A 56,973-nucleotide genomic window follows, 5' to 3' on the forward strand; every position below is an offset into this window, starting at 1 on the left:
GCGCATGTAGGCATCACCATAGATTAATTCTTGATCGATCGACAACGTGGCGCCTGCCGCTGTCCCAATGTCAGGCAAATCAATTGAATTGGCCCAAGCAGGTGTTGGCAAAGCTAAAGTCAAAGCGACAGATAAACTAATAATGGTACGCGCGCGTTTTAACATAGTAATGATTAACTCTCCATATAGCTGCAATATTAAGACCCATTGCTGGCTAATTGGTTTCGTAAAGTGTTACAAAAGAAAATGCCAGTCCCTTACTTAAACTGCAAATCAAACTTTGATAAATGCTGGCACCTGTAAAAAAACACTTTACAATATCACCCCTATCATCAGTTTTAGGCGAGAAGATGGAACGTAAGCGACTCGATCTTAGACAACAACGCTGCCCAATGTCATTACTTTTGGCTAAGCGCCACAGTGCAGAGTTATCGGAAGGAAGTCAATTAGTTATTCAACTATCCGACCAAAGCTCTATGCGCGATATCGTCAAGTATCTTCAATCACGTCAGTTTCTCGTCGAGACAACCATGGAACAGGAAGATTACCTCCTGACTATCACTTTTAATAAGGAAATGTCACAAGATGTTTGAAATGATCAACCGCTGGTATAAGCGCCGTTTTTCAGACCCCCATGCCGTCAGCTTAGTGGCTATCCTGCTATTTGGTTTTGTGACGATCTATTTCTTTGGCCACTTGCTGGCTCCTTTGTTAGTTGCCATTGTTTTGGCCTATTTGTTGGAATGGCCCGTTGCACAACTTCGTCGCTTTGGCGTACCGAGAACCGTTGGCGTGATCGCCGTGATTCTTCTGTTTATCGGATTGATGTTGATTGCGCTGTTTGGATTGATTCCAACCATTTGGACTCAGGTGGGTAACTTAATCAATGACGTTCCTAACATGTACAACGGGCTGCAGCAGTTTATTGCATCGCTGCCTGAACGTTATCCTGAGTTGGCCAATTTACAAATCGTAGAAGCGATTGTCACCAACGCGAAAAACAAAGTGTTGGGAATGGGAGAGAGTGTCGTTAAAGGTTCATTAGCTTCTTTGATCAGCATTGCAACCTTAGCGGTATACCTCATTCTAGTGCCTTTGCTGGTGTTCTTCTTACTCAAAGACAAAGAAGAAATGATGCGCATGGCCAGCGGCTTGCTGCCAAAGAATCGCAACTTAGCCAATAAAGTGTGGCATGAGATGAACGAGCAAATCTCCAACTACATCCGCGGCAAAGTGCTGGAGATCTTGATTGTTGGTGGGGTGAGTTATGTTACTTTCGCCATTTTGGACCTGAGGTATTCGGCGTTGCTCGCAGTGGCGGTGGGCCTTTCCGTGCTCATTCCATACATTGGTGCAGCGGCGGTAACGGTTCCCGTCGCGATTGTCGCGTTGTTCCAGTGGGGGATCTCAACCGAATTTTATACGTTGCTTATTGCTTATGGCATCATTCAAGCACTCGACGGTAACGTGCTTGTTCCGGTCCTCTTTTCTGAAGCGGTGAACCTGCATCCAGTGGCCATCATTGTTGCGGTCTTGGTGTTTGGTGGTCTGTGGGGATTTTGGGGCGTGTTCTTCGCTATCCCGTTGGCGACCTTAGTGAAAGCGGTTTGGAAAGCACTGCCAAGTCAAGATGAGCACGAAGCGCAACCGTCCTAAGATGGTATTGACTCAATTCATTCATTTATTACTCATAAAAGAAAGCCCAGCGAACACGCTGGGCTTATTATTGTCTGCTGGATAAGTAAAAATGCTTTAACTCGTCCTATTTGCTCTGCTCAAGATAATTAAGAACCACTTCATGGTGGTCTTTGGTTTTGAACTTATCAAAGACGTGTTCAATGACACCTTCCTCGTTGATGAGGAAACTAATACGGTGTAGGCCATCGTACACTTTGCCCATGAACTTTTTCTCGCCCCAAACACCAAATTGTTCAGCAACGGCGTGATCTTCATCTGACAACAAAGTGAAGTTGAGCGAATCTCGTTCAATAAACTTACCTAGGCGTTTGACTGGATCGATACTTACGCCCAGCACAACCACATTATGCTTTGCGAGCTCGCTATGGACGTCACGTAGACCTTGAGCCTGAACGGTACAACCGGGAGTCATTGCTTTTGGGTAGAAGTAAAAGAGAACTTTTTTTCCTTTGAGGTCTTTGAGCGAGACAAGATTTCCATTTTGATCAGGCAAAGAAAATTCTGGAGCAGGGGAGCCTGCTTGCAGCATATTCATGTCATTATTCCTTTTAAAGGGTGTTTTTTATAAAGTTCAGCGTGCCTTGTACGTTCAGCGAACGGCAAAGATCATTAAAATCTTCCTGAATCTGCATTAAATTGGATTCGTTTTGTACGTGTGCCGTAATCGCGATGTGGAACTGGTCTTGCTCCATTTGTACCGCGGCTTTATCGATGGTTTGGGCACTGAGTGCGCTCAGGCCGATTTGCTTTTCTGCAAAGAATTGTGTGAATTTTTCGGTGAGGCCGACGCGGTCATCCGATTCAACAAACACCTCAATGGTGTAGCAATTTGTCGTTGGATGATGAGCCGACGTTCGCTTCATTATGGTGATGAGATCATGTTCTTGGCCGAGCAGTGGTAAAGTGGTCTCGACTCGAGTGACGCCATTAGTGTTGCCAGACAGCAGCATGATGAGGGTAAACTCATTGCCAAAAATGGCGATTCGACTGTCAATAATGTTACAACCCGCACGCGTCACCAGTTGGACAACCTGGTTACAGATGCCTGGCCGATCCGTGCCCATTGCGGTAATTACCAGATGTTGAGTCATAGATTCGCTCTTATTGTGCATTTTGTTTTTTCCGGATGGTAACACAGAAGTTTATGGAAAATGTCGAGTCGCTTCCGTTTTTTATGTTAGGGAACGCTGTGTTGATGGTCTTGGAATTCACCAGACGCTGACAAGCCTACATCCTAGTCTCATTATAGTTGAGCAAAACTCGCTTTTCCGAGCGAATCGCTTATTGTCAAATATCCCCTAAGAAGCCGGGTTGAAGGCTCTGAACCTTCGATTGAGGGGCGGTTTGGCTACATAAATCACCAATCAACTCAAATATTCATCCACTAGTATTCAGGAAGCGAGTTTGCGCTCTTGTTTTTTTGAATCGCCTTACAGTACCATGCAGGAAGGATTAAATGAGGGAGAAAGACATGTTATCAGGAAGTATCGTTGCGTTACTTACGCCGTTCAAAGCCGATGGAGAAGTAGACTTTGATGGTCTGCAAAAATTAGTTGAATATCACATCGCTGCTGGTACGAACGGTATCGTGGCTGTGGGTACCACAGGAGAGTCTTCAACACTGACGGTTGAAGAGCACGTAAAAGTAGTCAACAAAACGGTTGAATTTGTTAATGGTCGAATCCCAGTGATCGCTGGCACGGGAGCCAATGCTACCCATGAGTCGGTGACCTTCAGCCGTCTGCTGAATGATTCAGGTATCGATGCGTGCCTGAGTGTTACTCCATACTACAATAAGCCAACGCAAGAAGGCCTATTCCAGCATTACAAAGCGATTGCTGAAGTGAGTAACGTTCCCCAAATTCTATACAATGTGCCTGGGCGTACTGCGGTTGACCTTTTGCCAGAGCCCGTTGCTCGTTTGGCTGAGCTCGAAAACATCGTTGCACTAAAAGATGCGACTGGTGATTTAAATCGAGTTGCAATTCATCGTGAACTTTGTGGCGAAGATTTTATCTTACTAAGTGGTGATGATGCGACAGGCCTAGATTTCGTCAAACTTGGCGGTCAAGGCGTGATTTCGGTTACCAACAATATTGCTGCAAAAGATATGGCGGATATGTTCCGTTTGGCCCTTGAAGGCCGTTTTGAAGAAGCGGAAGTGATCAATCAACGTTTGATGCCACTGCATAAAAACTTGTTTATCGAATCTAGCCCAATTCCAGTGAAATGGGCAGCGACACAACTTGGTTTGATTGAATGCGGGCATTTACGTCTACCGTTGACTGAGTTATCGGAAAAATGTCATCCGATCGTTGCACAAGCAATGACCGACGCAGGGATTTACTAAGAGAATGTAGTCACGCCGGAGAACATCCGGCGCTTTAGGAGTTTCAATGAAGTTTTCTCGTCAGTTAGTGCTTAGCTCGCTGGCTGTTTTTGTTTTGTCTGCCTGTTCTGGTAGCGCCACACAACGCCGTCAGGCAAAGGATGACTTTGCTTACCTAGAAACACCACCACTTGAGCAGTGGCAATTACCTGAAGGGGCAACCCCTCAATTTTATCCAAATTACAATATCCCTCAGGGTGAGTTTGCGGGTGGCATTGGTAAGCAAGTGGATATCCGTCCACCTCAGCAAATTTTAGAATTGATCCCGGGTGCACGTTATGAGCGCAGTCAGGGAGAAGTCACGCTTTGGCTGATCAAGCAAGAAGAAGCGGATGAAGTGTGGCAAACGGTGAAAGATATGCTGGCTGAGCGTCAAATTCCGATCGACATGCAATCCGATACTCACATCGAGACGGGTTGGGTTACGTGGCGCTCTGAAGATGAAGAGATGGAAATCGGTAGCCGATATGCAATTGATCGCTTCGAAGCAAACAATCGTCATGGTTTTAAAATCAATTTGGTTGATTGGCGAGAAGGCACTGAGCTTAAGCCGGTAACGCTTACCAATAAAGAGCGCTACAATGTGTTTATGACCAATTTGGTGACGTCTCAGTACGACCAAGTCAAACGCGATGAAGCGCAGCGTCGAGCTCAGGAATTGGTGAAGCAAATCCCTATCACGATGGGTACCGATAGAAGTGGTTTCCCGGTCATCATTGCACGTACTCCGTACAATGTGCTCTGGCAGCGTCTTCCTACGATTCTTCCGCAAATGGGTTTCACGATTGACGAGCGCAACCAATCTCAAGGCACCATCAAAGCGAAATACGCCTCGCCGGATGATGAATTCTGGAATGAAATCGGTGTGAAGCCGATGGAGCTCAAGTCAGGCACTTACACATTCTTGTTTGGTGATTTGGGTAACCGTACATCCATTAACGTGACCGATTCTTCGGGTAAACCGGTTGAGGAAGCGTTTTTGAAATCGATGGCACCCGTCTTAGCCGCGGTGGTTAAGAAAGAGTAAAAGAGAAAAAGTAAAAGGGGCATGATGCCCCTTTTTGCTATTTGCTATTTGTGTGCGCACCTGTATTTGGCGTTAGCCAAGATCTCAATCAGACCTATCTTGAAAGCTCATCATCGTTGTGGGCAGATTGCTGCTTTTTTTGATCAAGCTCGTTGAGCTTATCAAGATCGCTTTTGTCTTTCAGTTTATCCACTTGGCCTATTTTCATTTTGGCGGTGTATTTTAGTGCCGCGATGTTACCAACGATGACACTGAGTACCACAAAGCTGATGACCCAAGGATTGGTTAAGATTTCTTGCATACAGCCTCCGGTGTACAAATGTTGGCGATAAATTGATTGTAGATCAGAGTAAGATTAGAGAGCACTTGTTCCTGCCCGTCAATGGGATGAAGTTCCAATTGTTGGCGGAGTTTCTCTGGTGTTAACAGGGTTAGGCATTGCTGAGATGTTGCTAGATGGCTGATATGCCAAGGCTCTGCAGCCACGCCTCCTAAGTCTTCCGCATAGGGAAAGAAAAACCCAAAGCGGGACAAGTTCTCTTTTAGCCAGATATGGAATGCTTGCTGGTGTCCAGAGAGGTATTCCCAAGGTTCCAGTTTGAGCGATTCGTTTTCGGGCAATAGATTGCGCGCAAAGACATCAAAATCGCACCCCCAGTGATGGCGGCTAGCGCCAGGCAAAGCGGACCAACGGAGGATGGCCCACATTTTTTCGCTGTCACTGAGCGAGCTTTTATCCATGGGCTGCGAATGATGATCGAGGATCGGAGTTGCAGCGGAAAACTTACCATTCCAAATGGCCTTTTGGCGTTGAAAATCACGAAAACCGCTGGCAATTTCCATTTTAAAACCAGCGGTTTGAGCCGCTTCTAGCAGAGTGAAAAGATCATTTTTCACCTCAGGGTGGAGCCAAAACCACTTGTCCCCCACTAAAACGTGTTCTAAATGAGACGTTTCGCTGCCAGTCAGCTGCTCAATGGTGTTCATGCCAATAAGTTTTCCAATGTTTTCTGGTACATATCGGTGAGCTTTTCTAAGTCATCGATCTTCACGCACTCGTTCACTTTATGGATGGTGGCGTTCACCGGTCCTAGCTCAACTACTTGTCCACCCATTCGTGCGATAAAGCGTCCGTCTGAAGTACCGCCAGTGGTCAGTAACGCGGGTTTGGTTTGGTTGACGCTATCGACAGCATCCACCACCGCGTCCAGAAGTGCTCCCGTATCAGTTAGGAATGGGTCGCCGTTGTATGTCCATTTGAGATCGTAATTGAGGTCATGTTGGTCGAGTGTTTGAGTCACTCGTTCCACAATTCGCTCGTTGCAAAGCTCGGTACTAAAGCGCAAATTGAACTGAACGTGGAACTCACCTGGGATAACATTGGACGCACCCGTACCCGCTTGTACGTTCGGGATCTGGAAGCTGGTTGGCGGGAAGTATTCATTACCCTTGTCCCACTCAGTGGTCGCTAGGGCGTGAATTGCCAAAAGCGATTTGTGCACTGGGTTGTCCGCAAGATGAGGGTAAGCCACATGGCCTTGAGTCCCTTTGACGGTCAAGTCGCCAGTGATCGAACCACGACGACCATTTTTTACTACATCACCAACGACTTCGGTGCTTGATGGCTCGCCGACAATACACATGTCGATGTTTTCATCACGCGCCATCAACGTTTCCACAACGCGAACCGTGCCATTGATAAACGGGCCTTCCTCATCTGAGGTGATCAGGAAACCGATAGAACCCTGATGATCGGGATGTTCTGCGATAAAACGCTCCGTCGCGACGATCATTGCTGCCAATGAGCCTTTCATATCCGCAGCCCCACGGCCATACAAATAGCCTTCTTTTTCGGTCGGTTCAAAAGGCGGTGTGTGCCAATGCTCTAATTTTCCAGCGGGCACCACGTCAGTGTGGCCTGCAAAGGCGAAGAGTGGCGCTTGTGTGCCACGGCGAGCCCAAAAGTTGGTGGTATCTTCAAACACCATGCGCTCAATGGTAAAACCAAGAGCCTCTAGGCGCGCTATCATGACATCTTGGCAACCGGCGTCTTCGGGGGTTACCGACTGGCGACTGATGAGATCTTTGGTTAGAGCCAGTACTGGGCTGTCTGTCATCCTTGATAATCCTTCATTAATTGAAAATTTTTGAATACTGTTCTGCTTTAAAGCCAACGTGTAGCTGGTCATTGACTCGCAAAATTGGGCGTTTGATCATCGCAGGGTGTGCGACTAGCAAATCAACGGCGGTTGTCTCATTGAGCGACTCTTTTTGCTCGTCAGTCAACTGACGGAAGGTGGTGCCGCGCTTATTAAGCACTTGCTCCCAAGTCAATTGCTGACAAAACTCACTCACAAGTTCCGCGTTAATACCTTGCTTACGATAATCATGAAATTCGTAAGCAACGCCTGCGTCTTCTAGCCATTTTTTGGCTTTCTTAATGGTGTCGCAGTTAGGAATGCCATACATGGTAATGGTCACGTGTTTTTCCTTTTGGGCTAATTCTTTTTGTTGTGTTTTGCATCCTATCAAGAAGCGACAGAACACACAAAATATCGTCAGGAATATTTTGAAGTTCAAAAAAACTCACACTTTCGCTAAGGGGATTGGAGAGTTATTGATCAACCTCAACAAAAGACTGAGAAAAAAAGAAATAATGAGTTAGCACAAGTTTAGGAGGTGTCAATGGAATTGAGTCCTGTTTTCGCAAGGCGGCTGTATTTGGCCTTATTGGTGGAGAACCTTGAAAGGCCAAATGTGCCTAAGTTAATCGAAAAAACGGGGTGGCCTCGTCGTACTATTCAAGATGTACTGAAGGCGCTGCCGGGGATTGGAATCGAACTTATGTTTGTTCAAGATGGCCGACGTCATAATGATGGTTATTACCAACTGTCAGACTGGGGACCATTTGATAGCCAATGGGTTATGGAACGTGAGAAAGATATCGCCAGCAGCCTTGGATTTCGTGCGTAAGCCAGCATTCGCTGGCTTTTTTTATTGGCAGCGATAAGCGGTGCCAAGCAAGCTAAAAGAGGTGACAAACGCCTGCGGTGCAATGACGAAGATGGTGTCTGCATCTAATTCTTTGGCATTGTTTTTCAAATCATTGACCGCTCCCTGCATCATGGTGTCATTGCTGAAGAAGAGATAGCTATACCAATGACCTTCATTTCCTGTCACCGTGCCAAGATACTGACAATGTTTAGGATTAAACTGGTCATCAATGCGGATTTCGATTGCTTGTGAGCCGGAAAGTGGCAGATGGGTTGGGGTGGTACACCCTGCTAAAAACAGGCTAGCAAGTAACAATAAGCCGATGTTTTTCATATTATTTCCTCATCATGGCGTAAACAATAAAACCCAACCAGCTAACAATCAGCAGCCCCCAAGGAAGTATACGTACAAATTGGCTTGGTGTTGGGGGCGTTGCTTGAGTGTCGAATATTTCGTCTTCAGTCGAGCTCTGTTGCTCTTTGCTTTTATCGCGTAATTGCTTCTTACGCATTTTGTCCGCTTGACGATGCTTCTCTTTTTGCTGCTTTTTATAAAGCGCGATGCCTTTCTCAATGCCTTGTGCGATCAGTTTGGTTTGTTCTTTGGTTTGCCCAGGCTTTTGTGTCGCTCTAGCGATTTTGAGTGCTTCTTGCTGAGATTCTGGTGACGGTGTGATTGTGTGGTGTTTCATCATCATAAGTCTGCTGTAAAAGAGATGGCATTAGTCTAACCTTTGCGGGTTACTAATTGAATCATTTGCGTTAAAGTGTCGCGAGTCCCATTGATTAAGATTTAGATTTTGCGATATTCGATAGATCATTATGACAACCAAGGTTATCTCAAAGCGCCTTTGTTGCTTTGGTTTGGTTGGTTTTTTTTAGCCCGAGCTTGGGTGGTCTTTGCTGGTGCAGGGGCAAGCCGCGAGAGTGGCGGCAAGATCTTGCAAATTGTTTACCCTGATAACCATACCCTCTATTTAGGTCTTCTGATTGGCATTCCAAGTGTTTTGCTGATGTGGATTATGGGATTGAGAAAGCCCGGCCGCCAATGGATTGATAAACTGACCAACTATGGACGGGGTTTCACCTTATGTTTGGTGTTAGGGCAAATTGTGCAGACGACCTACCATGTTTATCTGGAACATGGCGAGTTTAGCTGGACCAATGGGTTAACCCTATTAATACTACTTTGGTTTGGTATTTACGTATTCAATAGTCAGTGGGTAAAAGATTGTTTTCATGTCCCTAATTTACCCACAGACGACAACCTTAACTGACGATCATCAATAATTATCCGTCAGTTTCGCCCTACACTGGGGGCAAAAAAGAGGAGTTTATTATGTCACTTGCTCAAACGGCGATTCTGCCAGAAGCGGGCCCATTCGCGTTATACACTTTGCTTAAAATCAACCACAATCCAGCAAAGGTATTGGCTCAATTACAATCACTGCCAGCATTGGTTGAAGAGCTCAATCAATCTCAGCCTGATGCAGAGTTGACGCTTTCTATTGCGTTTAGCAAGTCGTTTTGGCAGCAATTGGATATGGCGATGCCAGCGGAGCTGATCGATTTCCCTGTATTGGGTGAAGGGGAGATTGTTGCGCCTTCAACGGATGTGGATGTGTTACTGCATTGTCATTCCAAACGTCATGACCTGCATTTCTACTTGCTGCGTAAACTGCTGTCAGAGGTTGCAGAAGATATTACTGTCGTCGATGAAACCTACGGGTATCGTTATCTTGATTCGCGCGATATGACCATGTTTGTTGATGGCACTGAAAATCCGAAAGCAGAAAAACGCGCGGAAGTGGCGTTGATCCCAGACGGTGAATTTGCTGGTGGCAGCTATGTTATGGTTCAGCGATTTGAGCACAACCTACCTGCTTGGAATCGATTGAATGTGTCTGCTCAGGAGAAAGTGATTGGCCGCACCAAACCGGATTCTATTGAGCTGGACGATGTCCCTGCTGCCTCGCATGTTGGCCGAGTGGACATTAAAGAAGAAGGCAAAGGGCTTAAGATTGTTCGTCACAGCTTACCGTATGGCAGTGTGACTGGTTCGCATGGCTTGCTGTTTATCGCCTACTGCCACACATTGCACAATTTCAAAGCGATGCTTGAGAGCATGTATGGTGTCACTGACGGTAAAACAGACCAATTGTTGCGTTTCACCAAAGCGGTCACCGGTGCGTATTTCTTCGCGCCATCGAAAGAGATGCTGAGCGCATTAGCCGTAAAATAATCTGGCCGCTATTTTTGAAAGCCCTTCCTAATATGTGAAGGGCTTTTTTATTTGCCCTTGTTAAAAATAGCGCTAAACCTTTGACTGTTTTGGTCGATAAGTATCCAAAGCCTTAATTTCAGGACCAATATTTGTGGCGATCACCGTTAATACCAATGTGGCAGCACTTGTCGCACAGCGTCATTTGACCAGTGCAACCGACATGCTGAATCAATCCTTGGAGCGTTTGTCTTCAGGGAAGCGTATTAATAGTGCAAAAGACGATGCGGCAGGGCTGCAAATTTCGAATCGTCTTCAGTCGCAAATGCGTGGTTTAGATATCGCGGTGCGAAATGCCAATGATGGCATCTCCATTATGCAGACTGCGGAAGGGGCAATGAATGAAACCACTAATATTCTCCAAAGGATGCGTGATCTTTCATTGCAATCCGCCAATGGTTCCAATAGCTATGCTGAAAGAATAGCCTTACAAGAAGAAATGACCGCGTTAAATGACGAGTTGAACCGTATCGCAGAAACCACCTCGTTCGGTGGGCGTAAATTGCTCAATGGTTCCTTTGGCTCGGCTGCCTTTCAGATAGGGGCAGCGTCAGGTGAAGCGGTGCAAGTGCAACTGAAGTCGATGCGCAGTGATGGTATTGATATGGGTGGCTTCAGTTACATTGCAAACGGACGTGCCCGTTCTGATTGGCAAGTAAAAGAGGGGGCGAATGCGCTTAGCATGTCATTCACGAATCGTTTTGGTGAAACAGAAACGATCCAAATTAATGCGAAAGCCGGCGATGATATCGAAGAGCTTGCGACCTACATTAATGGTCAGACTGACAAAGTCACGGCATCGGTGAATGAAGAAGGTCAGCTACAGTTGTTTATGGCCGGCGAAGAAACCTCAGGAACGTTATCGTTTTCAGGAGACTTAGCCAGTGAACTCGGTTTGCAACTAAAAGGTTACGATGCGGTGGATAATATCGACATTACTTCTGTCGGTGGCGCTCAACAAGCAGTGGCTGTCCTTGATACCGCGATGAAATACGTCGATAGTCATCGTGCTGAGCTAGGGGCATATCAAAACCGCTTCAGCCATGCGATTAATAACCTCGACAACATCCACGAAAACTTGGCGACATCAAACAGTCGCATTCAAGATACAGACTATGCGAAGGAAACCACGCGCATGGTCAAACAACAGATCCTACAGCAAGTCAGTACTTCTATTTTGGCGCAGGCGAAAAAAGGGCCGAATCTCGCGTTGACCTTGCTGGGATAAGCGCCGGAGTGACTGGCACAGAGCTTGCGATACAAAAGAGAGCAAGTAAGTAGGAGTGGGCTGGAAAAAAGTGAACAGCTCTTATCGACAGGACCATTCAAATCTTTAGTCCTATTTTTGATGTTTTTATACTTTTTACCGCTTTAATCACGAAAACCCCTTCAAACAAACTTTTTTCAAAAAAATCGCATTTTTTTCCTAAAGGATTTCCAAACCGAGCCGTTAATAGAAATAACTTTGAGAGAACTACTTGGTTTTCCGAGACGTCGGAAACCGTAATATCGGAAAATCAATTGGAGAATTCATCATGGCAGTGAATGTAAATACAAACGTAGCAGCAATGACAGCACAGCGTTACCTGAATAACGCAAACAGCGCACAACAAACTTCGATGGAGCGTCTGTCTTCAGGTTTCAAAATCAACAGTGCAAAAGATGACGCAGCCGGTCTGCAAATCTCTAACCGCTTGAACGTACAAAGTCGCGGTCTAGACGTTGCGGTACGTAACGCCAACGACGGTATCTCAATCGCACAAACCGCAGAAGGTGCGATGAACGAGACCACCAACATCCTACAACGTATGCGTGACCTATCTCTACAATCCGCGAACGGCTCAAACTCAAAATCAGAGCGCGTGGCGATTCAAGAAGAAGTGACAGCATTGAATGACGAGCTAAACCGTATTGCAGAAACCACGTCTTTTGGTGGTAACAAGCTGCTAAACGGTACTTACGGCACGAAAGCAATGCAAATTGGTGCGGATAACGGTGAAGCGGTCATGCTTTCACTGAAAGACATGCGCTCTGACAACGTGATGATGGGCGGCGTGAGCTACCAAGCTGAAGAAGGCAAAGACAAGAACTGGAATGTGGCCGCAGGCGACAACGACTTGACGATTGCACTGACAGACAGCTTTGGTAACGAGCAAGAGATCGAAATCAACGCGAAAGCGGGTGATGACATCGAAGAGCTAGCGACGTACATCAACGGTCAAACTGACCTTGTAAAAGCGTCAGTGGGTGAAGGCGGCAAGCTACAGATCTTTGCTGGTAACAACAAAGTTCAAGGTGAAATTGCTTTCTCAGGTAGCCTAGCTGGTGAACTTGGCCTAGGCGAAGGCAAAAACGTCACGGTAGACACGATTGACGTGACAACCGTACAAGGTGCGCAAGAGTCGGTAGCGATTGTGGATGCGGCACTGAAATACGTAGACAGCCACCGTGCAGAGCTGGGTGCATTCCAGAACCGTTTCAACCATGCAATCAGCAACTTGGACAACATCAACGAAAACGTGAACGCGTCGAAGAGCCGAATCAAAGATACCGACTTCGCGAAAGAAACGACTCAGTTGACCAAGACACAAATTCTATCGCAAGCATCAAGTTCCATTCTTGCGCAAGCGAAACAAGCGCCAAACTCAGCGCTAAGTCTACTAGGCTAATCGCCTTAACTAGACAGAAATCTCATTGGCTCGTGGTGAGAGATGAGCGAGTAAAGCCTGACTTCGGTCAGGCTTTTTTTATGCGCTATTATTTAGGGAGAAGTCACACTTTTTAACCCAACCAAAGAAATATTAAAAAAAACGAAAAATTCTCCTAAAGGTATTCTTTTGGTGGCCGTTAAAGGACTGAGAGAAATGAGATGTACCAAAGTGAGGTGAGAGACACGATGGTGCATCAGCAAAAAGCCTAAGGAGATCATTTATGGCTATCAATGTAAACACTAACGTGTCAGCAATGACCGCACAGCGTTACCTAAACCAGGCCGCTGAAGGTCAACAAAAATCAATGGAGCGTTTGTCTTCGGGCTATAAAATCAATAGCGCGAAAGATGATGCTGCAGGTCTACAAATTTCTAACCGTTTGAACTCGCAAAGCCGTGGTCTCGACATGGCGGTTAAAAATGCCAACGATGGTATCTCTATTGCACAGACTGCTGAAGGTGCAATGACAGAGACCACCAACATCCTACAACGTATGCGTGACCTTGCCTTGCAATCGTCTAACGGTTCGAACTCTCGTTCTGAACGCGTGGCGATTCAAGAAGAAGTGTCAGCGTTGAACCAAGAACTTAACCGTATCGCAGAGACAACCTCTTTTGGTGGTAACAAACTCCTTAACGGTACGTACGGTTCTCAATCTTTCCAAATCGGTGCTGACTCTGGTGAAGCTGTGATGCTTTCTATGGGTAACCTTCGTTCAGATACAGACGCGATGGGCGGCTTGAGCTACAAATCTGAAGAAGGCGTAGGCGCAGATTGGCGTGTAAGCGACAACACTGACTTCACGATGTCTTATGTGAATAAGCAAGGTGAAGAAAAAGAGATCACAGTCAACGCCAAAGCGGGTGACGATCTTGAAGAACTGGCGACTTACATCAACGGTCAAAACGATGATGTGAAAGCGTCGGTCGGTGAAGGCGGCAAACTGCAGCTATTCGCTTCTAACCAACGTGTAGAAGGTGAAGTGGAATTCGGTGGTGGTCTAGCGTCTGAGTTGAACATTGGTGATGGCACCAAAACCAATGTGAGCAACATTGATGTCACGACGGTTGCTGGCTCTCAAGAAGCAGTAGCGATCATTGATGGCGCATTGAAATCGGTAGACAGTGAGCGTGCCTCTCTAGGTGCATTCCAAAACCGTTTCAACCATGCAATCAGCAACCTAAGCAACATCAATGAGAACGTAAACGCTTCGAGCAGCCGTATCAAGGATACCGACTACGCGAAAGAAACGACTCAGATGACTAAGACGCAAATTCTGCAGCAGGCGAGTACTTCTATCCTGGCGCAGGCGAAGCAGTCACCATCTGCAGCTCTTAGCTTGTTGGGCTAATACAGCGGCGTGAGCTTAGCTGTACGGTAGTTTACTACTCATAGCTCATAGAGGTGGAAGGGAGATTGTTATGGAAATACCATCCTACACATCGAACATCCAGCCTTACGGCTTGCAAAGTGGCACAAAAGTTGCTTATGAAAAAAGCGGTGGCGTGCCTAGTGTATCGGTCGAAAAAGGCAACCCTTCATCGGAAACGGTGAAAAAGAACGACGTGAATCTAACGGTTGAAGCGGCAGTAAAAATGGCGCAAGCTCGTCAGGAGCTCAACAGAGAAGAGAAACTGAGAATGGTGGAAAAGATGAATGAATTTATCTCTTCCATCAATAAAGGGTTATCTTTTAGAGTAGACGAAGAGTCTGGGAGAGACGTAGTGACGATTTATGAAGCCAAAACAGGCGACATCATACGTCAAATCCCAGATGAAGATATGCTGGACGTATTTAGACGCTTAGCCGCGCAAGCTACCAGCTCTGGTTTGCTGGTAGACAAAGTGTAAGTCGTTATTGAGGTGATTTGATGAGTTTAGGCCCTTTGGGGATGTCTGGTGGCATGGATATCAACTCCATGGTCAGCAAAGTTGTCGATGCGGAGCGCGTACCAAAGCAGCAACGCATAGACAATGAGCGGGCTAGGATTGATAGCAGCATCAGCGCCTATGGTCGGCTCAGAGAATCGCTGGATACGATGAAAAATCTGATGGCGAACTTTCGTCAGGAGAAGGCTTTCGCGGTGCGAAAAGTCGATACGACTGACGATAGTGTCGTCTCAGCCACTGCAACTACCGATGCCATTGCAGGTAAGTATGCCATCGATGTGTTGCAGCTTGCACAGAGCCATAAGGTTGCTTCGGATGTATTAGCCGAAGATGACAAGTTTGGCCCGGGCAAGCTGCAGATTTCGCTTGGCGACAAATCGTTCGATGTCAACGTCAGCGCAGATTCAAAACTGGTTGACGTCGTGAGAGGCATAAACGGGGCAAGCAAAAACCTCGGAGTACGTGCCTCCATCATCAATGATGTCGAAGGCCCCCGCCTTATCGTCGCCTCGACGGTTTCAGGCAAAGAAAATCAAATCCGAATTCATGTGGATGCCGAACGAGGCAATCCGCTCAAAAAACTCGAATACAAAACCCTCGAAGACCGCGTTAAAGCACTCGAACAAGCCCGTCTTGCTGCCGAAGAAGTGATCAGCGAAAGCAAACCGGAAGAAGCTGCCGCCACTGACGGTGACATGGTGTCAGAAGAAGCAGAGCCGCAGGTCGACGAACAGGGCAATCCAATTGAAGCGGCACCTCAAAGTGAGGGTGACGAGCCTCAATTAACCAGTGATACCAAGCTATCCGATGAAAGTGAACAATCCCCACTTTCCGAGGACGAGCCTATTTCTAGTTTTGGTGCGTCGGCTGCTCAAGCTGGCCAGCAAGCGATTGATGAAGCGCGTCAAACCGCAGGTTTAATGCCGCAAGACAGCATTGGCGGATGGACGGAAACCGCGTCCGGTACTTTGCTGGATTCTTATCACCGCCCTGAGCTTGAACTTGATGAAGCGGCCATTGAAAAAGCACCAGACGTACCTGGATGGACGAATACAGCATCCGGCACCTTGACTGACTCCTATGAAACCGTCAAAGAAGCGCAAGCCAAATTTGAAGCTGAGCAAGCGCGAATTGAGCAAGAACTCGCGCAAGAAAAGGCCAAGATAGAAGAAGAACTGGCACAAGAAAAAGCGGCGTTGGATGAAAAAGTGGCTAAAGGTGAGTTGACCGAAGAGCAAGCGAAGCAAATTCAGCGCGCGAAGTTGGAGCCGCAAGAGCGTGAACGCTTAGAGCGCATTGATCAAGCGAATGAGCAACTGAAACAAGCTCAGGAATCGTTTGATACCTACAGCGGTATGACGGAAGTTCAGCAAGGGCAAGATGCGATGGTGGTGTTGGATGGTGTTGCTCAGCTATCGAGTAACAATAACATTATCGAAGACGCCATTGAAGGGGTTGATCTCGCTCTCAAAGGAGTGACACCTAAAAACAAAGCCCCAGCAGAAATCGGTGTGGAGTATGATAGACAGAGTGTCCGTGATGACATCGAAACGTTTGTAGCGGCCTATAATCAGTTTTATCAGACGTCGAAAGCGTTGTCGGGTGTCGATCCTACGACCGGTCAAAAAGGGCCGCTAGCCGGGGACAGCACGGTAAGAAATGCCGACTCTCGTTTAAAGAGTGTTTTCTCGACTCGAATAGAGAAAGCGCCAGAAAACCTCAAGTCGCTAACAGAATTTGGTATCACCACCACTCGTCAAGGTACGTTGGAAATCAACTACGACATGCTTGATCGTCAGTTGAATAACAATTTCAATCGTTTGGAAGAGTTCTTTGGTGGAAACACAGGGTTCGCTAAACGTGTCGAAGATGCCATTCACGGTATCACCGGCGTGACCGGTTCTATTCGTACTCGTGAGAAAAGTTTATCGGAGCAAAATTACCGGTTGGTTGATGAGCAAGCGGCATTGGATCGCCGCATGGGCAGTTTAGAACAGCGCACCCACTCGAAATTTACTGCAATGCAAGACGCAACCAGTAAAATGCAGGGGCAATTAGGCGCATTGATGAACGCTCTGGGATAGTAACGCATGACTCAACTTTCTGAATTGCGTGATCTCGATCAGCTAATTTCTCAGGAATTAGAAAAAAACGAAATAAATGCTGAAGAATTGGTGCGTTTGGTCGATAACAGGGAACAGTTATTGCAAAACCTTCTGCAACTGCTGGTGGATAACCCACAGTTAAAGCATGAGGAAGAGTGGCAATTGATGCTCACTCGGACAAAAGCATTATTTGAACGAATGCAATCTCAGACCAGTTTAGTTGGCCTTCAACTACAAAAATTGAGGCATGGTCAGCGTTCGCTCCAACAATATAAGAAGTTTACGTAAAAGAGGAATACTATGCGCGGTTCATTACAGGCTTATAAAAAAGTGTCAGTGGATAGCCAACTCAGTGCTGCGTCGCCGCATAAAGTCATTCAAATGCTGATGGCAGGGGCGATCGAGCGTCTGATTCAAGGCAAAGCAGCGATGCAAGCGGGTAACATTCCAGTGAAAGGTGAGCGTCTTGGCAAAGCGTTGGACATCATCATTGCACTGCGTAGCTGTCTCTCAATGGATGACGGTGGTGATATTGCACGTAACCTCGATCAGCTTTACGAATTCATGATCACGCAGATCTCAGGGGCAAATCACAAAAATGACCCACAAATGATCGACGATGTGATCGACATCATCCGTGAGATCAAATCGGCTTGGGACCAAATTCCAAACGAGTACCACAATCTCACGGCTGCGGATATTGGAATGTAATTCGATATCCATTCTTTCTACCGAGCTCACACCTCCTAATTGCTTGGTTGCCTTATTTTTTTATTCAAATAAAATAGAAGCCATTAGTAGCCCTGATGGCTTTTTTTGTTGCTGATTTTCCTGTTTTGTCTATCGTTAATTGAGTGATCTTTAAACAAATTGATCATTTTGATTTCGCATATCAAGGTTTGGCCGCAACACATCATAAAACAAAGGCAATAATCGGTACTTATGCAAGGTTTGGCAAAGCTGCTTGTAATAGAAGACGATGAAGCGAATCGTCTTAACTTACGCAATATACTGGAATTCGTTGGAGAGAGTTGCGAAGCCCTACGTTCTGATCAGATAGAAAATGCAGATTGGTCAAAGATCTGGTCAGGGGTTATCGTTGGTTTCGTCGACAATAAGTCCATCACAACTGTGATGGCAAAACTGAACTCCGCCCACCATATCCCTTTACTCGTGTTGGGGGATTTTTCTCATCCTGTAGAACACCTGCCTAACCTGATTGGTGAGTTGGAATTCCCACTTAACTATCCTCAGCTCAGCGAAGCACTAAGACACTGTAAAGAGTTTTTGGGTCGTAAAGGCGTCAATGTTGTTGCCTCGGCACGTAAGAATACCCTCTTCCGCAGTCTTGTCGGTCAAAGCTTAGGTATTCAAGAAGTTCGTCATCTAATCGAACAAGTGGCAGCGACCGAAGCGAATGTTTTGATCTTGGGTGAATCGGGGACGGGTAAAGAAGTGGTCGCGCGTAATATCCACTATCATTCCTCACGTCGCAATGGTCCTTTTGTGCCAATCAATTGCGGCGCGATTCCACCAGATTTACTTGAAAGTGAACTGTTTGGTCACGAAAAAGGGGCTTTTACTGGTGCGTTAACCACGCGCAAAGGGCGTTTTGAATTAGCTGAAGGTGGCACACTTTTCTTGGATGAAATTGGCGATATGCCAATGGCAATGCAGGTTAAGTTGCTTCGTGTGCTGCAAGAGCGTTGTTTTGAACGCGTAGGTGGCAACACCACCATTAAAGCCAATGTGCGCATTATTGCGGCAACACATCGCAATTTAGAAACCATGATCGACGATGAAAAGTTCCGCGAAGATCTTTTCTACCGTCTCAACGTGTTCCCCATTGAGATGCCTGCGCTTAAAGAGCGCAAAGAAGACATTCCTTTGTTACTGCAAGAGCTCATGACACGTCTGCAAGCCGAAGGGGGATTACCAATTTGTTTTACCCCTCGTGCGATCAACTCCTTAATGGAGCATGATTGGCCAGGTAATGTGCGTGAATTGGCGAACTTGGTTGAGCGTATGGTGATCCTCTATCCAAATAGTTTGGTAGACGTGAATCACTTGCCAACCAAATATCGTTACAGTGACATTCCTGAATTCCAACCAGAGACGTCATCGTTCAATTCGATTGAAGATCAAGAGCGCGACGTGTTGGAAGATATTTTCTCAGAAAGCTTCGATCTAGCGGCGAGAAATAACTTTGATGACCACTTCGATGCTCCTCAATCTTTGCCGCCTGAAGGGGTCAACTTGAAAGAACTTCTTGCGGATTTGGAAGTGAACATGATCAACCAAGCGTTAGAAGCACAAGGCGGTGTCGTGGCTCGTGCTGCTGATATGTTGGGAATGCGTCGCACCACATTGGTTGAGAAAATGCGTAAATACAATATGCAACGTTAGAAAACCATTTCAGCGTCAACTTATTGTCAATCACCTAACGCATTGATAATAAACGAAAATAGCCTGGCATGCATTTTGCGTGTTAGGCTATTCTAGTATTTGAGGCGAGATTTCGACAGCGCATGGATAATTTAACCAATCAATCCCACTTAGACTCGGTAGAAAGTCAGGTAGAACGTTACAAGCAAGTGCTTGATGTGATGCCAGCGGGAGTGATTTTGCTTGATACTCAAGGGGTGGTGCGAGAAGCCAATCCAGAAGCGCATCGAATTCTAGAAGTGCCCTTGGTGAACGAGCGCTGGTTTTCGGTGATCCAAGCAGCGTTCGATCCGCGCGAAGATGATGGTCATGAAGTGTCCCTGCGTAATGGTCGAAAAGTCCGCCTAGCCATTTCGGCTTCTGCGACAGGTCAACTCATTTTGATCACTGACCTAACCGAAACACGCTTGTTGCAATCTCGTGTGAGTGATTTACAGCGGTTATCTTCGTTAGGACGCATGGTCGCGTCTTTGGCGCATCAAGTTCGAACCCCGCTCTCTAGTGCGATGCTTTACGCCTCAAACCTTTCTGCTCCTAACCTGCCTAATACAACGCGAGAGCGTTTTCAATCAAAGCTGATGGATCGCTTGCAGGATTTGGAAAAACAGGTCAACGATATGTTGTTGTTTGCCAAAGGCGGCGACAACAAAGTCATTAAACCTTTCACCATCGCTCAACTGGTCAGTGAGTTTCAGCCCATGGTTGAGACCGCATTGAAAAGCAATCACATTGATTACGGCCAAGAGGTGGAAGAGGAGCAAACAGTCATTTTAGGTAATGCCAATGCCATCGCTTCTGCATTGAGTAACTTAGTGATGAACGCCATTCAAATTGCGGGGAAAGAAGCTCAGATCGATGTGTTTTTCCGCCCAGTCAATGGTGAGTTGCGTATTTCAGTGCAAGACAGTGGCCCTGGAGTGCCGAAAGAGCTGCAAAACAAAATCATGGAACCTTTTTTTACCACTCGTTCTCAAGGAACGGGTTTAGGTTTGGCCGTGGTACAAATGGTCTGTCGTGCTCATGAGGGCCGACTAGAATTATTATCAGAAGAAGGGGATGGTGCTTGCTTCACCATGTGTATCCCTTTGGAAAGAACTCAATCTGCAGATGCAGAATGAGCGCGTAACAACACTGGAGAATCAAGATGGCTCAAAGCAAAGTGTTAATCGTAGAAGACGATGAAGGTCTGCGCGAAGCGCTAGTCGACACATTGGCATTAGCAGGTTATGAATGGCTAGAAGCGGATTGCGCAGAAGATGCTTTGGTCAAGCTGAAAGCCAATCCGGTCGATATTGTCGTTTCTGATGTACAAATGGCGGGCATGGGTGGCTTAGCACTGCTGCGTAGCATCAAACAAAATTGGCCAAATTTACCCGTGTTGCTGATGACAGCGTACGCCAACATCGAAGACGCCGTGTCGGCGATGAAGGAAGGAGCGATTGACTACATGGCTAAGCCTTTTGCGCCAGAAGTCTTGCTCAATATGGTCAGCCGCTACGCACCTGTCAAATCTGAAGACAATGGCGATGCCGTTGTTGCGGACGAAAAAAGCTTACGCTTATTGGCATTGGCGGACAAAGTCGCTCGTACCGATGCCAACGTTATGGTTCTTGGGCCTAGTGGCTCGGGCAAAGAAGTGCTATCACGCTACATTCACAATGCCTCGCCGCGCAAAGATGGCCCTTTCATTGCCATTAACTGTGCTGCTATTCCCGACAATATGTTGGAAGCAACCCTATTTGGCTACGAGAAAGGTGCGTTTACCGGGGCGGTTCAAGCTTGTCCGGGGAAATTTGAACAAGCCCAAGGTGGCACCATTTTGCTCGATGAAATCAGCGAAATGGATTTGAACCTTCAAGCCAAACTGCTGCGTGTTTTGCAAGAGCGTGAAGTGGAACGCTTAGGTAGTCGCAAAAGCATTAAGCTTGATGTTCGTGTACTGGCCACCAGTAACCGCGATCTCAAACAGTATGTCTCAGCGGGCAACTTCCGGGAAGATTTGTACTACCGCCTGAACGTTTTCCCAATCACTTGGCCTGCGTTGTGTGACCGTCAAGGAGACATAACACCGCTGGCGAAGCATTTAGCAGAGCGCCATTGTACCAAGCAAGGCATCCCAGTGCCGCGTTTCTCACCAAGTGCGTTGGAGAAGCTGTTGCAATACCCATGGCCGGGTAATGTGCGTGAGCTGGATAACGTAGTGCAGCGTGCGCTGATCCTCAGTGAAAATGGCGACATCTCCCACGAGCATATCTTGCTTGAAGGGGTGGATTGGCAAGATGCCGACAGCTTGCAGCATGTGGTGCAGCAACAAGAGCACATTGCGCCAGAAATCAAACCGATCGCTCAGGCTGAGCCTGAAGGCATGATTCGCGGTCTGTCTGTGGGTGACAGCTTAGGCAGTGAGCTGCGCGATCAAGAGTATGCCATTATCTTGGAAACACTGATTGAATGTCAGGGGCGCCGCAAAGAAATGGCGGATAAGCTGGGGATTAGCCCCAGAACTTTACGCTATAAGCTAGCCAAAATGCGCGATGCTGGTATCGAGATCCCGGGATAGGATTTGAAATCTTGGTCAGATTGCCTGACTCAGGTAAACTGGCCAGCCATAACGGGCAATATGGCATGCTAATTGCTGTGTCAATATTACAGCAAAATAGTTAGTCAAACTTTTGGCTTAGAGGTAACGATGAGAATTGATGGATTTAACGGTGAAATGCGCGCCATGATGCTTGAAGCAAGCAACACGACCGCACCGGCGACGGGCGCGAAAGTCAGTGCCGATTTTAGCACTTTGCTAAATCAGGCCATCAATAACGTTAACTCACTGCAAAAGAGCTCAAGCGATTTGCAAACCCGCTTTGATCGCGGTGACGCGGATGTTTCTCTTTCCGATGTCATGATTGCGAGAAACAAATCCAGCGTCGCATTTGAAGCCACGGTACAGGTTAGAAATAAACTGGTCGAGGCATACAAAGACCTTATGAACATGCCAGTCTAATGTGGGTAGTAAACTGTGGCTGAAGAAAATAAATCAACCGATCTAGCACTGACTGATGATGGTTCCAGTAAAGCGTTAACCATGCATTCTGATATGGATATGGACAGTCAGAATCCAGATTTAGACGAGCGTAGCTCTTCTAAGTTTGATATGGCCGTGGGTGATTTAGATTTATTACGTCAGGTCGTGTTAGTCCTCTCGATTTCCATCTGTGTCGCTTTGATTGTGATGTTGTTTTTCTGGGTTAAAGAGCCAGAAATGCGACCATTGGGTGTGTTTGAAACCGAAGAACTGATTCCCGTACTGGATCATTTAGACCAGCAAAAAATCAACTACAAGTTAGATGGCAACACCATTCTGGTCGAGACCAGCGAGTTCAATTCCATCAAATTGGACATGGTACGCTCTGGCCTGAATCAAAGTACCCAAGCAGGAGATGATATCTTGCTGCAAGATATGGGATTTGGGGTTTCACAGCGTCTTGAACAAGAGCGTCTGAAACTGAGTCGAGAGCGCCAACTGGGTAAGGCGATCGAAGAGATGAAGCAAGTGCGCAAAGCCAAAGTGCTTCTCGCGTTGCCAAAACAGAGTGTGTTTGTGCGCCACAACCAAGAAGCGTCCGCCTCTGTGTTCTTGACCTTAAATACCGGCTCCAACCTCAAGCAGCAAGAAGTCGATTCGATTGTCGACATGGTAGCCAGTGCCGTGCCAGGGATGAAAACCTCGCGTGTGACCGTCACGGATCAACATGGCCGTTTGCTCAATTCTGGCTCTCAAGATCCCGTTTCAGCCGCTCGCCGTAAAGAGCAAGAGTTGGAGCGTAATCAAGAACAAGCGCTGCGTGAAAAAATCGACTCCGTTTTGATCCCTATCTTAGGCTTCGGTAACTATACCGCCCAAGTGGATATCGAAATGGACTTCAGTGCGGTCGAGCAAACGCGTAAGCAGTTTGATCCGAATACGCCTGCGACACGAAGCGAATACGCACTTGAAGATTACAACAATGGCAACATGGTGGCCGGAGTGCCCGGTGCCCTGAGTAATCAGCCACCTGCCGATGCGTCGATTCCTCAAGATGTTGCACAAATGAAAGATGGCTCGGTGCTCGGTCAAGGATCGGTACGTAAAGAATCGACACGTAACTTTGAATTGGACACCACCATCAGTCATGAGCGTAAGCAAATGGGTGTGATTAACCGTCAAACCGTCGCGGTCGCCATTAAAGATCGCGCCACCATCAATCCTGATACAGGTGATGTGACGTATACACCTCGCAGCGAGGCGGAAATTAACGCGATTCGCCAAGTGCTTGTCGGTACCGTCGGCTTTAGTGAAAATCGCGGTGACTTGCTCAACGTATTAAGTATGCCATTTGCCGAGCCAGAGCAGGAGCAATTGGCGGATGTGCCTATTTGGGAACATCCTAACTTCAACGATTGGATTCGTTGGTTTGCCAGTGCCTTAGTCATTATTGTGGTGATCTTAGTTTTGATCCGCCCTGCTATGAAGAAACTGCTCAACCCAGCGGGTGATGACGATGACGAAATGTATGGACCAGATGGCTTACCGATTGGTGCCGATGGTGAAACCAGCCTAATCGGTAGCGATATTGATGCAGGTGAGCTGTTTGAGTTTGGCTCTAGTATCGATCTCCCTAACCTACACAAGGACGAAGATGTGCTGAAAGCGGTTCGTGCCCTCGTGGCAAATGAACCTGAACTGGCAGCACAAGTGGTCAAGAATTGGATGATAAATGGCTAACGAAATTGTAAACGGGAACGAAGACGGCTCGATGGATACACCAGAAGTTGATATCAGTTCGATATCAGGTGAAGAAAAAGCAGCAATTTTGCTGCTGAGTTTAAACGAACAAGACGCCGCCGGCATTATCCGCCACTTAGAGCCAAAACAGGTTCAGCGTGTGGGTAGTGCGATGGCGCGCGCCAAAGACCTCAGCCAAGACAAAGTTTCGGCAGTGCACCGTGCTTTCTTGGAAGACATTCAGAAGTACACCAACATCGGTATGGGCAGTGAAGACTTCATGCGTAATACCTTGATCGCGGCACTGGGTGCTGATAAAGCCAATAACTTGGTGGATCAGATTCTGTTGGGTACGGGTTCGAAAGGTCTCGATTCGTTGAAATGGATGGACCCACGACAAGTGGCGAGCATCATTGTTAACGAACACCCACAAATTCAGACGATCGTACTGTCCTACTTGGAAGCCGATCAGTCAGCCGAGATCATCGCGCAATTCCCAGAGCGTGTACGTCTTGACTTGATGATGCGTATTGCCAACCTTGAGGAAGTTCAACCTTCAGCACTGGCTGAGTTGAACGAAATCATGGAGAAACAGTTTGCCGGCCAAGCGGGCGCGCAAGCAGCGAAAATTGGCGGCCTGAAGGCCGCTGCAGAGATCATGAACTACCTCGACAACAACGTCGAAGGTTTGTTGATGGAGCAGATTCGCGACCAAGACGAAGATCTGGCGACGCAAATCCAAGATCTCATGTTCGTATTCGAGAACCTTATCGAAGTGGACGATCAAGGTATCCAGAAATTGCTGCGTGACGTCCCACAAGACGTACTACAGAAAGCCCTTAAAGGTGCCGATGATGGTCTTCGTGAGAAGATCTTCAAGAACATGTCGAAACGTGCGGCTGAGATGATGAAAGACGACATCGAAGCAATGCCACCAGTGCGTGTTGCCGATGTGGAAGCGGCGCAGAAAGAAATTCTCGCCATTGCTCGTCGTTTGGCCGACAGCGGAGAAATCATGCTGTCCGGTGGCGCAGACGAATTCTTGTAATTACAGACAAGCCCCGAGTTGGGGCTTTGTTTCCTTAAGAACAATGAAAACTCAATCACTGAGTTTTACATGTGACCATTCAGAGGTAACCGATCCATGGCTAACGAGAGAAAACGTGGTTTTATCCGCCCTGGTGAAGATGATGCCGTTCCACAACCTCAGCGTTGGGGATTGCCTGATTACGGCTCTGAGGTAAACAAGCAAGCCAAAGAAACGGCGTTTAACTACGATCCTGGCTGGATGCCTGACTTCGAACAGCCGGAAGAAGAAGCTGTCCTTGAGTTAACCGAAGAGCAAATCGAACTGATTAAGCAAGGCGCTTATCAGGAAGGTTTGTTCCAAGGTCAAGAAGCGGGCTTTAAACAAGGTTTTGATAAAGGCAAAGAAGAAGGTTTTCAAGCCGGTCATGAAGAAGGCCTTGAACAGGGTAAAAATGAAGGCATTGAAGCGGGTCAAGAACACATTAAGCAGCAGGTCGATACCTTTATTAATCTCGCTAACCAGTTTGCCCAGCCATTAGAGCTGATGAACAACCAAGTGGAAAAACAACTGGTGGATATGGTGTTGTGCTTGGTTAAAGAAGTGGTGCATGTCGAGGTGCAAACCAACCCGCAAGTGATCTTAGACACCGTGAAAGCCTCGGTTGAAAGTCTACCTATTGCCGGGCATCCCATTACGCTGCGCCTCAATCCCGAAGACGTCGACATTATCCGCTCTGCGTATGGCGAGGATGATCTCAACTTCCGCAACTGGACCTTACTCAGTGAACCAGCCCTGAACCGTGGCGATGTACAAATCGAAGCGGGCGAATCCAGCGTTAGCTACCGGATGGAAGAGCGCATCAAGCAAGTGATACAGAATTTCTGTGGTAAGAATCGTCACCACGGAGGTGAATGATGATTGCGCTAGCAGAGAGACTCAAAAGCTACAGAGTACAAGGCTTGGGCAGCCGTCCGGTCGCCTCAGGTAAACTGGTGCGTGTTGTCGGTCTAACGCTGGAAGCGACAGGGTGTCGAGCTCCCATCGGTAGTTTGTGTTTGGTGGAAACCATGACAGGCCAGATGGAAGCCGAAGTTGTCGGCTTTTCGGGTGACAATCTATTTCTGATGCCGAGCGAGCAAATCGGTGGCATTTTGCCCGGCGCTAAAGTGACGCCGTTAACCAGCGAAAGTGGTTTGCCTGTGGGCATGGAACTGCTAGGTCGTGTGATTGACGGTGTGGGCAACCCCTTGGATGGTTTAGGCCCAATTTACACCGAACATCGCGCTTCTTTTAATGCAGAACCCATTAACCCCCTTGCGCGCAAACCCATTACCGAACCGCTCGATGTCGGCTTGAAAGCCATTAACGGCTTACTTACGGTGGGAAAAGGCCAACGTATCGGCCTGTTTGCGGGCTCTGGTGTGGGTAAATCGGTCACGCTAGGTATGATGACCCGTGGTACCACCGCCCAAGTGGTTGTGGTGGGATTAATCGGTGAACGTGGACGAGAAGTTAAAGAGTTCATCGAAGAAATTCTCGGTGAAGATGGACGCAAGCGTTCCGTCGTTGTCGCCGCGCCCGCGGATGCATCGCCGCTTATGCGCTTGAAAGGTTGTCAGACGGCCCTCACCATTGCGGAATATTTCCGTGATCAAGGGTTGGATGTGTTGCTCCTGATGGATTCATTGACACGCTTTGCTCAAGCGCAGCGTGAAATTGCACTGTCGGTCGGTGAACCGCCTGCCACCAAAGGTTATCCACCTTCGGTGTTTGCCAAATTGCCTGCGCTGGTGGAGCGCGCGGGTAATGGTGGTCCGCAACAAGGCTCGATCACCGCATTCTTTACCGTTTTAACGGAAGGCGATGACCTTCAAGACCCGATCGCAGACGCATCGCGCGCCATCTTGGATGGCCATATCGTCCTTTCACGTGAAATGGCCGATGCGGGTCATTATCCGGCGATTGACGTTGAGAAGTCCGTGAGCCGAGTCATGCCACAAATCACTACCGAAGAGCATGTGTTGATGTCGAAAGCGGTGCGCCAAGTGTTGTCTATTTGTCGTAAAAACCAAGATTTGGTGTCGATTGGCGCTTATAAACCGGGTACCGATCCGGCTATAGACAGTGCTTTCACATTGAAGCCGAAGTTGGACGAATACTTGCAACAACGGATGAAAGAAACCGTGCCTTACGCCATGTGTGTCAACATGTTGAAGAACGTGCTTGGAGTGCAGTAATCGATGGAAAACGCAATGGACTTTCTGCTTGAGCAGACCAAAGAGAAAGAAAACCAAGCGGTGATGGCGCTGAATAAGGCGAAATCGGAGCTGGAAGGTTACTATACTCAATTGGCTCAAATTGAAAAGTATCGCCTGGATTATTGCCAACAGCTCGTCGAGCGAGGGCAAAATGGTTTAACGGCCAGCCAGTTTGTTCATTTGCATCGATTTCTCGGTAAACTGGATGAAACGCTCTCTAAGCAAAAGCAAGCAGAAACACAATTTAAACAACAAGTTGAAAACTGTGAACATTATTGGCTAGAAGTGCGCAAGCAACGAAAATCCTACGAGTGGATGATTGAGAAAAAACAGCAAGAGAAACTCAAAGCAGAAGCAAAGCGAGAGCAGAAACAGATGGATGAGTTTTCAACCTTGCTCTATTCACGCGGCGCTAAATGAGAGAAGTGGCTTGCTTTTTGCAGGCTATTTTTTTAGCTCAATACCAAGGCTGGAAAGCATTGGATTTTAACCCATTTTAGCGCGGCTAAGAGACTCGAATTATGAATGTGAATCTGCAACCCGTTTCCACGACAGCAAAGACCGCCAGTCAAAGTGGCGAAAGTTTGGCTGCAACCACCACGGCCGACTCGACGGACTCCAAAGGTTTTTTGCAGACCCTTTCTGAAGTCTTCTCCTCTGGAAAAACGGAAGCGGACGGCAATATCGCAGCAAAAGCATCGCAAGGCGTTCAATCGGAAGGCGTTAAAGGGAGCAGTGCTCTTGATGACACTGCTGAGACCAGTGAGGCAAAGGTTGGCCCATCAGATAGTTCGGTTGATGAGGTGTTAGAGCTTGAGTCAGAAGCAGACCTCTCTTCGTCCCAGCGCGTGGCCGAATCGAAATTAGACCAAGACTCTTCAGCAGTACTTAGCAGTGAAGATGACAAATCGAATCAATCGCTTAGTCGCGTAAATACAGACAGTGATGTATTGAAAGGCGCTCCTGCCGCAGCAAAAGACACCGTGGCACAAGATGACAACGCTAAGCAAGCGGTGATGCAGGAAGGCTCCAAAATTCTAGGTCAGTTAGAACAGTCGAATGCGGCGCTGAAAGAGACAAGTGGCAAAGGCTTGCCACAAAACGCATCGCCAGACATTGAATCGAGCGCAGCCATTGCAGCGGCATCGACTTCTGTGCAGCCACAACGTGATGCACTCGATGACGAACAAGCGTTGATTGCGGCCCAACAAGGGCAAAGCTTGTCCCACTATTCCGCGCATCTTGATCAACAGGCAGTTAGTCAAGCACAACCTATTGATGCTGCTCATCAAGCTCAGATCATCAACGCGCAAGTGGCCGAGAATGAATTGCCACAAGATTGGCGCGAGGTGATGCCGCAGCCTCAAGCGGGAAACCTTGCTAATAGTGCGGCACTCGACAAGGATGTTCAGCCAAGTGCTGATATGGATCCACAAGCGTTGCTTGTTAGCAGCGCCATGGGCGTCAACTCGGTGAAAAATAGTGCAACGTCATCAAGTGAAACACCACAAGTGGTGTCACTTGAGTTGTTAGTGGTCATTGAGCAAAAATTAGCGGCGGCGCAACCTTTAAGTGCGCCTGAGCAAAAAATTCTCGATGGTTTGAAATCGGGTCAAATGGTGGCGGATTTCCCCCCATCAGAATGGACGACAAGATTACCTGTTATCGCGGCCACCACTCAGCCGCAACTTACTCCTTCGGAAGGGGGGAGTGAACGACATGCCATTGATTGGACGTCGCCTCAATCCGCTCAGCCAAAGCATCAAGATAGCGCCGCTGCCAAAACGGCAGGCAGCGCAGCATTAGCGCAAGCGGTGCATACGGCACTTGCTCAGCCCAATACGGCCACAACTGTCCCATTGAGCGCAGACAAAGCCGCTATGGTTCTGCCTGATGGCATGACGGCGAATACGATACCAACCGCGTTTAATCCTGCCGCGTCTCCGGATGTGGCTAAATCTCAAGTGCAATCGATGCAGGCGGCATTAGCGGCGGCTGGCCTTGCTAGCGTAAAAGGCTCATCGAAGCAAACAAGTACTGAGGCTCAGGGCGCTCAACCCACGGCCTCTCTCTACAGTGCGCAGACAGTGACAGGACAAACGAGAGCAGAGAACGTCGCAGCTCAACAACCGTCAATGCCATTAACGCGAGAGTTAGCGAATGAGCAGGTGGCAGAAAAAGTGCAAATGATGATGTCAAAGAACCTCAAACAACTTGATATTCGTCTGGACCCACCGGAGCTTGGCCGCATGCAAATCCGCATGACGATGAACAATGACATCGCCAACGTGCATTTCACTGTCACCAACCCGCAAGCGCGTGACATCATTGAACAAACATTGCCAAGACTGCGGGAAATGCTCGCCCAACAAGGGATGCAATTGGCCGATTCGTCGGTTCAACAGCAAGCCTCTGGTCAGCAGCAGAGACAATACAGTGCTGATGGACAAGGGAATGGACAACAAAGCAGCAGATTTGCCTCTTCAAATGAGGAAAACCTTGAGGCTGACGTTAAACTTGACTTAAATGTCACATCAAAGCGTGATGGAATCAGTTTTTACGCATAAAATACAAATTGTTAAGTTTGATAGGTAGAGCAGCTCATGGCAGAAGAATTGCAAAACGGTGAAGAAGCACCAAAAGGGAAAAGTAAACTTCTAATCATCATCATTGCTGTGGTGGTATTACTCGCCGGTGGCGGTGGTGCTGCGTTCTTTTTGATGGGATCGGATCCTGCAGAAGAGGAAGCCGCTGCACAAGTCCAAGCTCAGCCTGTTGAAGCGCCCATCGCATACGTTAATATCGCTCAGCCATTCGTGTTTAACGTCACGGGTGACAACCGCAATCGAATGGTACAGATCAAAGTGCAGTTGATGGTTCGTGGTACAGAAAATGAAAACCTTGCCCGTTACCATTCGCCGTTGATTGAAAGTTCATTGCTATCAACGTTTGCTTCGGCAACGGTTGAGCAGTTGCGTTCACCTACTGGTCGAACGGAGCTACGTGATAAAGCCACAGATGACATTAAAGCAGCGCTGACGAAATCGGTAGGTCAGCCTGTGATTGAGAAAGTATTGTTTACCGACTTTGTGATTCAGTAGGTATAGCGTGACCGATCTATTAAGCCAAGACGAGATTGATGCGCTCCTTCATGGGGTGGATGATGTCGATGAGATAGACGAGCCGATAGAGGATGATCTAGGCAGCGCCGTCAATTTCGATTTCTCCTCGCAAGATAGGATTGTTCGTGGTCGCATGCCGACCTTGGAACTGATCAATGAACGTTTTGCTCGTCATATGCGCATCAGTTTGTTCAACATGTTGAGAAAAACCGCCGAAGTCTCGATCAACGGCGTGCAAATGATGAAGTTTGGTGAATACCAAAACACGCTATACGTACCCACCAGTTTGAACATGGTTCGCTTCAGGCCGTTAAAAGGCACCGCTTTGATCACCATGGAAGCGCGTTTGGTGTTTATTCTGGTAGAGAACTTTTTTGGTGGCGATGGTCGCTTCCACGCCAAAATTGAAGGTCGCGAATTTACCCCAACAGAGCGACGTATCATACAGCTTCTACTGAAAATCGTATTTGAAGACTACAAAGAAGCTTGGTCGCCTGTGATGGGGGTAGAATTTGAGTATCTCGACTCGGAAGTGAACCCGAGTATGGCGAACATTGTTAGCCCAACCGAAGTGATTGTCGTGAGTTCGTTCCATATCGAAGTGGACGGCGGCGGCGGTGACTTCCATGTGGTCATGCCGTATTCCATGGTCGAGCCGATCCGGGAATTGCTTGATGCGGGTGTGCAATCGGACAAAATGGAAACGGACGTACGTTGGAGCTCTGCTCTGCGTGAAGAAATCATGGATTGTCCGGTGAATTTCCGTGTCAATTTGTTGGAGAAAGATATCTCGCTGCGCGATTTGATGGAACTTCGACCTGGGGACGTCATTCCGATTGAAATGCCTAAGCACGCCGTGATGTTTGTAGAAGAACTACCCACTTACCGCGTGAAAATGGGGCAGTCTAACGAGAAGCTGGCGGTGCAAATTTCCGAAGAAATTGAACGCCCTCATGTGGTGAAAACCGATTTAACTTTCTTAGGTAAAGACATCATGTCTGAACTAGAAAGTGACGACGATGATGATTAATGCTCGCGACTGAGAGCAAAATGTTCGTCTAGTATTGAGTTAAATAGTAAGTAAAAACAGGATAGTAAAATGGCATCAAGTGAAGATGAAAGGCTAGCGGCAGAATGGGCAGCAGCTTTGGGTGAAGATCCCGCAGCGCCTGAAATTGATGTTGACGAAGTATTGGCAGCGCCATTAGAAGAGTTGAAAGATACCTCTGCGCCGATCACCGCCGATGAGCGCCGCAAACTGGATACCATTATGGATATTCCAGTGACGATTTCGATGGAAGTGGGCCGCTCACAAATCAGCATTCGTAACTTACTTCAGCTTAACCAAGGTTCGGTAGTCGAACTGGATCGTCTGGCTGGTGAGTCGCTCGACGTATTGGTCAACGGTACGTTGATCGCCCACGGAGAGGTTGTTGTGGTCAACGATAAGTTTGGTATCCGTCTCACCGATGTGATCAGCCAAACTGAACGTATCAAAAAACTGCGTTAATGCTTATGAGACCAAGCCGTTATCGCCATCGCTTATTTGGTCTTACAGGAGCACTGGTCGCCATGACGAGTGCTCCTCGTGTTTGGGCCGCGCCCCAAGCGCCGGAGCTTGACCTTGCCACCACGTTTGCTTCTCTTCTCCTCGTTATCGCTTTTATTCTCTTTTTAGCTTGGCTGATGAAGCGCATCCAAACGCCAGCATTCGGCCAGAAACACGGCCTAAAAGTGGTGAGCCAAATTGCGGTGGGGACACGAGAGCGCATCGCCGTTGTTCAGGCGGGGGAAGAACAATTTTTAGTGGGCATCACCAGTCAGTCTATCCAGCTGATTGCAAAATTAGAGCATCCGTTAAAACAGGAGGAGTTGGCTAAAACGGCATTTGCACAACAATTTAGCCAGCTACTGAAAAAGAATGAACAATAAGCAACTTCTGACCACGTTTTGGCTATCACTCAGCTTACTGATGGCATCCCTATTTTCCTTTTCGGCTTGGGCACAAGCGGAAGAGACCGCGTTGCCAGCCAATCTTGCACCGGGCGGTAGTGTGACGGTTTCACAAATGCAGAGTGACACCAGTAAGAGTGAATTTATGAGTGTGGGTAGCGGAGGCGGTATCCCAGCTTTCACCATGACCACTAACCCTGACGGCAGTGAAGACTACTCGGTCACGTTGCAGATTTTAGCGTTAATGACCATGCTTGGCTTCTTGCCAGCGATGGTGATTTTGATGACCTCATTCACCCGGATTGTGGTGGTGATGTCGATTTTGCGGCAGGCTATGGGTCTGCAACAAACGCCGTCAAACCAGGTCATTATTGGTATCGCACTTTTCTTAACCTTTTTTATTATGTCGCCCGTGATTAACGAAGTGAATGAACAAGCGGTTCAACCGTACCTGAATGAGCAGCTCACCGCACGCGAAGCGTTTGATGCCGCACAAGGGCCAATGAAAGCGTTCATGCTCAAGCAAACACGCGTGAAAGATCTCGAGACATTCGTCAATATGTCAGGAGAGCAGGCAACCAATCCCGAAGACGTTTCTATGGCGGTGTTGATCCCCGCGTTTATCACCTCTGAGCTGAAAACCGCATTCCAAATCGGATTCATGCTGTTTTTGCCGTTCCTTATCATTGACCTTGTGGTGGCTTCGGTATTGATGGCGATGGGTATGATGATGTTGTCACCGATGATCGTCTCGCTGCCGTTTAAGCTGATGTTGTTCGTGTTAGTCGATGGCTGGAACCTGATCCTTTCCACTCTCGCAGGCAGTTTTGCCTTATAGCGGTAAGGAGACGCAATGACACCTGAAGTTTTTGTTGAGCTGTTTCGTGAAGCACTGTGGATGGTTCTCATCATGGTGTGTGCCATCATTATTCCCAGTTTGTTGGTGGGTTTGATTGTGGCAATTTTTCAGGCGGCGACCTCGATCAACGAACAAACCCTGAGCTTTTTGCCACGTCTGATTGTGACTTTATTAGCGCTAATGCTCTTTGGCCATTGGATGACACAGATGTTGATGGAGTACTTTTTCGCGCTAGTGGAACGTTTTCCGCAAGTTCTGTACTAGGCGGGAGGAGCGATGGAATATCCAACCACCATTATTCTGGACTGGATAGCCAACTATTTTTGGCCTTTCACTCGTATCTCATCCATGCTGATGGTGATGACGGTGACGGGTGCGCGTTTTGTTTCTCCTCGAATTCGTCTCTACCTTAGCCTTGCCATCACCTTGGCCTTAATGCCAGCGATTCCGGCGGTGCCAGAAGAGCTCCAACTGCTCTCATTTCAAGGCTTTTTGACCACCTTTGAGCAAATTGTTATTGGTGTAGCAATGGGGATGGTGACGCAATTTATCATCCAAACCTTTGTCCTGCTGGGTCAGATTTTGGGTATGCAATCGAGTTTGGGTTTCGCATCCATGGTGGACCCGGCCAATGGTCAAAACACGCCGTTGCTTGGTCAGTTGTTTATGTTCCTGTCGACCATGTTTTTCCTCGCCACCGATGGTCACTTGAAAATGCTGCAATTGGTGCTGTTTAGCTTCAAAACCTTGCCCATAGGCAGTGGTTCATTGAATGCGGTTGATTTTCGTGAACTGGCGTTGTGGCTGGGCATCATGTTCAAAACGGCGCTGAGTATGTCACTCTCGGGTATCATTGCGCTGCTGACCATCAACCTCTCCTTCGGGGTGATGACCCGAGCCGCACCGCAGCTGAACATTTTCTCTCTCGGTTTTGCTTTCGCCTTGTTGGTGGGGTTACTGATTTGTTGGTACATCTTGGCTGGCTTATACAGCCATTATGAGCTGTACTGGTTGCAAGGCGAACAGCAGGTTTGCCGATTTATTCGCTTGAATTGCTAGGAGGCTGGTTTGGCAGAGTCAGACGGTCAAGAACGTACCGAAGAAGCCACGCCCCGACGGTTACAACAAGCGCGGGAAAAAGGCCAAGTTGCACGCTCAAAAGAGCTGGCTTCTGTGTCTGTATTGGTGATTGGTGCCGTTTCCCTGATGTGGTTCGGTGAAAGCCTCGCAAGGGCGTTGTTCAAAGCGATGGGACGTTTGTTTAGCCTCTCTCGTGAAGAAATTTTTGACCCCAGTAAGCTGTTTGATATTGCCAGTGGCGCATTAAGCGCTTTGCTCCTTCCTCTGCTGCTTATTTTGTTTGCGCTCTTTGTCGCTGCTGCAATTGGTTCCGCCGGCGTTGGTGGCATCAGTTTTTCAGTGGAAGCGGCGACGCCAAAATTATCGAAAATGAACCCACTGAGCGGTATCAAGCGTATGTTTGGCTTGCAAAGTTGGGTTGAGCTCATCAAATCAATTTTGAAAGTCGCGTTGGTAACGGGCGTAGCGATCTACCTAATTCAAGCTTCACAGGAAGACTTAATCCAACTCAGTTTGGATGTCTATCCGCAGAATATTTTCCACGCTTTGGACATTTTGTTGAACTTCGTTTTGCTGATCAGTTGCTCGTTGTTGATTGTGGTGGCGATCGACATTCCTTTTCAGATTTGGCAACACGCTGACCAACTGAAAATGACCAAGCAAGAAGTGAAAGATGAATACAAAGACACCGAAGGTAAGCCTGAGGTCAAAGGCCGTATCCGTATGTTGCAACGCGAAGCTGCTCAGCGACGTATGATGGCGGACGTTCCAACTGCGGATGTGATTGTGACCAACCCGGAGCACTTTTCTGTTGCACTGCGTTATAAGCAGAACAGCGACAGAGCGCCAGTGGTAGTGGCGAAAGGGACGGATCACATGGCGATGAAAATACGTGAAGTGGCGCGCGAGCACGACATTTCTATTGTGCCAGCGCCACCATTGGCGCGTGCGCTCTATTATTCAACCGAGCTTGAACAGCAGATCCCTGATGGTCTATTTACCGCGGTTGCACAAATACTGGCTTACGTGTTCCAGTTGAAACAGTACCGGAAACGGGGCGGCCATCGGCCGAAACTGCAAGACTATGATCTGCCGATTCCACCCGATCTCAGACATTGATAGTCGGCGATTCTTTTGTTCTTAAGTCTCTTGTCATTATTTTGGCGCATGAGCTGGTATAGAGATTGCTAGCTAGCACCTAATTCGGATGATAAATACAGATGACGACAGTCGTTGTCTTCCATATCAATAACTTAAAGCTATCCATTGAGACGAAGTAATGGCTAAGAAATTTACTCTGCCGTTTGCAGATAAGTTGCCTAAAATCCCCCAACGTTCAGTACCAGCCATTGGCGCACCGATTATGGTGTTGGCCACCTTGGCCATGGTGGTATTGCCAATTCCTCCGTTTCTACTGGATATGTTCTTTACCTTTAACATCGCCTTAGCCATGGTGGTGCTATTGGTCACGGTTTATACCCGAAGACCACTCGACTTCGCTGCCTTTCCCACCGTTCTACTGATTGCGACCTTGCTGAGATTGGCCTTGAACGTTGCCTCAACGCGTGTGGTTCTCCTGAAGGGTCACGAAGGGGGAGACGCAGCGGGTAACGTTATCGAAGCGTTCGGTAACGTGGTGATCGGCGGTAACTACGCCGTTGGTCTTGTGGTGTTCCTGATCTTAATGATCATTAACTTTATGGTTGTCACCAAGGGTGCGGGCCGTATTTCCGAGGTAAGTGCTCGCTTCACCTTGGACGCTTTGCCTGGTAAGCAGATGGCGATCGATGCCGATTTGAACGCGGGTTTGATAGACCAAGAACAAGCGCGCTTACGCCGTTTTGAAGTGACCAAAGAAGCCGATTTCTACGGCTCGATGGATGGTGCATCGAAGTTCGTTAAAGGTGACGCCATCGCCGGTATTTTGATCTTGTTCATCAACATCATTGGTGGTTTGAGCATTGGTATGGCGCAGTATGATCTCGGTTTCTCCGACGCCATCAAAATCTATACATTGCTGACCATTGGTGATGGTCTGGTGGCGCAGATCCCATCGCTGTTGCTTTCTATCGCAGCGGCGATGATGGTGACTCGTCAGAATACCGATGAAGACATGGGCGAGCAGATGCTCTTCCAAATGTTTGATAATCCAAAAGCACTGACGATCACCGCGGCGATTCTAGGCATCATGGGGATTGTACCCGGTATGCCTCATTTTGCTTTCCTGACGCTAGCGGCGATCGCCGGAGCGGGCGCTTACTTTATTGATAAGAAGCAGAAGCAAAAGGCCAAAGAACCGAAAGTACCCGTGGTGGCAGACAGCAGCAATGCTCCCTCGGTACGTGAACTCTCATGGGATGACGTACAGCCGGTCGACATCATTGGCTTGGAAGTGGGTTATCGCTTGATCCCATTGGTAGATAGAGACCAAGGTGGCGAACTGCTTGAACGCGTGAAAGGGGTTCGTAAGAAGCTCTCGCAAGATTTTGGCTTTCTGATCCCGCCAGTGCACATTCGTGACAACTTAGAACTCACTCCGAACAGTTATCGAATCACCTTGATGGGCGTGGCAGTGGGTGAAGCTGAAATTCGCCCTGATCAAGAACTGGCCATTAACCCAGGTCAAGTGTATGGCATGATCGATGGTGAACCGACTATCGACCCAGCCTTTGGACTGGAAGCGGTTTGGATTCGACCAGACCAAAGAGAACACGCTCAAGCACTGGGCTACACCGTGGTGGACTCTTCTACCGTACTGGCTACGCACATGAGCCAGCTTCTAACCAACAATGCCTCTCAGCTCTTAGGCCATGAAGAAGTACAGAACTTACTGGAAATGTTGGGCCGAAGTGCACCGAAACTGGTCGAGAATTTTGTCCCTGATCAGCTCTCGTTGGGCTCTGTGGTGAAAGTGTTGCAAAACCTACTTAATGAAGCGATTCCAATTCGTGACATTCGTACGATTGTACAAACCTTGGCTGAATATTCCTCAAAGAGTCAAGAACCCGACATCCTGACGGCGGCGGTACGTATTTCATTGAAGAGACTAATCGTTCAGGAAATCAATGGAATAGAGCCTGAGTTGCCAGTTATTACCCTGATTCCAGAGCTGGAACAAATATTGCATCAGACCATGCAAGCGTCAGGTGGTGAGTCTGCGGGCATCGAACCCGGTTTGGCTGAAAGATTGCAATCATCGTTGATGATGGCGACTCAGGAGCAAGAGCTCAAAGGCGAACCAGCAGTCTTACTCACCTCCGGCGTGCTGCGGTCCACTCTGGCGAAATTTGTTAAGAACACGATTCCTAACCTCAGAGTGCTTTCGTATCAGGAAATTCCTGACGAAAAACAAATTCGAATTGTACAGGCTGTGGGTAACTGATCTATTAATTAATAACTGATGGTTAAGCCCTGTTTAATGGACGAATGGTTTGAAAATAAAACGATTTTTTGCCAAAGACATGCGAACTGCATTACTCCAAGTAAAAGAAGAACTTGGCGTTGATGCTGTCATCATGTCGAATAAAAAAGTGGCTGGTGGCGTTGAAATCGTCGCTGCGATTGATGGTGACAATCAATCCTCCACTTTTGGCAGCATGCCTAATTTAAGTCGCCGACAAGCGACAGCAACCCCGTCGACAGCAGGGCAATACACTGCGCCTCCCGCACGTAAAGCGACTCGCGATCTTCAAGACGATCGCGTCAGTTTGCAGAGCGAGAAGACCAATGGCGGATCCATGACCAAACGCTTTGCCAACATGCTTAAGCAGTACAGCAATACAAGCGAAGAGAGCAGCTACCGAGATGAATCGGCCGACTCTCTGAACTCATTGCTGGAAAGACAAAATAAGCATCGTGAAGAGCAAAATGGCAATGTCCGTATTCGCGAAAACTCGCCTTTGGCAAAGCTGATTGCGGAAGACCGTCGTATTCCACGCCCTGAGCCTCGTCTTGACCCAACGCGTTACGACCGCCGTAAGCCTCAAACTGAGCAGGAAGAAGGTTCTAACGAGCTAGAGAACATGCGCGAAGAGATGACATCGATTCGTCGTTTGCTTGAGCATCAGGTATCGGGTTTATTGTGGCAGGAAGTGGAAAGAAGAGAACCGCTGCGCGCCATGCTTATCAAACGTCTCGAGCGTATGGGTGTGTCGCCTGAATTGGCGGATCAGATGGCGTGTTACATTCCAGAAGATACCAAGCCTGCCCGTGCATGGAAGGCTTTGCTCGCTTTGGTCTCAGACCAAATTAATGTCACCAAGCAAGATATTTTAAAGCGTGGTGGGGTTGTGGCGTTGTTAGGGCCAACGGGTGTTGGCAAAACCACCACCATCGCAAAATTGGCAGCAAGAGCGGCTATGGAGTATGGCGCGAACAATGTCGCGCTTGTCACCACAGACACCTACCGTATTGGCGCTCACGAACAGCTTTCGATCTACGGCAGAATAATGGGATGTCCTGTAAAAGTTGCTAAAGATTCTAGTGAGTTAGCCGATGTAATCTATCAGCTTAGAAACAGAAAACTGATTTTAGTTGATACAGCAGGTATGGGGCAGCGCGATGTACGTTTATCAGAGCAGCTCGATACGCTCATGCAAGAGAGTGGGGAAGTAATACACAGCTATCTGGTACTTCCCGCTACAGCTCAAAGACGAGTGCTGCAAGAGACCATTGATCATTTTCGAAGAATTCCACTTTCAGGTTGTATCCTGACCAAACTGGATGAGTCACTCAGTTTGGGCGAATTTGTCAGTGTTGTGATTCAAAACGCGTTACCTGTGGCGTATATCGCCAATGGGCAGCGAGTTCCCGAAGATATCGTGATAGCACAACCAAAATATTTGATCGCGAAAGCGAATGAACTGCTTGAGAAGTCGACAGAGAATGAACCTCACTACTGGAACAGTGACAACGAAGGATTCTAGGCGGCGGACTACTATGACTGAGAATATGATACACGATCAAGCTAGCGGCCTCCGTCGCTTAACACAACCATCATTGACCAAAGTGATTGCAGTTACTGGCGGTAAAGGTGGCGTGGGTAAATCAAATGTGACCCTAGGTTTGGCCATTGCGATGGCTCGCCAAGGTAAGAAAGTAATGGTACTGGATGCTGACCTAGGTCTGGCTAATGTCGACGTTATGCTCGGAATTCGTTCAAAACGTAACTTAGGACATGTATTAGCAGGTGAATGTGAGCTAAAAGATGCTATTGTTGAAGGACCATATGGTATTAAAATAATACCAGCCACTTCTGGAACACAGAGTATGACAGAGCTTTCACATGCACAACATGTGGGTCTGATTCGTGCTTTTGGTAGCCTAGAAGACGATATGGATGTGTTGCTGATAGATACAGCAGCCGGCATTTCTGATATGGTAATCAGTTTTTCACGTGCAGCTCAGGATGTGATTGTCGTAGTGTGTGATGAACCTACCTCAATTACCGATGCATATGCTTTAATTAAGCTATTGAGTAAAGAGCATCAGGTTCAACGCTTCAAGATTGTTGCAAATATGGTCAGAAGCTACCGAGAAGGTCGAGAATTGTTTGCAAAATTGACGTTGGTCACAGAGCGATTCTTGAATGTGAGCCTCGAACTCGTAGCATGTATTCCGTTAGATGATAAAGTTCGACAAGCGGTTAAAAAACAAAAAATTGTTGTGGACGCTTTCCCGCGTTCACCAGCCGCCTTGGCCATCAGTTCGTTAGCAAATAAAGCGCTGACCTGGCCAATTCCAAAGAGCCCAAGTGGTCATTTGGAATTCTTTGTCGAACGATTGCTGACGCGTAATGCATTTATAGAGGAACCTTTTGGTGAATAAAGCGCTCACTTATGACCAGCATGCAAATGTGAACAGTCAAAAACTGTTCATAGAAAGGTATTCTGTGCTGGTCAAACGCATTGCTCACCATTTGTTAGGGCGATTGCCTCCTAGTGTTCAGGTCGAGGATCTGATCCAAGCGGGTATGATTGGCCTGATAGAAGCTCAACAAAATTATGACGCCTCAAAAGGCGCAAGTTTTGAAACTTATGCTGGCATTCGTATCCGTGGTGCTATGCTTGATGATATCAGGCGTGGTGATTGGGTGCCTCGTTCGGTACACAAAAGCAATCGAGAGATTAGCCAAGCGATAGCCGAACTCGAGGGATTGCTAAACCGAGATCCTACTGATGCCGAAGTAGCAAAGCACATGGGATTGTCTTTAGAGCAGTATCACGGTGCTTTGACAGATATCAATTGTTCTCGCTTGATTGGTATTGAAGATCTTGGTGTGTCGGATGATGTGATCACCTCGGTGGAAGATTCAGAAAACAATACCCCGTTTAAGGGCGTTGCTGATGAATATTTCAGAAAAGCGCTGGTTGAATCAATAAAACAATTACCAGAACGTGAAGCTTTGGTACTTTCGCTCTATTATGATGAAGAGCTAAACTTAAAAGAAATTGGGGAAATTCTGAGTGTTAGCGAGTCTCGCGTCAGTCAGATATTGAGCCAGTCAATGCAACGTTTGCGCACTAAGCTTAGTGCTTGGACACAAAATGATTAAAACACTGATTTTGACATTCAGTGGAGGCAATTTTGAATAAAAACATGAAGATCCTTATTGTTGACGATTTCTCAACAATGCGCCGTATTGTAAAGAACCTGCTTCGTGATTTGGGTTTCAATAACACTCAAGAAGCTGATGATGGTCTGACAGCGTTACCTATGCTGAAAAAAGGTGATTTCGATTTCGTCGTTACGGATTGGAATATGCCTGGCATGCAGGGTATCGATCTGCTGAAAAACATTCGTGCAGACGCTGAACTGAAGCATCTACCAGTGCTGATGATCACCGCAGAAGCGAAGCGTGAGCAGATCATCGAAGCGGCTCAAGCAGGCGTTAATGGTTACATTGTTAAGCCATTCACCGCAGCAACCCTGAAAGAAAAACTAGATAAAATTTTTGAACGTTTATAAACCTCGTTTGAAGATTACTTCGTCAGAGCTGCTATAAGCATTCATGCAATGCCAACCATTATATTGGCAGCTCATAAACGCAGCATGCTTCCGAAGCATAAACGAAAAGGGTCTATTCAGAATGATCTCATTAGAGCAAGCAAAGTCTCTAGTTGAATTACTGGAACAGGGAGAGCAGGCAGCCGCCGATGAGCTGGTTGCGTCAATCTATGAGGAAAAAGGCAATCCAATGCTGCAAGAGATTGGTTCGCTTACTCGAGATCTGCACACTTCCCTGAAGAATTTCAGCTTAGATCAACGGATGACAGAAATTACAAACGATGAAATCCCAGATGCAAGGGATCGCCTTCAATATGTCATCGAAAAAACCGAACTCGCAGCAAACAAGACCATGGATGCTGTCGAGCTCTGTCTCCCAATAGCCGATAATCTTCACGAATGCTTGCTACAAGTCCGTCCTCAGTGGAATGAACTGATGCACGGTCGCATCGAATTGAGTGAATTCAAGGCCCTTTGCCATCGTATCGAAGATCTTTTAGTTCAAGTCGAAGGCGATAGCACAGAATTACGCGGCCAGTTAACAGAAATTTTGATGGCACAAGATTTCCAAGACTTAACTGGGCAGATTATCCGTCGCGTCATCACACTCGTAAACGAAGTGGAAGGGCGATTGGTCGATATCCTAACGGTGTTTGCTGGAAATAAACCGCCGAAGGACAAAACTCAAGAAACACAGAATCTTGCCGAAAAAGAAAAAAGTGGCAGCGAGCCAGAGGGTCCGATTTTGCACCCCGAGTTGCGTGAAGACGCAGTTGCATCGCAGGATGAAGTCGATGATTTGTTATCCAGTCTTGGATTTTAAAGGTAACGTATGAGCTACGATTTAGACGAAGATATCCTTCAGGACTTTCTAATAGAAGCCGGGGAAATTCTGGAACTGCTTTCTGAGCAGTTAGTAGAATTGGAAAATAATCCAGAAGACAGGGATCTTCTCAATGCTATTTTCCGTGGATTCCATACCGTTAAAGGTGGCGCTGGATTTTTGTCGCTCACCGAGCTGGTTGAAACTTGCCATGGTGCGGAAAACGTGTTCGACGTATTGCGTAATGGTCAACGTTCCGTTTCTCCAAGCCTAATGGATACAATGCTGCGTTCCTTAGACACAGTAAACCATCAGTTTAAAGCGGTTCAAGATCGAGAGCCTCTCGAAGCAGCGGATCCTGAGTTGCTCGACGAGCTGCATCGTTTGTGTCGCCCTGAATCGGAAGATGAAGTGGCTGCACCAGTTGCAGAAGAAGTCGTTGTAGCAGAGCCTGAACCTGAAATTATTCCAGAACCTGTAGTCGAAGCGCCTGCGCCAGCCAGCTCCGCGATTTCTTCAGTGGATGAAATCACTCAAGATGAGTTTGAAAAACTGCTTGATGAGCTGCATGGCAAAGGGGCCGCACCGAGCGCACAAGCAGCAGCGCCAGCAGCACCGACGCCACCACCAGTGAGCGCATCGGTAGATAGCGGTGACATCACGGACGACGAATTTGAAAAACTGTTAGACGAATTACACGGTGCGGGCAAAAGCCCATCGGCGTCTGACTTCCAAGCAACGCCACCACCAGAGCCAGCTAAACCAGCGGCAAAAGCACCAAGTGCTGGTGATAGCGACTTGATGACCGACGAAGAGTTCGAAAAGCTATTAGATGAGCTGCATGGTTCAGGTAAAGGTCCTACCCTTGAGGAGTTGGATTTCGCAACCAAGCCTGCATCAGCAAATGTCGCTCCTGCGCCAGAGCCAGCTAAACCAGCAGCACCAGTTGCGCCGAAGCCAGCGGCGGCGCCTGCACCAGCTCGCGCAGAAGTGAAAGCGCCGGCGGTGCAAGAAGCGAAAGCCCCCGCGACTCAACAAGCAGCGAAGAAACCACAGGCAGAAGCGACGGTACGTGTTGATACATCGACGCTGGACACCATCATGAACATGGTTGGTGAGCTTGTACTGGTTCGAAATCGTCTTTTGAGTCTCGGTCTGAATAGTAACGATGAAGAGATGGCGAAAGCGGTAGCTAACCTAGATGTGGTGACCGCGGACCTGCAAGGCGCAGTAATGAAAACGCGCATGCAGCCCATTAAGAAAGTATTTGGCCGCTTCCCTCGCGTTGTTCGTGACTTGGCGCGTAACCTACAAAAAGACATCGTGCTGGAAATGCGCGGTGAAGAAACGGATCTCGATAAAAACCTGGTTGAGGCGCTTGCGGATCCTTTGATCCACTTGGTGCGTAACTCGGTTGACCATGGTATTGAGATGCCTGATGACCGTGCAAAAGCAGGTAAGTCTCGCACGGGTAAAGTGATACTCTCTGCATCTCAAGAGGGTGACCATATCGAACTCGCGATCATCGATGATGGCGGCGGTATGGACCCAGATAAACTTCGTGGCATCGCAGTGAAACGCGGCATGATGGATGAAGATGCTGCTGGACGTTTATCTGACAAAGAATGTTTCAACTTGATCTTTGCCCCCGGATTCTCCAGTAAAGAGAAAATATCAGACATTTCTGGACGTGGTGTAGGTATGGACGTGGTGAAAACCGCGATCAATACCCTAAATGGCTCGATTGATATCGATTCAGAGTTGGGCAAAGGAACCAAGATTACCATCAAAGTTCCGTTGACCTTGGCGATTCTACCAACACTTATGGTTGGTGTGGCTGGCCATCCGTTTGCGTTGCCATTGGCTTCTGTAAATGAAATCTTCCATTTAGATCTTAGCCGTACCAACGTTGTTGATGGTCAGTTAACCATCATCGTACGTGAAAAAGCGATTCCGCTGTTCTATCTACAAAACTGGCTCGCACCGAAGTCTGGTAAAGCGCAACTGCGCAAAGGACATGGTCACGTCGTTATCGTACAAATCGGCAGTCAACGCGTCGGTTTTGTTGTGGATACCTTGATTGGTCAAGAAGAAGTGGTTATCAAGCCATTAGACAACTTACTGCAAGGTACACCGGGTATGGCGGGTGCAACGATCACCAGTGATGGGCATATTGCTCTGATTCTGGATGTTCCTGATTTACTTAAGCAGTACGCAGCGGCATCGCGTCTGTAATCAGGGCTTAGTATTACAATAAGGATTCAAATGGCGATAAAAGTATTAGTAGTTGATGACTCCAGTTTTTTCCGACGTCGGGTGAGCGAGATCATCAATGCAGAATCGCGCCTAGAAGTGATTGATGTGGCGGTAAATGGTAAAGAGGCGGTTGAAAAAGCCAAACGCCTCAAGCCGGACGTCATCACTATGGACATTGAAATGCCTGTCATGGACGGCATTTCAGCTGTTCGTGAAATCATGGCGTCGGTACCGACGCCTATTTTGATGTTTTCTTCGCTTACTCATGATGGTGCAAAAGCAACGCTAGATGCACTGGATGCCGGAGCTTTGGATTTCTTACCGAAGAAATTTGAAGATATTGCTCGTAACCGAGATGAAGCCGTTTCGCTACTGCAACAGCGCGTCATTCAGATTGCTTCAAAGCGTGCATTTATGCGTCGTCCTGTGGCCTCTTCTACGCCAGTTCAAGAAAGACCACAAAGTACGTTAAATCGCCCAACGACAGGGTTACGCCGTGAGGCGCCTGCACAAGCCCCCGTTTCTCGTGCGCCTGTGGCGGCTAAGTTCAGAGCTTCAGGAAAAAAATACCAGCTGACTGCGATTGGTACCTCAACTGGTGGGCCTGTCGCATTGCAGAAAATTCTGACCAAGCTACCAGCAAATTACCCTCATCCCATTGTACTTATCCAGCACATGCCTGCGACATTTACAGCCGCTTTTGCTAGCCGCCTAAACTCACTGTGTAAGATTCAAGTGAAAGAAGCGGAAGATGGCGACGTGCTACAAGCGGGCGTCGCTTATTTGGCGCCAGGTGGCAAGCAGATGATGATTGATGGCCGCCCTGGAGCTGCAAGATTGCGCATTATTGATGGTGGTGAACGCATGAACTACAAGCCTTGCGTGGACGTCACTTTTGGATCTGCAGCGAAAATTTACGCCGACAAAGTTCTCTCTATGGTGTTGACCGGGATGGGTGCGGATGGCCGTGAAGGTGCGCGCATGCTGAAATCGGCAGGGGCGACTATCTGGGCTCAGGATGAAGATAGCTGTGTTGTTTATGGCATGCCACAGGCTGTGGCCAAAGCAGGATTGTCAACTGAAGACCTGCCTTTGGAACGTATCGCCGAACGTATGCTAGTTGAAGTGGGACTAGCATAAGGACAGATATGATAGTTTGGAGTGTTGCAAATCAAAAAGGTGGTGTTGGTAAAACCACCACCACAGTCACTCTAGCTGGGCTACTGAGCAAAAAAGGCCATCGTGTTCTTTTGGTTGACACCGATCCACACGCATCACTAACGACCTATCTAGGCTTCGACCCCGATGCGGTCACCAGCAGCCTATTTGATCTTTTTCAACTTAAAGAGTTTACGCGTGAAGCGGTTAAACCGTTGTTGTTGAAAACAGATGTGGAAGGGATCGATATCATACCCGCACACATGTCTTTGGCGACCTTAGACCGAGTGATGGGCAACCGCAGTGGAATGGGCTTAATCTTAAAGCGTGCGTTAATCGCGTTGTCCAAAGATTATGACTATGTGCTGATTGATTGTCCGCCAATTCTTGGCGTCATGATGGTCAATGCTCTGGCGGCCAGTGACCGAATCTTAATTCCAGTTCAAACGGAATTCTTAGCCATGAAAGGCTTAGAGCGAATGATTCGTACGCTCGCGATTATGCAAAAATCGCGTCGAGATCCCTTTAAAGTCACCATTGTGCCAACGATGTACGACAAACGCACCAAGGCGTCGTTACAAACATTAACGCAGCTTAAGAAAGATTACCCAAATCAAGTTTGGACATCGGCGGTGCCCATTGACACCAAGTTCAGAGACGCGAGCTTAAAACGTTTACCCGCTTCGCATTTTGCAGAAGGAAGCCGCGGGGTATTTGCCTACAAACAATTGCTGATTTACTTAGAGAGGTTAGCGATTGATGAGTAGCAAAGAAGCGGTGTTATCCAGTGAAAAAGCGTTAGATGATTACTTCAGCGCACTCTTAGACGAAGAGCAAGAGCTGGAGCTTATTGTTGAAGAGGATGAGCAGACTGCCGATTGGTCAGGGGCATCTTACGAACCAGAACTGCAAATCAAGTATTCAGAGCCAGAGTCTTATAGCTATGCCGAAACAGAGCTAAAAGAATTTGAAGCACCGAATCTGGAAGATGTTGAACGCTTACTCAGTCAACTTGAGTCAACCAATGTCGTTGACGAATTGGGTATCGACGAAATTTTGGCGCAGAACACCGCGTCCATCGCTGAGCTTCAGCAAGAAACCAGTCAGGTTGCCGAAGACGTCGCTGTCATCGAAGAAGAACCTGTCGCCATCTTGGAAGAGGAAATCCAAGATTGGACAGTAGAAACCGAGGTGGTTGAAGAGATTCAGGATTGGCAAGTCGATGTCGAGGAGCCAGAAATTGCGCCTGTCGAGATCGAACCTGAAGTTGAAACCATTGAGGCTGAAGTAGAGCAAATCGCCGAAGACGTTCAGGTTGAGTTAGAAACGCAAACGTCTGCTAGTGAACAGAAAGATTGGACGTCGACTCAACGAGATATCGCTTTCCAAGTGCTCTATTTTGACGTCAACAGCGTCACCTTTGCTGTTCCGTTGGATGAGTTGGGTGGCATCCATCAACTGACACAGTTGAACCACTTAATCGGCAGGCCGGGTTGGTACCTAGGCTTGCAAACCAATCGGGATCAGCAACTGGATGTGGTTGATACGGCACGTTGGGTCATGCCAGACAAACTGGCTGATGAAGAATACAAATCGAACTATCAATATATTGTCATGCTAGGTAATAGCATGTGGGGTTTAGCCAGCAATAAGTTGCTGGGCACTGAGCTTCTTTATCCAGAAAAAGTGCGTTGGCGCGAGCAATCGGGTAAGCGTCCTTGGCTTGCTGGCATGGTGAAAGAGAAAATGTGTGCTTTAATTCATGTAGACGCATTAATTTCCATGCTAAATGCCGGGCTGGATGTAAAATCATTAAATTCAGAATTTTGAGAAGTCGGGAACGACATTAACGAGGATTAGCCATGTCTCATTCTAACGAAGTAGAAGTTAAAAAAGATCACACAAATGATGAAGTACTTCAGTGGGTGACGTTCCAGCTGGAAGAAGAAACTTACGGCATTAACGTAATGCAAGTTCGTGAAGTGCTTCGTTATACAGAAATTGCACCTGTTCCGGGCGCGCCAGATTACGTTTTAGGCATCATCAACCTACGTGGTAACGTCGTAACGGTTATCGATACACGTTCTCGTTTTGGTTTGATGGAAGGTGAAGTGACAGACAACACCCGTATCATCGTGATTGAATCTGAGCATCAAGTGATTGGTATCTTAGTCGATAGTGTTGCGGAAGTGGTTTACCTACGTTCATCTGAAATTGACTCGACGCCTTCTGTGGGCACAGACGAAAGCGCGAAATTCATCCAAGGTGTAAGCAACCGTGACGGCAAACTATTGATTCTAGTTGACCTTAACAAGCTACTGACCGACGAAGAATGGGATGAAATGGCTCATCTATAATGGTTGAGATGTTTTCTAATAGTCCAGCGTTGCTTGTCGGTGTTGGACTTTTCGTCTTACTGTTGTTGGTTGTGCTTCAGCTACGGATAAAAGCGACGTTGCAAGCGCGTTTGGATAGCCAAGGGCAGAAGCTGCGTAGCAGCGAGAAAGAGTTACAAAAAGCGAACAAGCAGCTATTAGAAGTGAGATCGGTTGTTATCGGTTTAGGCCAACGCGTCAGTGAGCAACAAGAGATCATTCAACACTTAACAGAGCGCGTGGTTGAGCTTGAGCAAGCGGATACCGACGGGCGTTTGTATACTCGAGCCAGCAAAATGGTTCAACTTGGCGCAGACGTCAACGAACTGATTAAAGAGTGCGAACTGCCAAAAGCAGAAGCCGAGTTGATGCTTTCTCTGCAAAAGAAAATTGCAGGTAAAGAGAAAATTCCACCGCTAAGCAGCCAATTGTCGGACTTAGACGAAACGGCAGCAAAAAAAGCACCGACGCGTCGCCGATAGTGTGATTTAAACAGTTAGAGAGACAAAAAGAAGCTTCGGCTTCTTTTTTTTTGTATTTGGCCAAAAACGGCCATTTCTCCATGATTCATGCATCTGAAGGAATAGAGGTGGAAAGTTCAAGGAACTCAATAAAATTGAGAGACTTATCACTCTATAGAGGTAAATTTAAATAAATGTGATAACAGGTTAACAAATTCTCACCAACTGACAAACATAGAGGCTTTGTTATCCTGTCTTGTCACTTATTAGGTGTGTTAATATACCCCTCTAATTTGTGTCGCTATGAATCCTTATGCTAGAAGTATCCAATTTAACTGCTATTCGCGATGAACGCGTCCTTTTTGAAAATCTTCAGTTTGAAATCAAACCCGGTGAGTTGGTGCAGATTGAAGGTCGAAACGGTACGGGTAAAACAACGCTACTTCGAATCGTGACTGGGCTTGGCGATAGAGATGAAGGCGCCATCAAATGGAAAGGGGAGGCGATCGAAAAAAGCCGCGACCAGTTCCATCAAGACTTGCTTTTTTTAGGTCATCAAACCGGGGTAAAAAGAGAGCTCACCGCGTTTGAAAATTTACGCTTTTATCAATCGATTCATAATTCAGATTCCTCTTCAGAACGGATTTTTCATGCCCTGACTCAAGTTGGATTGGCAGGTCGAGAAGATGTGCCCGTTGCACAATTGTCTGCTGGGCAGCAGAGACGCGTGGCGTTGGCTCGTCTTTGGTTAAGTCATCAGATTCTTTGGATTCTTGATGAGCCGTTAACCGCCATCGACAAACAGGGTGTCAAAGTACTTGAGTCACTGTTTTCCAACCATGTCGATAATGGGGGCATCGTAATCTTGACGACACACCAAGATATGTTTACAGATAGCCCGAAACTAAGAAAAATTAAATTGGGTGATTGAGATGATTGCTGCAATGACAACCATTATTCGCCGTGAGCTGCTTATTGCCTTTCGTCGCCAAGCTGACATTTTGAACCCACTGTGGTTCTTTATCATTGTCATTACGTTGTTCCCCCTCAGTATTGGTCCTGAGCCAAATTTGTTAGCACGTATTGCAGCAGGCATTGTTTGGGTAGCGGCATTGCTATCTGCTCTATTATCTTTAGAGCGTCTGTTTCGCGATGATTTTCAAGATGGTGCGCTTGAACAAATGATGTTGATGCCGATCCCATTGCAACTTGTGGTGATTTCAAAGGTCATAGCTCATTGGTTATTAACGGGACTGCCATTGATACTGATCAGTCCGTTGTTGGCGATTTTGCTCTCTTTGGATTTTAATACGTGGCTTTCGGTGGTACTGACGCTTCTTGTCGGAACGCCAACGCTGAGTTTTATCGGTGCAATTGGTGTGGCGTTAACGGTTGGATTACAAAAAGGCGGTGTATTACTCAGCCTGTTAATCTTGCCTTTGTATATCCCAATTTTGATTTTTGCGACGTCAGCGATTGATGCTGCAGCATTGGGTATGACGTATAACGGCCAGTTAGCCATATTGGGAGCAATGTTGGTCGGCGGTATGACACTGACACCGTTTGCCATTAGCGCCGCCCTGAGAGTCAGCGTTAACTAACTATACCGAGAATGATTAACTGAGGTTAATACAAGATCGGATCAAAGAATTATTATTAAAGCACTGCTAGTGTAACACGCTAAGTTTGTGCCTGAGTGAAGTAAGAGTGAGAACTAAACATGTGGAAATGGCTCCATCCTTATGCAAAGCCAGAAACAGCCTACCAGCTTAGTGGTAAGTTGTTACCTTGGTTTTCCGTTTTAGCCCTGATCTTTTTGACGGTAGGTACAGTGTGGGGACTTGCATTCGCACCCTCCGACTATCAACAAGGTGACAGTTTTAGAATCATCTATATCCACGTCCCATCTGCGATTTGGTCGATGGGTGTGTACATGTCGATGGCCATTGCCGCATTTATCGGCCTAGTTTGGCAAGTCCGTCTTTCTGAAATGGCAGCGTTGGCGATGGCGCCAATCGGTGCTGTTTATACCTTTATTGCGTTGGTAACAGGTGCCGTATGGGGTAAGCCGATGTGGGGCACTTGGTGGGTATGGGATGCTCGCCTGACTTCAGAATTAATTCTTCTATTTCTTTACTTGGGTGTGATTGCGCTTTATCACGCATTTGATGACCAGAAAACAGCGGCAAAAGCAGCGGGCATCCTGGCCATTGTTGGTGTGATTAACCTGCCAATTATTCACTTCTCCGTAGAGTGGTGGAATACCTTGCACCAAGGTGCCACCATTACCAAATTTGCTAAGCCTTCCATTGCTTCGACCATGTTATGGCCGCTGCTAACAAATATTTTGGGCTTTGCGTTTTTCTTTGCCGCGGTGACGATGGTTCGTTTCCGTAATGAAATCATCAGTAAAGAAAGTCATCGTCCTTGGGTGCGCCAGTTGGCGCTTGGCAAGACTCAGTGAGGGTTTTAGATCATGCATTTTGAATCTCTGAGCGAATTTTTTGCTATGGGTGGGTACGCTTCTTACGTGTGGGGCGCTTTTGGTATTACCTTTTTGGCCATGCTGATTCTATTGATCAGCAGCTTACGTCGTAGCGATGCGCTTCTTAAAGAAGTAAAAGCGAAGATAGATCGTCAGGCACGTATCGATGCCGCGAAGAATATGGAGAACACCCTATGAATCCAAGACGTCAAAAGAGACTGGGGATTATTTTAGCGATTTTAATCGGTGTCAGTGCCACTATCGGTTTGATGATCTACGCCTTGAACCAAAACATGGACCTTTTCTATACCCCAACCGAATTGGTGAATGGCAAAGATGATGGCACTAAGCCAGAAGTTGGTCAGCGCCTACGTATTGGTGGAATGGTGGTGATGGGGTCTGTGAGACGTGATCCAGAATCTCTCAAAGTACGCTTTGATCTTGCGGATGTGGGCCCTAAAGTGACCATCGAGTACGAAGGTATCCTGCCAGACTTGTTCCGTGAAGGACAAGGTATCGTGGCTCAAGGTGTCTTAAAAGACGCCACGACGGTTGAAGCGTTTGAAGTTTTAGCAAAACATGATGAAGAGTACATGCCACCAGAAATCGCAGAGGCGATGAAAAAAACGCATGCACCGCTTCAATACTCTGAAGAACAAAAACAAGGAAGCGGCCAATGATTGCTGAAATCGGTCACTTTGCCCTCATCGTCTCACTGGCGATGGCGGTATTATTGAGCTTACTGCCCCTGTGGGGAGCCTCAAACAACAACACCATGTTAATGAACAGTGCACGTCCGCTCTCTTGGGCAATGTTCATCATGCTGTTTATCTCTTTCATCGTGCTGAGTTACGGCTTCTATGCCAATGACTTCACGTTGCAATACGTCGCAAGCAACTCAAATAGCCAGTTACCTTGGTATTATCGCCTTACCGCGGTGTGGGGTGCGCATGAAGGTTCATTGTTGCTATGGGTACTTATCCAAGCCGCATGGACGGTTGCGGTGGCCACATTCAGTCGCGGCATGCCACAAGAATCTGTGGCGCGAGTACTTGCAGTGATGGGGATGATTTCAGTTGGTTTCCTGCTGTTTATTATCGTTACTTCAAACCCATTCTTGCGTACGTTGCCATTCTTCCCAGTCGATGGTCGTGATCTAAACCCACTGTTGCAAGACCCGGGTTTGATTGTTCACCCACCTATGCTCTACATGGGTTACGTTGGCTTCTCTGTGGCATTCTCTTTTGCGATTGCCTCGCTGATGACAGGTCGTCTTGATACTGCGTGGGCTCGTTGGTCTCGCCCGTGGACAACCGCTGCATGGGTTTTCCTGACATTAGGTATTGCACTTGGATCTTGGTGGGCATACTACGAGCTTGGCTGGGGTGGTTGGTGGTTCTGGGATCCAGTAGAAAACGCCTCTTTCATGCCTTGGCTTGCGGGTACGGCGCTAATGCATTCACTTGCGGTTACTGAAAAACGCGGTACGTTTAAAGCCTGGACAGTGCTACTGGCGATCTCTGCGTTCTCATTAAGCTTGTTGGGTACTTTCTTAGTCCGTTCAGGCATCTTGGTTTCGGTGCACGCGTTTGCATCCGATCCTTCTCGCGGTATGTTTATTCTTGGTTTCCTCGTCTTTGTGATTGGTGGTTCGTTGCTGCTGTTTGCTGTTAAAGGTGCAGCGGTGCGCGTGCGTGGTAATTTTGACTTGGTTTCTCGAGAGAATGCGCTACTGGCAAACAACGTACTATTGATTGCCGCCTTAGTGGTTGTGTTGGTGGGTACGCTTTTACCATTAGTGCACAAGCAAATTGGTTTAGGCTCGGTTTCTATCGGCGCACCTTTCTTCGACATGCTATTTGCATGGCTGATGATGCCTTTTGCGTTCTTATTGGGCATTGGCCCTCTGATTCGTTGGAAGCGTGACCAACTTTCACACCTGATTAAACCAATGGCCATTTCTGGTGTGCTGGCATTTGCATTAGGCTACCTATGCGTCTATCTGTTCGCGGATTTCTTCGATGTGATGGCATACATTGGCTGGGTGATGGCTATCTGGATCATCGCAATGCACGGCTTCGAGCTTTATGAACGTGCAACGCATCGTCATCCATTCTTGACTGGTGTTCGTAAGCTACAACGTAGTCACTGGGCAATGATGTTGGGCCATGTTGGTCTCGCAGTGACGGTGATTGGTATTGCGATGGTGCAAAACTACAGTATTGAACGCGACGTGCGTTTGGCGCCTGGTGAGCATTTCCAAATTCAGGGTTACGATTTCTATTTCTCAGGTCTTCGTGACAAAGATGGTCCGAACTACGACGGCTATATCGCAGACTTTGAAATCACTCATAACGGTCAGTACGTCAATACATTGCATGCAGAAAAACGTTTTTATCGCACTGCAAAATCAATGATGACCGAGGCAGCAATTGACCGTGGCATCACGCGAGATCTCTATATTGCTATGGGTGAACGCTTGGAAGATAACCGTTCTTGGGCTGTTCGTATTTACTACAAACCGTTTGTACGTTGGATCTGGGCAGGTTCTCTGATTATGTCGTTTGGTGGCTTGTTGGCCATGTCAGACAGGCGTTACCGTTTCCGTAAAAGCAACAAAGCCGAGACGAAAACCAAGCTAAATGAGCAAGAGGCATAAGATGAACAAGAAAATTCTGTTTATACCGTTGTTTGCCTTTATGGCACTGGCTGTGGTTTTTGCCACTCAGTTGGTTAAAAACCAACAAGGTGATGATCCAACCAAGCTGGAATCGGTTTTGGTGGGCAAGCCTGTGCCAACTTTTAAGCTGGAAGATCTGGCTGAACCAGGAAAGCTCTACGATCAGTCGGTTTTCAAAGGTGAACCGCTGCTGCTTAATGTCTGGGCGACTTGGTGTCCAACGTGTTACGCCGAACACCAATACCTCAACGAACTTGCTGGCAAAGGCGTCAAGATAATCGGTATGAACTACAAAGATGATCGCACCAAAGCGGTGGGGTGGTTGAATGACTTAGGCAATCCATACCTCATTAGTTTGTTCGATGGTAATGGCATGCTTGGTCTCGATCTTGGTGTTTACGGTGCGCCGGAGACCTTCATTATCGATGCCAACGGCGTGATCCGTTACCGTCATGTTGGGGATGTAAACCCGCGTAACTGGGCTGAAACGCTGGAACCGCTTTACAACAAATTGGTCGAGGAGGCGAAACAATGAAAAAGCTTCTTTTAGCCCTTTTTGCTGCAATTACCTTCTCGCTTGCGGCACACGCAGCGATTGAGGTGTATGAGTTTGATAACCTTCAGCAGGAACAACAGTTCAAAGAGTTAGGGCATACCTTGCGTTGTCCGAAGTGTCAGAACAACACAATTTCCGACTCCAATGCCGAGCTAGCTCAAGATTTGCGCCAGAAAGTGTATGAGATGACCAAAGAAGGCAAGTCTAAGCAAGAAATCGTTGATTACATGATTGCTCGCTACGGAAACTTCGTGACTTACAACCCACCACTGACGCCAGCAACATCCATTTTGTGGCTAGGACCCATTGGGGTTATTGTCATTGGTTTTACTTTGATTGTTTTGAGAAGCCGTAAACGCAAAACAGCCAACCAAGCCGAGGATGAGGCATGGGATGCTGAAAAAGAAGCTCGTCTTAAAGCGTTATTAGACGAAGAGAACAACGGAGACAAACAATAATGACTCTTTTTTGGTTATCCACTGTCGCGCTTACTTTGGTGGCGTGCGCATTGATTGCAATGCCGTTGTTAAAGCAAAAAGCCAATAATGACGACATATTACGCGACGAGCTGAATAAAGCTTTCTATAAAGATCGCCTCTCAGAACTTGAGGAAGAAACATCAGAAGGGTTGGTTGAAGATCAGCAAGATTTGATTGCTGACCTGAAACAATCGCTGCTCGATGATGTACCGGGAGAAAAGAAACAAGCAGAAAGCAAAATTTCGCCGATGGCCGTCTTGATCCCGTCGGTGATTTTGACTGTCGCGCTAAGCTATGGTCTATACATCAAGTTTGGTGCCTATCAAGATGTGGTGAAATGGCAAGAAGTGAATGCGAACTTGCCTGAGCTTTCGAAAAAATTGATGTCTTCCAGCGCTGAACCGTTAAGCGACGATGAAATGGAAGATCTGACTTTAGCATTGCGTACTCGTCTGCATTATCAGCCTGATGATGCGACAGGGTGGTTGTTACTAGGCCGCATTGCTCTGGCGAATCGCGACGTCAACACCGCGATTGATGCGATGCAAAAAGCGTTTGATCTGCAACCAGAAGATGCTGACATCAAACTGGGTTACGCACAGGCACTGATGTTGTCACAAGACGAAATGGACCAAAATACGGCACGTTCGATTTTGAGCCAGTTGGTTCGCGAAGACTATGTTGACTTACGCGTATTCTCTTTGCTGGCATTTGATGCATTTGAACGCCAAGACTTTGCTGCAGCCATTAAGTACTGGAGCATCATGCAACAAATGATTGGTCCAGAAGACAGCCGATACGAAATGTTGGCGCGCAGTATTGAAAGTGCCAAGCAGCGTATGGGCGAGAATGTCGCCACAGGCAAGAGCGTTGCCGTTACCATCGAGCTTAGCCCGCAAGTGCAGGCGGATCCAAACTCAGTGCTGATCGTCTCTATACATAATGCGGATGGCTCACCAATGCCTGTTGCTGCGGCTCGTTACCCACTGGGGACATTCCCTCGCACCGTGGTATTGGATGATGGCAATAGCATGATGCAAGGACAAAAGCTTTCTAGCTTAAGTGAGCTGATGGTTCGTGCCCGTATCGATAGTGATGGTAACGTGGCCACTCGTGACGGTGACTGGTATGGCGAAAGCGAACCCGTTGCGTTAGGAACACCAGTGACAGTCAGTATTAATAATCAATATTAATCTTGTTGGCTATCAAGTAGAATCATCAAGGTCAGTGAATACTGGCCTTGATTTTTATCTATCGGCAAAATAGTTGCCAACGAAATGGAAATAAAAATGCATTACAAGGGGAAGTCTCTCGCGACACTATTACTACTCTTGTTCGGCTTGGCTGGATGTTCAAGTGTGCCAGACGAGCAACAAGAGCAGAACGATGAGGCATCGGCACAACACCACTATGAAGGCGATCCGTTTGAGTCGTTTAACCGCTCAATGTGGACCATCAACTACGATTATCTTGACCCTTATATCGTACGTCCTGTCTCTTTGGCTTACGTTGAGTACACGCCTGGGCCAGTAAGAGTCGGCGTCGCCAATTTCCTCTCTAACCTCGATGAGCCTTCCAGCATGGTGAATAACATCATTATGGGAAATGGGCAGCGAGCGGTGGACCACTTCAACCGTTTCTGGATTAACTCGACTTTTGGCTTGCTCGGTTTGATCGACATTGCCTCTGCAGCGGGCATCACCAAGCATGATGAAAAAGCGTTTAGCGACGCCGTCGGCCATTATGGCGTTGGTAATGGTCCCTATTTGATGATCCCTGGCTATGGTCCTTACACCGTAAGGGAAGTGACTGATACCGTTGATGGTATGTATGTTCCTCTGGTGTACCTCAATTTTTGGGCCGGGCTGGGTAAATGGGCGCTAGAAGGAATGGAAAAACGCGCCTTACTCGTGAATCAAGAAGGGCAGTTAGAAGCCTCTCCGGATCCTTACGCGTTAACTCGTGAAGTGTATCTCCAGCGCCAAGCATTCAAAGCGGAGATCAAAAAAGAGGAAGTGGATGATGAGGAAGAAGCGCTGCTTGATGAGTATTTAGACGAGTATTAGTCGTCGACTACAGGTGATGTTCATAGT

The 56,973-nt window shown here is 47.5% G+C and carries 63 protein-coding genes (1 of these 63 only partly in view); 54 read left to right on the top strand and 9 right to left on the bottom strand.

What is annotated here, in order from left to right:
- Positions 1-165, bottom strand: partial view of a beta-barrel assembly-enhancing protease gene (gene bepA, locus VV1_RS09015; protein WP_011079807.1) — the 5' portion only. 1,290 nt of this gene lie to the left of the window's left edge; the window shows 165 of its 1,455 coding nt (coding positions 1-165); it begins with the start codon at positions 163-165; its stop codon lies beyond the left edge, outside the window.
- 185 nt (positions 166-350) lie between these two features.
- Between bepA and VV1_RS09020 the strand changes: the two genes are divergently transcribed.
- Together VV1_RS09020 and VV1_RS09025 are read left to right on the top strand one after the other, a co-directional pair.
- Complete coding sequence (locus tag VV1_RS09020) at positions 351-593, top strand: sulfurtransferase TusA family protein (RefSeq protein WP_011079808.1); 243 nt, start codon at positions 351-353, stop codon at positions 591-593.
- Positions 586-1,656, top strand: a complete 1,071-nt coding sequence (locus VV1_RS09025) for an AI-2E family transporter (RefSeq protein ID WP_011079809.1) — start codon at positions 586-588, stop codon at positions 1,654-1,656. The genes VV1_RS09020 and VV1_RS09025 overlap by 8 nt, the downstream gene beginning before the upstream one ends.
- A 106-nt stretch (positions 1,657-1,762) precedes the next feature.
- On the opposite strand, the gene bcp is transcribed toward VV1_RS09025, so the two are convergent.
- Positions 1,763-2,233: a thioredoxin-dependent thiol peroxidase gene (gene bcp, locus VV1_RS09030; RefSeq protein WP_011079810.1), complete on the bottom strand. Its 471-nt coding sequence runs from the start codon at positions 2,231-2,233 to the stop codon at positions 1,763-1,765.
- Between the two features lie 13 nt (positions 2,234-2,246).
- Positions 2,247-2,789 (bottom strand): glycine cleavage system transcriptional repressor, encoded by a 543-nt coding sequence (locus tag VV1_RS09035; RefSeq protein ID WP_011079811.1) that lies wholly within the window; start codon positions 2,787-2,789, stop codon positions 2,247-2,249.
- Between the two features lie 380 nt (positions 2,790-3,169).
- Between VV1_RS09035 and dapA the strand changes: the two genes are divergently transcribed.
- A complete protein-coding gene (dapA, locus tag VV1_RS09040; RefSeq protein ID WP_011079812.1) occupies positions 3,170-4,048 on the top strand; it encodes a 4-hydroxy-tetrahydrodipicolinate synthase in 879 nt (292 codons plus the stop codon).
- Positions 4,049-4,094: 46 nt separating this feature from the next.
- Entirely contained in the window at positions 4,095-5,114 is a 1,020-nt protein-coding gene (bamC, locus tag VV1_RS09045; protein ID WP_011079813.1) for an outer membrane protein assembly factor BamC, read from the top strand.
- Between the two features lie 94 nt (positions 5,115-5,208).
- On the opposite strand, the gene VV1_RS09050 is transcribed toward bamC, so the two are convergent.
- The 4 genes from VV1_RS09050 to VV1_RS09065 are packed head-to-tail and all read right to left on the bottom strand — an operon-like array spanning position 5,209 to position 7,595.
- Positions 5,209-5,415, bottom strand: coding sequence for a DUF2897 family protein (locus tag VV1_RS09050; RefSeq protein ID WP_011079814.1), 207 nt, complete (start codon positions 5,413-5,415; stop codon positions 5,209-5,211).
- A complete protein-coding gene (locus tag VV1_RS09055; protein WP_011079815.1) occupies positions 5,400-6,101 on the bottom strand; it encodes a M15 family metallopeptidase in 702 nt (233 codons plus the stop codon). The genes VV1_RS09050 and VV1_RS09055 overlap by 16 nt, the downstream gene beginning before the upstream one ends.
- The gene (gene dapE / locus VV1_RS09060) at positions 6,098-7,231 is read right to left on the bottom strand and encodes a succinyl-diaminopimelate desuccinylase (protein WP_011079816.1); all 1,134 of its coding nucleotides are present in this window, start codon (positions 7,229-7,231) and stop codon (positions 6,098-6,100) included. Before dapE ends, VV1_RS09055 begins: the two co-directional genes overlap by 4 nt.
- A gap of 16 nt (positions 7,232-7,247) precedes the next feature.
- Positions 7,248-7,595, bottom strand: coding sequence for an ArsC family reductase (locus tag VV1_RS09065; protein ID WP_011079817.1), 348 nt, complete (start codon positions 7,593-7,595; stop codon positions 7,248-7,250).
- A gap of 204 nt (positions 7,596-7,799) precedes the next feature.
- Between VV1_RS09065 and VV1_RS09075 the strand changes: the two genes are divergently transcribed.
- Positions 7,800-8,087, top strand: coding sequence for a winged helix-turn-helix domain-containing protein (locus tag VV1_RS09075; RefSeq protein ID WP_011079818.1), 288 nt, complete (start codon positions 7,800-7,802; stop codon positions 8,085-8,087).
- Positions 8,088-8,108: 21 nt separating this feature from the next.
- Here the strand turns inward: VV1_RS09075 and VV1_RS09080 are convergent, their stop codons facing one another.
- Positions 8,109-8,441 carry a DUF4156 domain-containing protein gene (locus VV1_RS09080; protein ID WP_011079819.1) on the bottom strand — a complete coding sequence of 111 codons (333 nt, stop codon included), beginning with the start codon at positions 8,439-8,441 and terminating at the stop codon, positions 8,109-8,111.
- Between the two features lies 1 nt (position 8,442).
- Entirely contained in the window at positions 8,443-8,805 is a 363-nt protein-coding gene (locus VV1_RS09085) for a DUF2956 domain-containing protein (RefSeq protein ID WP_011079820.1), read from the bottom strand.
- A gap of 102 nt (positions 8,806-8,907) precedes the next feature.
- Between VV1_RS09085 and VV1_RS09090 the strand changes: the two genes are divergently transcribed.
- From VV1_RS09090 to VV1_RS09330, 49 genes are all read left to right on the top strand, one after another.
- Positions 8,908-9,384 (top strand): DUF2919 domain-containing protein, encoded by a 477-nt coding sequence (locus VV1_RS09090; protein WP_011079821.1) that lies wholly within the window; start codon positions 8,908-8,910, stop codon positions 9,382-9,384.
- A gap of 62 nt (positions 9,385-9,446) precedes the next feature.
- The gene (locus tag VV1_RS09095; RefSeq protein ID WP_011079822.1) at positions 9,447-10,349 is read left to right on the top strand and encodes a Dyp-type peroxidase; all 903 of its coding nucleotides are present in this window, start codon (positions 9,447-9,449) and stop codon (positions 10,347-10,349) included.
- A gap of 133 nt (positions 10,350-10,482) precedes the next feature.
- Entirely contained in the window at positions 10,483-11,616 is a 1,134-nt protein-coding gene (locus VV1_RS09100) for a flagellin (protein ID WP_011079823.1), read from the top strand.
- Positions 11,617-11,923: 307 nt separating this feature from the next.
- Positions 11,924-13,057, top strand: a complete 1,134-nt coding sequence (locus VV1_RS09105; protein WP_011079824.1) for a flagellin — start codon at positions 11,924-11,926, stop codon at positions 13,055-13,057.
- A 262-nt stretch (positions 13,058-13,319) separates the two neighbouring features.
- A complete protein-coding gene (locus tag VV1_RS09110; RefSeq protein ID WP_011079825.1) occupies positions 13,320-14,450 on the top strand; it encodes a flagellin in 1,131 nt (376 codons plus the stop codon).
- A 70-nt stretch (positions 14,451-14,520) separates the two neighbouring features.
- Positions 14,521-14,949 (top strand): flagellar protein FlaG, encoded by a 429-nt coding sequence (flaG, locus tag VV1_RS09115; RefSeq protein ID WP_011079826.1) that lies wholly within the window; start codon positions 14,521-14,523, stop codon positions 14,947-14,949.
- Positions 14,950-14,969: 20 nt separating this feature from the next.
- Positions 14,970-17,072, top strand: a complete 2,103-nt coding sequence (gene fliD / locus VV1_RS09120; protein ID WP_011079827.1) for a flagellar filament capping protein FliD — start codon at positions 14,970-14,972, stop codon at positions 17,070-17,072.
- Between the two features lie 6 nt (positions 17,073-17,078).
- Entirely contained in the window at positions 17,079-17,381 is a 303-nt protein-coding gene (locus VV1_RS09125) for a flagellar protein FliT (RefSeq protein ID WP_011079828.1), read from the top strand.
- 12 nt (positions 17,382-17,393) lie between these two features.
- The gene (fliS, locus tag VV1_RS09130) at positions 17,394-17,804 is read left to right on the top strand and encodes a flagellar export chaperone FliS (RefSeq protein WP_011079829.1); all 411 of its coding nucleotides are present in this window, start codon (positions 17,394-17,396) and stop codon (positions 17,802-17,804) included.
- Positions 17,805-18,035: 231 nt separating this feature from the next.
- Positions 18,036-19,499 (top strand): sigma-54 dependent transcriptional regulator, encoded by a 1,464-nt coding sequence (locus tag VV1_RS09135; RefSeq protein ID WP_011079830.1) that lies wholly within the window; start codon positions 18,036-18,038, stop codon positions 19,497-19,499.
- 122 nt (positions 19,500-19,621) lie between these two features.
- On the top strand, positions 19,622-20,656 hold the full coding sequence (locus VV1_RS09140; protein ID WP_011079831.1) for a sensor histidine kinase: 1,035 nt from the start codon (positions 19,622-19,624) through the stop codon (positions 20,654-20,656).
- Positions 20,657-20,682: 26 nt separating this feature from the next.
- Entirely contained in the window at positions 20,683-22,098 is a 1,416-nt protein-coding gene (locus tag VV1_RS09145) for a sigma-54-dependent transcriptional regulator (protein ID WP_011079832.1), read from the top strand.
- 129 nt (positions 22,099-22,227) lie between these two features.
- Positions 22,228-22,539, top strand: coding sequence for a flagellar hook-basal body complex protein FliE (gene fliE, locus VV1_RS09150; protein ID WP_011079833.1), 312 nt, complete (start codon positions 22,228-22,230; stop codon positions 22,537-22,539).
- An 81-nt stretch (positions 22,540-22,620) separates the two neighbouring features.
- On the top strand, positions 22,621-24,300 hold the full coding sequence (fliF, locus tag VV1_RS09155; RefSeq protein WP_226048905.1) for a flagellar basal-body MS-ring/collar protein FliF: 1,680 nt from the start codon (positions 22,621-22,623) through the stop codon (positions 24,298-24,300).
- Positions 24,293-25,348 carry a flagellar motor switch protein FliG gene (gene fliG / locus VV1_RS09160; protein ID WP_011079835.1) on the top strand — a complete coding sequence of 352 codons (1,056 nt, stop codon included), beginning with the start codon at positions 24,293-24,295 and terminating at the stop codon, positions 25,346-25,348. The genes fliF and fliG overlap by 8 nt, the downstream gene beginning before the upstream one ends.
- 96 nt (positions 25,349-25,444) lie before the next feature.
- A complete protein-coding gene (gene fliH, locus VV1_RS09165; protein WP_011079836.1) occupies positions 25,445-26,245 on the top strand; it encodes a flagellar assembly protein FliH in 801 nt (266 codons plus the stop codon).
- Positions 26,245-27,567, top strand: a complete 1,323-nt coding sequence (gene fliI, locus VV1_RS09170) for a flagellar protein export ATPase FliI (protein WP_026130674.1) — start codon at positions 26,245-26,247, stop codon at positions 27,565-27,567. Before fliH ends, fliI begins: the two co-directional genes overlap by 1 nt.
- Before the next feature lie 3 nt (positions 27,568-27,570).
- Entirely contained in the window at positions 27,571-28,008 is a 438-nt protein-coding gene (fliJ, locus tag VV1_RS09175; protein WP_011079838.1) for a flagellar export protein FliJ, read from the top strand.
- Between the two features lie 101 nt (positions 28,009-28,109).
- A complete protein-coding gene (locus VV1_RS09180) occupies positions 28,110-30,155 on the top strand; it encodes a flagellar hook-length control protein FliK (protein ID WP_011079839.1) in 2,046 nt (681 codons plus the stop codon).
- Positions 30,156-30,191: 36 nt separating this feature from the next.
- Positions 30,192-30,689, top strand: coding sequence for a flagellar basal body-associated protein FliL (fliL, locus tag VV1_RS09185; protein WP_011079840.1), 498 nt, complete (start codon positions 30,192-30,194; stop codon positions 30,687-30,689).
- A gap of 7 nt (positions 30,690-30,696) precedes the next feature.
- Entirely contained in the window at positions 30,697-31,740 is a 1,044-nt protein-coding gene (gene fliM, locus VV1_RS09190) for a flagellar motor switch protein FliM (protein WP_011079841.1), read from the top strand.
- Positions 31,741-31,809: 69 nt separating this feature from the next.
- Positions 31,810-32,220, top strand: coding sequence for a flagellar motor switch protein FliN (fliN, locus tag VV1_RS09195; protein WP_011079842.1), 411 nt, complete (start codon positions 31,810-31,812; stop codon positions 32,218-32,220).
- Positions 32,220-32,642, top strand: a complete 423-nt coding sequence (fliO, locus tag VV1_RS09200) for a flagellar biosynthetic protein FliO (RefSeq protein ID WP_011079843.1) — start codon at positions 32,220-32,222, stop codon at positions 32,640-32,642. Before fliN ends, fliO begins: the two co-directional genes overlap by 1 nt.
- Positions 32,632-33,501, top strand: coding sequence for a flagellar type III secretion system pore protein FliP (fliP, locus tag VV1_RS09205; RefSeq protein ID WP_011079844.1), 870 nt, complete (start codon positions 32,632-32,634; stop codon positions 33,499-33,501). Before fliO ends, fliP begins: the two co-directional genes overlap by 11 nt.
- A 15-nt stretch (positions 33,502-33,516) precedes the next feature.
- Positions 33,517-33,786 (top strand): flagellar biosynthesis protein FliQ, encoded by a 270-nt coding sequence (gene fliQ, locus VV1_RS09210; protein WP_011079845.1) that lies wholly within the window; start codon positions 33,517-33,519, stop codon positions 33,784-33,786.
- A 12-nt stretch (positions 33,787-33,798) separates the two neighbouring features.
- Positions 33,799-34,581, top strand: a complete 783-nt coding sequence (gene fliR / locus VV1_RS09215) for a flagellar biosynthetic protein FliR (RefSeq protein WP_011079846.1) — start codon at positions 33,799-33,801, stop codon at positions 34,579-34,581.
- 9 nt (positions 34,582-34,590) lie between these two features.
- A complete protein-coding gene (gene flhB / locus VV1_RS09220; protein WP_011079847.1) occupies positions 34,591-35,721 on the top strand; it encodes a flagellar biosynthesis protein FlhB in 1,131 nt (376 codons plus the stop codon).
- A gap of 160 nt (positions 35,722-35,881) precedes the next feature.
- Positions 35,882-37,984 carry a flagellar biosynthesis protein FlhA gene (gene flhA, locus VV1_RS09225; protein WP_011079848.1) on the top strand — a complete coding sequence of 701 codons (2,103 nt, stop codon included), beginning with the start codon at positions 35,882-35,884 and terminating at the stop codon, positions 37,982-37,984.
- Positions 37,985-38,033: 49 nt separating this feature from the next.
- Positions 38,034-39,527: a flagellar biosynthesis GTPase FlhF gene (flhF, locus tag VV1_RS09230; protein WP_011079849.1), complete on the top strand. Its 1,494-nt coding sequence runs from the start codon at positions 38,034-38,036 to the stop codon at positions 39,525-39,527.
- A 13-nt stretch (positions 39,528-39,540) separates the two neighbouring features.
- The gene (locus tag VV1_RS09235) at positions 39,541-40,428 is read left to right on the top strand and encodes a MinD/ParA family protein (RefSeq protein WP_011079850.1); all 888 of its coding nucleotides are present in this window, start codon (positions 39,541-39,543) and stop codon (positions 40,426-40,428) included.
- Positions 40,421-41,155, top strand: a complete 735-nt coding sequence (locus VV1_RS09240) for an RNA polymerase sigma factor FliA (RefSeq protein ID WP_011079851.1) — start codon at positions 40,421-40,423, stop codon at positions 41,153-41,155. The genes VV1_RS09235 and VV1_RS09240 overlap by 8 nt, the downstream gene beginning before the upstream one ends.
- Positions 41,156-41,199: 44 nt before the next feature.
- Positions 41,200-41,568, top strand: a complete 369-nt coding sequence (gene cheY / locus VV1_RS09245; RefSeq protein ID WP_017052487.1) for a chemotaxis response regulator CheY — start codon at positions 41,200-41,202, stop codon at positions 41,566-41,568.
- A gap of 121 nt (positions 41,569-41,689) precedes the next feature.
- Positions 41,690-42,430, top strand: coding sequence for a protein phosphatase CheZ (locus tag VV1_RS09250; protein ID WP_011079853.1), 741 nt, complete (start codon positions 41,690-41,692; stop codon positions 42,428-42,430).
- Between the two features lie 9 nt (positions 42,431-42,439).
- Complete coding sequence (locus tag VV1_RS09255; protein ID WP_011079854.1) at positions 42,440-44,665, top strand: chemotaxis protein CheA; 2,226 nt, start codon at positions 42,440-42,442, stop codon at positions 44,663-44,665.
- A 30-nt stretch (positions 44,666-44,695) separates the two neighbouring features.
- A complete protein-coding gene (locus tag VV1_RS09260; protein WP_011079855.1) occupies positions 44,696-45,826 on the top strand; it encodes a protein-glutamate methylesterase/protein-glutamine glutaminase in 1,131 nt (376 codons plus the stop codon).
- Between the two features lie 8 nt (positions 45,827-45,834).
- Positions 45,835-46,611 (top strand): ParA family protein, encoded by a 777-nt coding sequence (locus tag VV1_RS09265; RefSeq protein WP_011079856.1) that lies wholly within the window; start codon positions 45,835-45,837, stop codon positions 46,609-46,611.
- The gene (locus tag VV1_RS09270; RefSeq protein WP_011079857.1) at positions 46,604-47,674 is read left to right on the top strand and encodes a chemotaxis protein CheW; all 1,071 of its coding nucleotides are present in this window, start codon (positions 46,604-46,606) and stop codon (positions 47,672-47,674) included. Before VV1_RS09265 ends, VV1_RS09270 begins: the two co-directional genes overlap by 8 nt.
- Positions 47,675-47,706: 32 nt before the next feature.
- Entirely contained in the window at positions 47,707-48,201 is a 495-nt protein-coding gene (locus VV1_RS09275) for a chemotaxis protein CheW (RefSeq protein WP_011079858.1), read from the top strand.
- Positions 48,201-48,701: a DUF2802 domain-containing protein gene (locus tag VV1_RS09280; RefSeq protein WP_011079859.1), complete on the top strand. Its 501-nt coding sequence runs from the start codon at positions 48,201-48,203 to the stop codon at positions 48,699-48,701. The genes VV1_RS09275 and VV1_RS09280 overlap by 1 nt, the downstream gene beginning before the upstream one ends.
- Positions 48,702-48,993: 292 nt before the next feature.
- Positions 48,994-49,611 carry a cytochrome c biogenesis heme-transporting ATPase CcmA gene (gene ccmA / locus VV1_RS09285; RefSeq protein ID WP_011079860.1) on the top strand — a complete coding sequence of 206 codons (618 nt, stop codon included), beginning with the start codon at positions 48,994-48,996 and terminating at the stop codon, positions 49,609-49,611.
- Position 49,612: 1 nt separating this feature from the next.
- Positions 49,613-50,281: a heme exporter protein CcmB gene (gene ccmB / locus VV1_RS09290; RefSeq protein ID WP_013571307.1), complete on the top strand. Its 669-nt coding sequence runs from the start codon at positions 49,613-49,615 to the stop codon at positions 50,279-50,281.
- Between the two features lie 119 nt (positions 50,282-50,400).
- Positions 50,401-51,144: a heme ABC transporter permease gene (locus VV1_RS09295; protein ID WP_011079862.1), complete on the top strand. Its 744-nt coding sequence runs from the start codon at positions 50,401-50,403 to the stop codon at positions 51,142-51,144.
- Between the two features lie 12 nt (positions 51,145-51,156).
- Entirely contained in the window at positions 51,157-51,363 is a 207-nt protein-coding gene (ccmD, locus tag VV1_RS09300; RefSeq protein ID WP_011079863.1) for a heme exporter protein CcmD, read from the top strand.
- On the top strand, positions 51,360-51,845 hold the full coding sequence (gene ccmE, locus VV1_RS09305; RefSeq protein WP_011079864.1) for a cytochrome c maturation protein CcmE: 486 nt from the start codon (positions 51,360-51,362) through the stop codon (positions 51,843-51,845). The genes ccmD and ccmE overlap by 4 nt, the downstream gene beginning before the upstream one ends.
- Positions 51,842-53,824: a heme lyase CcmF/NrfE family subunit gene (locus VV1_RS09310; RefSeq protein ID WP_011079865.1), complete on the top strand. Its 1,983-nt coding sequence runs from the start codon at positions 51,842-51,844 to the stop codon at positions 53,822-53,824. Before ccmE ends, VV1_RS09310 begins: the two co-directional genes overlap by 4 nt.
- A 1-nt stretch (position 53,825) precedes the next feature.
- Positions 53,826-54,380 carry a DsbE family thiol:disulfide interchange protein gene (locus VV1_RS09315; RefSeq protein ID WP_011079866.1) on the top strand — a complete coding sequence of 185 codons (555 nt, stop codon included), beginning with the start codon at positions 53,826-53,828 and terminating at the stop codon, positions 54,378-54,380.
- A complete protein-coding gene (locus VV1_RS09320) occupies positions 54,377-54,859 on the top strand; it encodes a cytochrome c-type biogenesis protein (RefSeq protein ID WP_011079867.1) in 483 nt (160 codons plus the stop codon). The genes VV1_RS09315 and VV1_RS09320 overlap by 4 nt, the downstream gene beginning before the upstream one ends.
- On the top strand, positions 54,859-56,073 hold the full coding sequence (ccmI, locus tag VV1_RS09325; protein ID WP_011079868.1) for a c-type cytochrome biogenesis protein CcmI: 1,215 nt from the start codon (positions 54,859-54,861) through the stop codon (positions 56,071-56,073). The genes VV1_RS09320 and ccmI overlap by 1 nt, the downstream gene beginning before the upstream one ends.
- Before the next feature lie 84 nt (positions 56,074-56,157).
- Positions 56,158-56,946: an MlaA family lipoprotein gene (locus VV1_RS09330; protein ID WP_011079869.1), complete on the top strand. Its 789-nt coding sequence runs from the start codon at positions 56,158-56,160 to the stop codon at positions 56,944-56,946.
- Positions 56,947-56,973: the final 27 nt, after the last annotated feature.

It is taken from the genome of Vibrio vulnificus CMCP6, from assembly GCF_000039765.1.
In the GTDB taxonomy this organism is placed as follows: Bacteria; Pseudomonadota; Gammaproteobacteria; order Enterobacterales; family Vibrionaceae; genus Vibrio; species Vibrio vulnificus_B.

Bases quoted from the DNA above. Each gene is read 5' to 3' on its own strand.
- VV1_RS09020 (WP_011079808.1), top strand. From the start codon at position 351: ATGGAACGTAAGCGACTCGATCTTAGACAACAACGCTGCCCAATGTCA.
- VV1_RS09025 (WP_011079809.1), top strand. From the start codon at position 586: ATGTTTGAAATGATCAACCGCTGGTATAAGCGCCGTTTTTCAGACCCC.
- bcp (WP_011079810.1), bottom strand. From the start codon at position 2,233: ATGAATATGCTGCAAGCAGGCTCCCCTGCTCCAGAATTTTCTTTGCCT.
- VV1_RS09035 (WP_011079811.1), bottom strand. From the start codon at position 2,789: ATGACTCAACATCTGGTAATTACCGCAATGGGCACGGATCGGCCAGGC.
- dapA (WP_011079812.1), top strand. From the start codon at position 3,170: ATGTTATCAGGAAGTATCGTTGCGTTACTTACGCCGTTCAAAGCCGAT.
- bamC (WP_011079813.1), top strand. From the start codon at position 4,095: ATGAAGTTTTCTCGTCAGTTAGTGCTTAGCTCGCTGGCTGTTTTTGTT.
- VV1_RS09050 (WP_011079814.1), bottom strand. From the start codon at position 5,415: ATGCAAGAAATCTTAACCAATCCTTGGGTCATCAGCTTTGTGGTACTC.
- VV1_RS09055 (WP_011079815.1), bottom strand. From the start codon at position 6,101: ATGAACACCATTGAGCAGCTGACTGGCAGCGAAACGTCTCATTTAGAA.
- dapE (WP_011079816.1), bottom strand. From the start codon at position 7,231: ATGACAGACAGCCCAGTACTGGCTCTAACCAAAGATCTCATCAGTCGC.
- VV1_RS09075 (WP_011079818.1), top strand. From the start codon at position 7,800: ATGGAATTGAGTCCTGTTTTCGCAAGGCGGCTGTATTTGGCCTTATTG.
- VV1_RS09080 (WP_011079819.1), bottom strand. From the start codon at position 8,441: ATGAAAAACATCGGCTTATTGTTACTTGCTAGCCTGTTTTTAGCAGGG.
- VV1_RS09085 (WP_011079820.1), bottom strand. From the start codon at position 8,805: ATGATGATGAAACACCACACAATCACACCGTCACCAGAATCTCAGCAA.
- VV1_RS09095 (WP_011079822.1), top strand. From the start codon at position 9,447: ATGTCACTTGCTCAAACGGCGATTCTGCCAGAAGCGGGCCCATTCGCG.
- VV1_RS09105 (WP_011079824.1), top strand. From the start codon at position 11,924: ATGGCAGTGAATGTAAATACAAACGTAGCAGCAATGACAGCACAGCGT.
- VV1_RS09110 (WP_011079825.1), top strand. From the start codon at position 13,320: ATGGCTATCAATGTAAACACTAACGTGTCAGCAATGACCGCACAGCGT.
- flaG (WP_011079826.1), top strand. From the start codon at position 14,521: ATGGAAATACCATCCTACACATCGAACATCCAGCCTTACGGCTTGCAA.
- fliD (WP_011079827.1), top strand. From the start codon at position 14,970: ATGAGTTTAGGCCCTTTGGGGATGTCTGGTGGCATGGATATCAACTCC.
- VV1_RS09125 (WP_011079828.1), top strand. From the start codon at position 17,079: ATGACTCAACTTTCTGAATTGCGTGATCTCGATCAGCTAATTTCTCAG.
- fliS (WP_011079829.1), top strand. From the start codon at position 17,394: ATGCGCGGTTCATTACAGGCTTATAAAAAAGTGTCAGTGGATAGCCAA.
- VV1_RS09135 (WP_011079830.1), top strand. From the start codon at position 18,036: ATGCAAGGTTTGGCAAAGCTGCTTGTAATAGAAGACGATGAAGCGAAT.
- VV1_RS09140 (WP_011079831.1), top strand. From the start codon at position 19,622: ATGGATAATTTAACCAATCAATCCCACTTAGACTCGGTAGAAAGTCAG.
- VV1_RS09145 (WP_011079832.1), top strand. From the start codon at position 20,683: ATGGCTCAAAGCAAAGTGTTAATCGTAGAAGACGATGAAGGTCTGCGC.
- fliE (WP_011079833.1), top strand. From the start codon at position 22,228: ATGAGAATTGATGGATTTAACGGTGAAATGCGCGCCATGATGCTTGAA.
- fliF (WP_226048905.1), top strand. From the start codon at position 22,621: ATGCATTCTGATATGGATATGGACAGTCAGAATCCAGATTTAGACGAG.
- fliG (WP_011079835.1), top strand. From the start codon at position 24,293: ATGGCTAACGAAATTGTAAACGGGAACGAAGACGGCTCGATGGATACA.
- fliH (WP_011079836.1), top strand. From the start codon at position 25,445: ATGGCTAACGAGAGAAAACGTGGTTTTATCCGCCCTGGTGAAGATGAT.
- fliI (WP_026130674.1), top strand. From the start codon at position 26,245: ATGATTGCGCTAGCAGAGAGACTCAAAAGCTACAGAGTACAAGGCTTG.
- fliJ (WP_011079838.1), top strand. From the start codon at position 27,571: ATGGAAAACGCAATGGACTTTCTGCTTGAGCAGACCAAAGAGAAAGAA.
- VV1_RS09180 (WP_011079839.1), top strand. From the start codon at position 28,110: ATGAATGTGAATCTGCAACCCGTTTCCACGACAGCAAAGACCGCCAGT.
- fliL (WP_011079840.1), top strand. From the start codon at position 30,192: ATGGCAGAAGAATTGCAAAACGGTGAAGAAGCACCAAAAGGGAAAAGT.
- fliN (WP_011079842.1), top strand. From the start codon at position 31,810: ATGGCATCAAGTGAAGATGAAAGGCTAGCGGCAGAATGGGCAGCAGCT.
- fliO (WP_011079843.1), top strand. From the start codon at position 32,220: ATGCTTATGAGACCAAGCCGTTATCGCCATCGCTTATTTGGTCTTACA.
- fliP (WP_011079844.1), top strand. From the start codon at position 32,632: ATGAACAATAAGCAACTTCTGACCACGTTTTGGCTATCACTCAGCTTA.
- fliQ (WP_011079845.1), top strand. From the start codon at position 33,517: ATGACACCTGAAGTTTTTGTTGAGCTGTTTCGTGAAGCACTGTGGATG.
- fliR (WP_011079846.1), top strand. From the start codon at position 33,799: ATGGAATATCCAACCACCATTATTCTGGACTGGATAGCCAACTATTTT.
- flhA (WP_011079848.1), top strand. From the start codon at position 35,882: ATGGCTAAGAAATTTACTCTGCCGTTTGCAGATAAGTTGCCTAAAATC.
- VV1_RS09235 (WP_011079850.1), top strand. From the start codon at position 39,541: ATGACTGAGAATATGATACACGATCAAGCTAGCGGCCTCCGTCGCTTA.
- cheY (WP_017052487.1), top strand. From the start codon at position 41,200: ATGAAGATCCTTATTGTTGACGATTTCTCAACAATGCGCCGTATTGTA.
- VV1_RS09250 (WP_011079853.1), top strand. From the start codon at position 41,690: ATGATCTCATTAGAGCAAGCAAAGTCTCTAGTTGAATTACTGGAACAG.
- VV1_RS09255 (WP_011079854.1), top strand. From the start codon at position 42,440: ATGAGCTACGATTTAGACGAAGATATCCTTCAGGACTTTCTAATAGAA.
- VV1_RS09260 (WP_011079855.1), top strand. From the start codon at position 44,696: ATGGCGATAAAAGTATTAGTAGTTGATGACTCCAGTTTTTTCCGACGT.
- VV1_RS09265 (WP_011079856.1), top strand. From the start codon at position 45,835: ATGATAGTTTGGAGTGTTGCAAATCAAAAAGGTGGTGTTGGTAAAACC.
- VV1_RS09270 (WP_011079857.1), top strand. From the start codon at position 46,604: ATGAGTAGCAAAGAAGCGGTGTTATCCAGTGAAAAAGCGTTAGATGAT.
- VV1_RS09275 (WP_011079858.1), top strand. From the start codon at position 47,707: ATGTCTCATTCTAACGAAGTAGAAGTTAAAAAAGATCACACAAATGAT.
- VV1_RS09280 (WP_011079859.1), top strand. From the start codon at position 48,201: ATGGTTGAGATGTTTTCTAATAGTCCAGCGTTGCTTGTCGGTGTTGGA.
- ccmA (WP_011079860.1), top strand. From the start codon at position 48,994: ATGCTAGAAGTATCCAATTTAACTGCTATTCGCGATGAACGCGTCCTT.
- ccmB (WP_013571307.1), top strand. From the start codon at position 49,613: ATGATTGCTGCAATGACAACCATTATTCGCCGTGAGCTGCTTATTGCC.
- VV1_RS09295 (WP_011079862.1), top strand. From the start codon at position 50,401: ATGTGGAAATGGCTCCATCCTTATGCAAAGCCAGAAACAGCCTACCAG.
- ccmD (WP_011079863.1), top strand. From the start codon at position 51,157: ATGCATTTTGAATCTCTGAGCGAATTTTTTGCTATGGGTGGGTACGCT.
- ccmE (WP_011079864.1), top strand. From the start codon at position 51,360: ATGAATCCAAGACGTCAAAAGAGACTGGGGATTATTTTAGCGATTTTA.
- VV1_RS09310 (WP_011079865.1), top strand. From the start codon at position 51,842: ATGATTGCTGAAATCGGTCACTTTGCCCTCATCGTCTCACTGGCGATG.
- VV1_RS09315 (WP_011079866.1), top strand. From the start codon at position 53,826: ATGAACAAGAAAATTCTGTTTATACCGTTGTTTGCCTTTATGGCACTG.
- VV1_RS09320 (WP_011079867.1), top strand. From the start codon at position 54,377: ATGAAAAAGCTTCTTTTAGCCCTTTTTGCTGCAATTACCTTCTCGCTT.
- ccmI (WP_011079868.1), top strand. From the start codon at position 54,859: ATGACTCTTTTTTGGTTATCCACTGTCGCGCTTACTTTGGTGGCGTGC.
- VV1_RS09330 (WP_011079869.1), top strand. From the start codon at position 56,158: ATGGAAATAAAAATGCATTACAAGGGGAAGTCTCTCGCGACACTATTA.